This window comes from Pseudomonas sp. URMO17WK12:I6 (assembly GCF_003253625.1).
GTDB lineage: Bacteria > Pseudomonadota > Gammaproteobacteria > Pseudomonadales > Pseudomonadaceae > Aquipseudomonas.
Genome location: NZ_QKYZ01000002.1, coordinates 343,739 through 401,409, shown reverse-complemented (window position 1 = coordinate 401,409; position 57,671 = coordinate 343,739). Strand labels below are relative to the sequence as shown.

General features: G+C 57.1%; 48 protein-coding genes, 2 tRNA genes and 5 pseudogenes (2 of these 55 running past the window's edge). 33 read left to right on the top strand and 22 right to left on the bottom strand.

Annotated features, from left to right (window positions below; genetic code table 11):
* The 7 genes from fdnG to F475_RS05495 all read left to right on the top strand — a co-directional run.
* Positions 1-2,009, top strand: the 3' portion of a protein-coding gene (fdnG, locus tag F475_RS05525; RefSeq protein ID WP_146602931.1) for a formate dehydrogenase-N subunit alpha. Its footprint begins 1,057 nt before the window's first position; 2,009 of the gene's 3,066 nt are visible here — the last part of the coding sequence; the start codon falls outside the window, past its left edge; the stop codon is at positions 2,007-2,009.
* A complete protein-coding gene (gene fdxH, locus F475_RS05520) occupies positions 2,010-2,954 on the top strand; it encodes a formate dehydrogenase subunit beta (protein ID WP_105341656.1) in 945 nt (314 codons plus the stop codon). It begins immediately after the preceding gene.
* Positions 2,951-3,604 (top strand): formate dehydrogenase subunit gamma, encoded by a 654-nt coding sequence (locus F475_RS05515; RefSeq protein ID WP_111453360.1) that lies wholly within the window; start codon positions 2,951-2,953, stop codon positions 3,602-3,604. The genes fdxH and F475_RS05515 overlap by 4 nt, the downstream gene beginning before the upstream one ends.
* 4 nt (positions 3,605-3,608) lie before the next feature.
* Complete coding sequence (gene fdhE, locus F475_RS05510; RefSeq protein ID WP_111453359.1) at positions 3,609-4,547, top strand: formate dehydrogenase accessory protein FdhE; 939 nt, start codon at positions 3,609-3,611, stop codon at positions 4,545-4,547.
* 249 nt (positions 4,548-4,796) lie between these two features.
* Positions 4,797-6,245 (top strand): L-seryl-tRNA(Sec) selenium transferase, encoded by a 1,449-nt coding sequence (selA, locus tag F475_RS05505; RefSeq protein WP_111453358.1) that lies wholly within the window; start codon positions 4,797-4,799, stop codon positions 6,243-6,245.
* Positions 6,242-8,161 (top strand): selenocysteine-specific translation elongation factor, encoded by a 1,920-nt coding sequence (gene selB / locus F475_RS05500; RefSeq protein ID WP_111453357.1) that lies wholly within the window; start codon positions 6,242-6,244, stop codon positions 8,159-8,161. Before selA ends, selB begins: the two co-directional genes overlap by 4 nt.
* A 6-nt stretch (positions 8,162-8,167) precedes the next feature.
* Positions 8,168-8,263 (top strand) — tRNA-Sec (locus F475_RS05495).
* 18 nt (positions 8,264-8,281) lie between these two features.
* Here the strand turns inward: F475_RS05495 and F475_RS05490 are convergent.
* Complete coding sequence (locus tag F475_RS05490; RefSeq protein WP_111453356.1) at positions 8,282-9,634, bottom strand: OprD family porin; 1,353 nt, start codon at positions 9,632-9,634, stop codon at positions 8,282-8,284.
* Positions 9,635-9,683: 49 nt separating this feature from the next.
* Complete coding sequence (locus F475_RS05485) at positions 9,684-10,337, bottom strand: hydrolase (protein ID WP_018925962.1); 654 nt, start codon at positions 10,335-10,337, stop codon at positions 9,684-9,686.
* 223 nt (positions 10,338-10,560) lie between these two features.
* Here F475_RS05485 and F475_RS05480 point away from each other — a divergent pair, with 223 nt between their 5' ends.
* From F475_RS05480 to F475_RS05470, 3 genes are read left to right on the top strand one after another with little or no spacing between them, the layout of a single operon-like run.
* Entirely contained in the window at positions 10,561-11,526 is a 966-nt protein-coding gene (locus F475_RS05480) for a tripartite tricarboxylate transporter substrate binding protein (RefSeq protein ID WP_111453355.1), read from the top strand.
* Position 11,527: 1 nt separating this feature from the next.
* The gene (locus F475_RS05475; protein WP_111453354.1) at positions 11,528-12,019 is read left to right on the top strand and encodes a tripartite tricarboxylate transporter TctB family protein; all 492 of its coding nucleotides are present in this window, start codon (positions 11,528-11,530) and stop codon (positions 12,017-12,019) included.
* A gap of 24 nt (positions 12,020-12,043) precedes the next feature.
* Positions 12,044-13,552, top strand: coding sequence for a tripartite tricarboxylate transporter permease (locus F475_RS05470; protein WP_111453353.1), 1,509 nt, complete (start codon positions 12,044-12,046; stop codon positions 13,550-13,552).
* A 221-nt stretch (positions 13,553-13,773) separates the two neighbouring features.
* Here the strand turns inward: F475_RS05470 and F475_RS05465 are convergent, their stop codons facing one another.
* From F475_RS05465 to F475_RS05455, 3 genes are all read right to left on the bottom strand, one after another.
* Positions 13,774-14,205, bottom strand: a complete 432-nt coding sequence (locus tag F475_RS05465; RefSeq protein WP_111453352.1) for a nuclear transport factor 2 family protein — start codon at positions 14,203-14,205, stop codon at positions 13,774-13,776.
* Positions 14,206-14,321: 116 nt separating this feature from the next.
* Complete coding sequence (locus tag F475_RS05460; protein WP_111453351.1) at positions 14,322-15,161, bottom strand: pirin family protein; 840 nt, start codon at positions 15,159-15,161, stop codon at positions 14,322-14,324.
* A gap of 41 nt (positions 15,162-15,202) precedes the next feature.
* Positions 15,203-15,586 (bottom strand): DoxX family protein, encoded by a 384-nt coding sequence (locus tag F475_RS05455; protein ID WP_111453350.1) that lies wholly within the window; start codon positions 15,584-15,586, stop codon positions 15,203-15,205.
* A 141-nt stretch (positions 15,587-15,727) separates the two neighbouring features.
* On the opposite strand from F475_RS05455, the gene F475_RS05450 reads away from it, so the two are divergent.
* The 4 genes from F475_RS05450 to F475_RS05435 all read left to right on the top strand — a co-directional run bounded on the left by F475_RS05450 (position 15,728) and on the right by F475_RS05435 (position 19,445).
* The gene (locus F475_RS05450) at positions 15,728-16,639 is read left to right on the top strand and encodes a LysR family transcriptional regulator (protein ID WP_111453349.1); all 912 of its coding nucleotides are present in this window, start codon (positions 15,728-15,730) and stop codon (positions 16,637-16,639) included.
* A gap of 88 nt (positions 16,640-16,727) precedes the next feature.
* Entirely contained in the window at positions 16,728-18,230 is a 1,503-nt protein-coding gene (locus F475_RS05445; RefSeq protein ID WP_256597065.1) for a sensor domain-containing diguanylate cyclase, read from the top strand.
* Positions 18,231-18,383: 153 nt separating this feature from the next.
* Positions 18,384-19,028, top strand: a complete 645-nt coding sequence (locus tag F475_RS05440; RefSeq protein WP_064617943.1) for a hypothetical protein — start codon at positions 18,384-18,386, stop codon at positions 19,026-19,028.
* A gap of 75 nt (positions 19,029-19,103) precedes the next feature.
* Positions 19,104-19,445 carry a hypothetical protein gene (locus tag F475_RS05435; protein WP_111453347.1) on the top strand — a complete coding sequence of 114 codons (342 nt, stop codon included), beginning with the start codon at positions 19,104-19,106 and terminating at the stop codon, positions 19,443-19,445.
* A gap of 142 nt (positions 19,446-19,587) precedes the next feature.
* On the opposite strand, the gene F475_RS05430 is transcribed toward F475_RS05435, so the two are convergent.
* The 3 genes from F475_RS05430 to wrbA all read right to left on the bottom strand — a co-directional run bounded on the left by F475_RS05430 (position 19,588) and on the right by wrbA (position 26,575).
* Positions 19,588-20,238 carry an MliC family protein gene (locus F475_RS05430; RefSeq protein ID WP_111453346.1) on the bottom strand — a complete coding sequence of 217 codons (651 nt, stop codon included), beginning with the start codon at positions 20,236-20,238 and terminating at the stop codon, positions 19,588-19,590.
* 397 nt (positions 20,239-20,635) lie between these two features.
* Positions 20,636-25,450 (bottom strand): M10 family metallopeptidase C-terminal domain-containing protein, encoded by a 4,815-nt coding sequence (locus F475_RS05425; RefSeq protein ID WP_111453345.1) that lies wholly within the window; start codon positions 25,448-25,450, stop codon positions 20,636-20,638.
* A gap of 522 nt (positions 25,451-25,972) precedes the next feature.
* Entirely contained in the window at positions 25,973-26,575 is a 603-nt protein-coding gene (gene wrbA / locus F475_RS05420; protein WP_018925944.1) for an NAD(P)H:quinone oxidoreductase, read from the bottom strand.
* Positions 26,576-27,031: 456 nt separating this feature from the next.
* Between wrbA and F475_RS05415 the strand changes: the two genes are divergently transcribed.
* The 7 genes from F475_RS05415 (at position 27,032) to F475_RS05385 (ending at position 35,244) form a co-directional block, all read left to right on the top strand.
* Positions 27,032-28,300, top strand: coding sequence for a cystathionine gamma-synthase family protein (locus F475_RS05415; RefSeq protein ID WP_086944467.1), 1,269 nt, complete (start codon positions 27,032-27,034; stop codon positions 28,298-28,300).
* A 137-nt stretch (positions 28,301-28,437) separates the two neighbouring features.
* Entirely contained in the window at positions 28,438-29,874 is a 1,437-nt protein-coding gene (locus F475_RS05410; protein ID WP_111453344.1) for an amino acid permease, read from the top strand.
* Positions 29,875-29,925: 51 nt separating this feature from the next.
* Positions 29,926-30,816 carry a LysR substrate-binding domain-containing protein gene (locus F475_RS05405; protein ID WP_111453343.1) on the top strand — a complete coding sequence of 297 codons (891 nt, stop codon included), beginning with the start codon at positions 29,926-29,928 and terminating at the stop codon, positions 30,814-30,816.
* A gap of 18 nt (positions 30,817-30,834) precedes the next feature.
* Positions 30,835-32,223 (top strand): threonine synthase, encoded by a 1,389-nt coding sequence (gene thrC / locus F475_RS05400; protein WP_111453342.1) that lies wholly within the window; start codon positions 30,835-30,837, stop codon positions 32,221-32,223.
* Entirely contained in the window at positions 32,220-32,657 is a 438-nt protein-coding gene (locus tag F475_RS05395) for an Lrp/AsnC family transcriptional regulator (RefSeq protein WP_018925939.1), read from the top strand. The genes thrC and F475_RS05395 overlap by 4 nt, the downstream gene beginning before the upstream one ends.
* A 115-nt stretch (positions 32,658-32,772) precedes the next feature.
* Positions 32,773-33,813, top strand: a complete 1,041-nt coding sequence (locus tag F475_RS05390) for a homoserine dehydrogenase (protein WP_111453341.1) — start codon at positions 32,773-32,775, stop codon at positions 33,811-33,813.
* Between the two features lie 12 nt (positions 33,814-33,825).
* Positions 33,826-35,244: an aldehyde dehydrogenase family protein gene (locus F475_RS05385; RefSeq protein ID WP_111453340.1), complete on the top strand. Its 1,419-nt coding sequence runs from the start codon at positions 33,826-33,828 to the stop codon at positions 35,242-35,244.
* 263 nt (positions 35,245-35,507) lie between these two features.
* Here F475_RS05385 and F475_RS05380 read toward each other — a convergent pair whose 3' ends face one another.
* The gene (locus tag F475_RS05380) at positions 35,508-36,131 is read right to left on the bottom strand and encodes a glutathione S-transferase family protein (RefSeq protein ID WP_064617920.1); all 624 of its coding nucleotides are present in this window, start codon (positions 36,129-36,131) and stop codon (positions 35,508-35,510) included.
* Positions 36,132-36,400: 269 nt separating this feature from the next.
* On the opposite strand from F475_RS05380, the gene F475_RS05375 reads away from it, so the two are divergent.
* Positions 36,401-37,105, top strand: coding sequence for a YafY family protein (locus tag F475_RS05375; RefSeq protein WP_111453339.1), 705 nt, complete (start codon positions 36,401-36,403; stop codon positions 37,103-37,105).
* A 505-nt stretch (positions 37,106-37,610) separates the two neighbouring features.
* On the opposite strand, the gene F475_RS05365 is transcribed toward F475_RS05375, so the two are convergent.
* Complete coding sequence (locus tag F475_RS05365) at positions 37,611-38,501, bottom strand: LysR family transcriptional regulator (RefSeq protein WP_111453338.1); 891 nt, start codon at positions 38,499-38,501, stop codon at positions 37,611-37,613.
* Between the two features lie 178 nt (positions 38,502-38,679).
* Between F475_RS05365 and F475_RS05360 the strand changes: the two genes are divergently transcribed.
* Positions 38,680-39,429 (top strand): hydroxypyruvate isomerase family protein, encoded by a 750-nt coding sequence (locus F475_RS05360; RefSeq protein WP_064617913.1) that lies wholly within the window; start codon positions 38,680-38,682, stop codon positions 39,427-39,429.
* 368 nt (positions 39,430-39,797) lie between these two features.
* Positions 39,798-41,333 (top strand): diguanylate cyclase, encoded by a 1,536-nt coding sequence (locus tag F475_RS05355; RefSeq protein WP_111453337.1) that lies wholly within the window; start codon positions 39,798-39,800, stop codon positions 41,331-41,333.
* Positions 41,334-41,772: 439 nt separating this feature from the next.
* Here the strand turns inward: F475_RS05355 and F475_RS05345 are convergent, their stop codons facing one another.
* Positions 41,773-43,050 (bottom strand): sugar MFS transporter, encoded by a 1,278-nt coding sequence (locus F475_RS05345; protein WP_111453335.1) that lies wholly within the window; start codon positions 43,048-43,050, stop codon positions 41,773-41,775.
* 281 nt (positions 43,051-43,331) lie between these two features.
* On the opposite strand from F475_RS05345, the pseudogene F475_RS05340 reads away from it, so the two are divergent.
* The 3 genes and pseudogenes from F475_RS05340 to F475_RS30615 all read left to right on the top strand — a co-directional run.
* A pseudogene (locus F475_RS05340) lies at positions 43,332-43,489 on the top strand (transposase domain-containing protein); the annotation flags it as partial.
* A gap of 81 nt (positions 43,490-43,570) precedes the next feature.
* Positions 43,571-43,714, top strand: coding sequence for a DUF3224 domain-containing protein (locus F475_RS30620; RefSeq protein WP_250637209.1), 144 nt, complete (start codon positions 43,571-43,573; stop codon positions 43,712-43,714).
* Positions 43,692-43,949, top strand: coding sequence for a DUF3224 domain-containing protein (locus tag F475_RS30615; RefSeq protein ID WP_335720486.1), 258 nt, complete (start codon positions 43,692-43,694; stop codon positions 43,947-43,949). Before F475_RS30620 ends, F475_RS30615 begins: the two co-directional genes overlap by 23 nt.
* A gap of 296 nt (positions 43,950-44,245) precedes the next feature.
* Here F475_RS30615 and F475_RS05325 read toward each other — a convergent pair whose 3' ends face one another.
* A complete protein-coding gene (locus F475_RS05325) occupies positions 44,246-44,872 on the bottom strand; it encodes a hypothetical protein (RefSeq protein WP_146602930.1) in 627 nt (208 codons plus the stop codon).
* A gap of 359 nt (positions 44,873-45,231) precedes the next feature.
* Here F475_RS05325 and F475_RS05320 point away from each other — a divergent pair.
* The 3 genes from F475_RS05320 (at position 45,232) to F475_RS05310 (ending at position 48,967) form a co-directional block, all read left to right on the top strand.
* A tRNA-Lys gene (locus tag F475_RS05320) sits at positions 45,232-45,306 on the top strand.
* A gap of 55 nt (positions 45,307-45,361) precedes the next feature.
* Positions 45,362-47,647 carry a hypothetical protein gene (locus tag F475_RS05315; RefSeq protein WP_111453333.1) on the top strand — a complete coding sequence of 762 codons (2,286 nt, stop codon included), beginning with the start codon at positions 45,362-45,364 and terminating at the stop codon, positions 47,645-47,647.
* Between the two features lie 462 nt (positions 47,648-48,109).
* The gene (locus F475_RS05310) at positions 48,110-48,967 is read left to right on the top strand and encodes a TIGR02391 family protein (protein ID WP_064617902.1); all 858 of its coding nucleotides are present in this window, start codon (positions 48,110-48,112) and stop codon (positions 48,965-48,967) included.
* A 635-nt stretch (positions 48,968-49,602) separates the two neighbouring features.
* On the opposite strand, the gene F475_RS30950 is transcribed toward F475_RS05310, so the two are convergent.
* Positions 49,603-49,776 (bottom strand): ATP-binding protein, encoded by a 174-nt coding sequence (locus tag F475_RS30950; protein ID WP_158538453.1) that lies wholly within the window; start codon positions 49,774-49,776, stop codon positions 49,603-49,605.
* Positions 49,777-49,962: 186 nt separating this feature from the next.
* Here F475_RS30950 and F475_RS30610 point away from each other — a divergent pair.
* A pseudogene (locus F475_RS30610) lies at positions 49,963-50,089 on the top strand (hypothetical protein); the annotation flags it as partial.
* Between the two features lie 203 nt (positions 50,090-50,292).
* Positions 50,293-50,442: pseudogene (locus F475_RS05300) on the top strand (hydrolase); the annotation flags it as partial.
* Here the strand turns inward: F475_RS05300 and F475_RS30945 are convergent.
* The 6 genes and pseudogenes from F475_RS30945 to F475_RS05280 form a co-directional block, all read right to left on the bottom strand.
* Positions 50,428-50,568, bottom strand: a pseudogene (locus F475_RS30945) (hypothetical protein); the annotation flags it as partial. The pseudogenes F475_RS05300 and F475_RS30945 overlap by 15 nt on opposite strands.
* Before the next feature lie 108 nt (positions 50,569-50,676).
* Positions 50,677-52,062 carry a GntP family permease gene (locus tag F475_RS05295; RefSeq protein WP_032833722.1) on the bottom strand — a complete coding sequence of 462 codons (1,386 nt, stop codon included), beginning with the start codon at positions 52,060-52,062 and terminating at the stop codon, positions 50,677-50,679.
* Positions 52,059-52,202: a hypothetical protein gene (locus F475_RS30305; protein WP_155944795.1), complete on the bottom strand. Its 144-nt coding sequence runs from the start codon at positions 52,200-52,202 to the stop codon at positions 52,059-52,061. The genes F475_RS05295 and F475_RS30305 overlap by 4 nt, the downstream gene beginning before the upstream one ends.
* Before the next feature lie 156 nt (positions 52,203-52,358).
* Positions 52,359-53,204, bottom strand: a complete 846-nt coding sequence (locus F475_RS05290) for an amidohydrolase (protein WP_018925911.1) — start codon at positions 53,202-53,204, stop codon at positions 52,359-52,361.
* Between the two features lie 28 nt (positions 53,205-53,232).
* Complete coding sequence (locus tag F475_RS05285) at positions 53,233-54,522, bottom strand: MFS transporter (protein WP_018925910.1); 1,290 nt, start codon at positions 54,520-54,522, stop codon at positions 53,233-53,235.
* A gap of 136 nt (positions 54,523-54,658) precedes the next feature.
* Entirely contained in the window at positions 54,659-55,390 is a 732-nt protein-coding gene (locus tag F475_RS05280; protein ID WP_111453331.1) for a GntR family transcriptional regulator, read from the bottom strand.
* 213 nt (positions 55,391-55,603) lie between these two features.
* Between F475_RS05280 and F475_RS05275 the strand changes: the two are divergent.
* Positions 55,604-55,741, top strand: a pseudogene (locus F475_RS05275) (OprD family outer membrane porin); the annotation flags it as partial.
* Positions 55,742-55,821: 80 nt separating this feature from the next.
* On the opposite strand, the gene F475_RS05270 reads toward F475_RS05275, so the two are convergent.
* The 3 genes from F475_RS05270 to F475_RS05260 form a co-directional block, all read right to left on the bottom strand.
* Positions 55,822-56,565 (bottom strand): proteasome-type protease, encoded by a 744-nt coding sequence (locus F475_RS05270; RefSeq protein ID WP_064617837.1) that lies wholly within the window; start codon positions 56,563-56,565, stop codon positions 55,822-55,824.
* A gap of 80 nt (positions 56,566-56,645) precedes the next feature.
* Positions 56,646-57,443, bottom strand: a complete 798-nt coding sequence (locus tag F475_RS05265) for a transglutaminase family protein (RefSeq protein WP_111453330.1) — start codon at positions 57,441-57,443, stop codon at positions 56,646-56,648.
* Positions 57,440-57,671, bottom strand: partial view of an alpha-E domain-containing protein gene (locus tag F475_RS05260; RefSeq protein WP_019578892.1) — the 3' portion only. 719 nt of this gene lie beyond the right edge of the window; the window shows 232 of its 951 coding nt (coding positions 720-951); its start codon lies off the right edge, out of view; its stop codon occupies positions 57,440-57,442. The genes F475_RS05265 and F475_RS05260 overlap by 4 nt, the downstream gene beginning before the upstream one ends.

Sequence of the window (57,671 nt, the reverse complement as noted above, 5' to 3'; positions counted from 1 at the left end):
ACCCGACCTTGCAGGACCCACACTGCGTCTATCAATTGATGAAGCAGCATTACAGCCGCTACACCCTGGAGCTGGCCAGTCAGGTCTGTGGCATGCCCACCGACGCGATGAAGAAAATCTGGGAAGAGATTGCCACGTGTGCGCAACCGGGCAAGACCATGACGATTCTCTATGCCCTGGGCTGGACCCAGCACTCGATCGGCTCGCAGATGATCCGCAGCGCGGCGATGGTGCAACTGCTGCTGGGCAACATCGGCATGCCCGGCGGTGGCGTCAACGCTTTGCGGGGGCACTCCAACATCCAGGGCCTGACCGACCTCGGCTTGCTGTCCAACCTGCTGCCCGGCTACCTGACCCTGCCATCCGAAAGCGAACAGGACTACAACGCCTACATCGCCAAGCGCGCACTCAAACCGCTGCGTCCCGGGCAGATGTCCTATTGGCAGAACTACGGCAAGTTCCATGTCAGCCTGATGAAAGCCTGGTATGGCGCCAATGCCACCGCCGAGAATAACTGGGGCTACGACTGGCTGCCGAAACTGGACATTCCCGGCTACGACATCCTGAAAATGTTCGACATGATGGGCAAGGGCCAGGTCAACGGCTACATGTGCCAGGGCTTCAACCCGATTGCCGCCTTGCCGGACAAGAACCGGGTGATGAAGGCTCTGGCCAAACTCAAGTGGCTGGTGGTGATGGACCCGCTGGCCACCGAAACCTCGGAGTTCTGGCGCAACGTCGGGCCTTACAACGATGTACAGACGGCCGACATCCAGACCGAAGTAATCCGTCTGCCCACCACCTGTTTCGCCGAAGAAAACGGCTCGCTGGTCAACAGCGGCCGCTGGCTGCAATGGCATTGGAAAGGTGCCGACGGCCCGGGCCAGGCGCGCACCGACGTAAAAATCATGGCCGAGCTGTTCATGCGCCTGCGCCAGCGTTACCAGGCCAATGGTGGCGCCTGGGCCGAGCCGATCCTCAAGCTCGACTGGCCCTACAAAGTGCCGGAGGACCCGACGCCGGAAGAACTGGCCCGGGAATTCAACGGCTACGCCATCGCCGATGTCACCGACGCCTCGGGTGCGGTGGTCAAGGCCGGTCAGCAACTGTCCGGCTTCGGCCAGCTCAAGGACGATGGCAGCACGGCGTCCGGGTGCTGGATCTTCTGCGGCAGCTGGACCGAGCAGGGCAACAACATGGCCCGGCGTGACAACAGCGATCCTTTCGGCATGAAGCAGAACCTGGGCTGGGCCTGGGCCTGGCCGGCGAACCGACGGATTCTCTACAACCGCGCCTCTTGCGACCCCCAAGGCAAACCGTGGGATGCGAAAAAGCGGCTGGTGTGGTGGAACGGCAAGGTCTGGACCGGCACCGACGTGCCCGACTACAAGGTCGATGTGCCGCCGGAAGCCGGGATGAACCCGTTCATCATGAACCCCGAAGGCGTGGCGCGGTTCTTCGCCCTCGACAAGATGAACGAAGGGCCATTCCCCGAACACTATGAACCGTTCGAGACGCCCATCGGCATCAACCCGATGCATCCCAACAACAAACAGGCGACCAGCAACCCGGCCGGGCGGATCTTCGATTCGGTCTGGGACACCCTGGGCCAGGCCAAGGACTTTCCTTATGCAGCGACCAGCTACCGGCTGACCGAACACTTCCACTTCTGGACCAAGCATTGCCCGATCAACGCCGTGACCCAGCCCGAGCAGTTCGTCGAAATCGGCGAGGCGCTGGCCAAGGAGAAGGGGATTGCCGCTGGCGACCGGGTTCGGGTCAGTTCCAAGCGCGGACATATCGAAGCAGTGGCGGTGGTGACCAAGCGGATTCGTCCGCTGCAGGTCAACAATCAGGTGGTGCACCAGATCGGTATCCCGTTGCACTGGGGTTTCACCGGCGCCACCCGCCACGGTTACCTGACCAACACCCTGGTGCCGTTCCTCGGCGATGGCAACACACAGACCCCGGAATCCAAGTCATTCCTGGTCAACGTGGAGAAAGTCTAAATGGCCAGCCAAGACATCATCGCCCGTTCGGCCACCACCACCGTGCCGCCCTCGGTGCGCACCCAGGAGGAAGTGGCCAAGCTGATCGACACCACCAAGTGCATCGGCTGCAAGGCTTGCCAAGTCGCCTGCTCGGAATGGAACGAGCTACGCGACGACGTCGGTCACAACCTCGGCACCTACGACAACCCCCACGACCTCAGCGCAGACACCTGGACCCTGATGCGCTTCACCGAGCATGAAACCGACGCCGGCAACCTCGAATGGTTGATCCGCAAGGACGGCTGCATGCACTGCGCCGAGCCCGGCTGCCTGGCGGCGTGCCCGAGCCCCGGCGCGATCATCAAGCACGCCAACGGTATCGTCGACTTCGATCAGGACCACTGCATCGGCTGCGGTTATTGCATCACCGGTTGCCCGTTCAACATTCCGCGCATCTCGCAAAAGGACCACAAGGCCTACAAATGCACGCTGTGTTCGGACCGGGTGGCGGTGGGGCTGGAGCCGGCCTGTGTGAAAACCTGCCCGACCGGGGCCATCGTGTTCGGCACCAAGGAAGACATGAAGGAACACGCCGCCGAACGCATCGTCGACCTCAAGAGCCGTGGCTTCGACAACGCCGGTTTGTACGACCCCGAGGGCGTCGGCGGTACCCACGTCATGTATGTGCTGCACCATGCCGACACGCCCAGGTTGTATGCCGGTTTGCCGGATCACCCGGCGATCAGTCCGCTGGTGGACCTGTGGAAAGGCCTGAGCAAACCCCTGGCGCTGCTGGCCATGGGCGCGGCGGTGCTGGCCGGGTTCTTCCACTACGTGCGCGTCGGGCCACAACTGGTCGAGGAGGACGAACATCCGACCACCGTTGACCCTGCCGTGCATGAGTTCGATCCGTCGGTGCACACCTTCGATCCGAGCAAACCGGGCGGGGAGGACAGGCCATGAACGACAAACCGATCCTGCGCTATACCGTCAACCAGCGCACCAATCACTGGCTGGTGGCAATTCTGTTTCTCATGGCGGCGCTGTCGGGGCTGGCCTTGTTCCATCCGGGGCTGTTCTGGCTCAGCAACCTGTTTGGCGGCGGTTCGTGGACGCGCATTCTGCATCCGTACCTGGGCGTGACGATGTTTGTGCTGTTCCTCGGCCTGGTGTGCAGTTTCTGGCGCGCGAACTACTTCATCACCAACGACCGGCTGTGGCTCAGGCGTGTCGGGCATGTGATCCGTAACGAGGAGGAGGGCGTGCCGCCGATTGGCAAATACAACCCGGGACAGAAGCTGCTGTTCTGGGTGTTACTGATCTGCATGCTGGTGTTGCTGTTCAGCGGGCTGGTGATCTGGCGCGCCTGGTTCAGCGCGTACTTCGGCATCACCAGCATTCGCTGGGCGATGCTGTTGCATGCGTTGGCGGGGTTCATCCTGGTGCTGAGCATCATTGTCCACGTCTACGCGGGTATCTGGATTCGCGGTTCGGTCCACGCCATGGTGCGTGGCCGGGTCAGCCGCGCCTGGGCGAGAAAACACCATGAGCTCTGGTACCGGGAAGTGACCGGTGACGAAACGCCTGAGCGACCGATCAGCAAAAAAGGATGACCCCTTGGCCACGATCCTCGAACCTGGGCAAATAGAAGCGGCGGCGAGTTCACCGCCGTTTTTGTACCTGCCGCCGAACAACCTGTTCACCCTGCGCGCGTTGCGCCTGGAACGTTTGGCTGACGGCCATCCCATGGCGGACTATCTGCGTTTGATCGCGGGGTTGTGTCATGTCCAGCAGCAGCTGATGGACGATCCGCTCGTGGCGACCATGCCCGACCCCGAACGCCTGCGGTTGTGCGTAGAACATGGCTTACCGCCGTTCGCCGCCGACAGTCTGGTGCGCGAAAACGTTTGGCTGCCCTATCTCGAAGCCTTGCTGCAACGCTATCAGCCTTCGCCACACGCTGCAGTAGAAAACGCCGTGGCGACGTTGCGCAGCGCGAACCCTGGGCTGCTCAAGGCGTGGGCGATTGCCCTGGTCAGCGGCCAGTACTCGATGCTGCCGGCAGCGCTGGTGCCGTTTCTCGGTGCCGCGCTGCAAGCGGCCTGGAGTTATTGGCTGCTGAACACGCCTAACCTTGAACTCCATCTGCAGCGCCAGCATGGCGACAGCCTCAGTCAATGCCCGGCCTGCGGTTCACCGGCGATGGCCGGGGTGATTCGTCATCGCGGCAAATACAACGGTTTGCGTTATCTGGTGTGCTCGTTGTGTGCCTGCGAGTGGCATGTGGTGCGGGTCAAATGCGTGTATTGCGAACAGAGCAAGGGGCTTGAATACGTCAGCTTCGAGGATGATCGCCACGCCGCCAATCAGGCGCCGTTGCGGGCGGAGGTCTGTCCCGGCTGCAACAGCTACCTGAAACTGATCTACCTGGAAAACGACGCCGAAGCCGAAGCCCTGTCGGCGGACCTGTCCAGCCTGATGCTGGACATGCGCCTGGAGCAGGAAGGTTACCAGCGACCAGCGCCCAATCTGCTGCTGGTAACAGGCGAACAGTAGCTCCAACGCTACGATGTGTAGCAGCTGGCGAAGCCTGCGTTCGGCTGCGAAGCAGTCGTGAGTCCGGCAACCATGGTGCACCTGACACACCGCAATGGTGATTTTACGACTGCTGTGCAGCCGAACGCAGCCTCGCAAGCTCGACAGCTGCTACAAGGAGTGCGTCGCGGCTGAAAGTGAACAGCACTCGAGCGGGGAGCCCAGCGGCTACACTCAGACGCGACGGTCACTCGCTTCCGGGAGCCTCTGATGCCCGCAACACTCGCCGGCCAAACCTTGCGGCTGCCTTCCATCGACAGTTTGCTACGCCATCCCGCCTGCCAACCGTTGGCCGAGCGGTACGGACACGACGCACTGCTGGCCGGCCTGCGGCAATTGCTCGATGACTTGCGCGAACCGGTGCACAACGGTGAACTGGCTGCCATTGAAATTGCCCCCGATGTATTGGCGGGCAGGGCGGGCGAGCGTCTGGCGATTCAGCATCGCAGCCAGATCCGCCGCGTGTTCAACCTCACCGGCACGGTGCTGCACACCAACCTCGGTCGTGCGTTGTTGCCGGAACAAGCCATTGAAGCGGTGCAACGGGCTGCGCGCTATCCGCTCAATCTGGAATTCGACCTGCACAGCGGCAAGCGCGGCGACCGGGACGACTTGATCGAGGGCTTGATCCGCGAACTGACCGGCGCCGAAGCAGTCACCGTGGTCAACAACAATGCCGCCGCCGTGTTGCTGACGCTCAACAGCCTGGGCGCACGCAAGGAAGGGATCATCTCCCGAGGTGAGCTGATCGAAATCGGCGGAGCGTTTCGCATTCCCGACATCATGGCCCGCGCCGGGGTGCGGTTGCATGAGGTGGGCACCACCAACCGCACCCATGCGCGCGATTACGAGGCCGCCATCGGCCCGCGCAGTGGTCTGCTGATGCGCGTACACGCGAGCAATTACAGCATCGAAGGCTTCACCGCGAGAGTGCCGACGGCGGAATTGGCGCAGCTGGCTCACCGCCACGGACTGCCCTTGCTCGAAGACCTCGGCAGCGGCAGCCTGCTGGACCTGACACGCTGGGGGTTGCCCGCCGAACCGACGGTGCGCCAGGCACTGCTCGATGGCGCGGACATCGTCACCTTCAGCGGCGACAAACTGCTCGGCGGGCCTCAAGCCGGATTGATCGTCGGCCGCAAAGACCTGATCGCCAGGATCAAGAAAAATCCGCTCAAGCGTGCCTTGCGGGTCGACAAACTGACCCTGGCGGCCCTCGAAGCCGTATTGGCGCTGTACCGCGATCCCGATCGTCTGGCCGAACGACTGCCGAGTCTGCGTCTATTGACCCGACCCCAAGCCGACATCCTCGCCCAGGCCGAACGCCTGCAACCGTCATTGGCGCAGGTGCTGGGCGATGGCTGGAGCGTCAGCGCGGTGCCAGCACTGGGCATGATCGGTAGCGGCAGCCAACCCGTGGCCCGGTTGCCCAGCGCGGCGTTATGCCTGCGGCCAAACGTTTCGAAACGCCTGCGTGGGCGACGATTACTAGGGCTGGAGGTAGCGTTGCGGCAACTGCCCATTCCGGTGCTCGGGCGTATCGACGATGACGCCTTGTGGCTCGACGTGCGCCAACTCGATGACGAAGCGGCATGGCTGGCGCAGCTCAATCAGCTGGTGCGATTCGATCAACTGCAGGAGGAGGGCCGGGACGGGTGATTGTCGGCACGGCGGGGCATATCGATCACGGCAAGACTTCCTTGCTCCAGGCACTGACCGGGCAGGCCGGTGATCGTCGCCGCGAAGAACGCGAACGTGGCATGACCATCGACCTGGGCTATATCTATGCGGCGCTGGAACCGGGCGCCGCCCTGACCGGTTTTATCGACGTGCCCGGCCATGAGCGCTTCACCCACAACATGCTGGCTGGTGCTCAGGGGATTGATCTGGTGTTGCTGGTGGTAGCGGCCGATGACGGCGTCATGCCGCAAACCCGTGAACACTTGGCGATTGTCGAGTTGCTGGGCATCCCTCGGGCACTGATTGCAATCAGCAAGTGCGACCGGGTTGACCCGGCTCGGGTGCAGGCTGTTCGTGAGCAGATCGAAACATTACTGGCGCCCGGACCGTATGCCGGCGCGCCGCAAATCCCGCTGTCGAGTGTCACTGGCGAGGGTATCGAGACTCTGCGTCAGGCTTTGCTGGATGCGCAGCATGAGGTTGTTCAACGCAGCGCCAGCGGCGGTTTTCGTCTGGCGATTGATCGGGCCTTCAGCGTGGCTGGTGCCGGTATCGTGGTGACCGGTACGGCGTTGTCCGGCCAGGTGGCGGTGGGCGATACGCTGGTGTTGAGCCCGCTGGGTAAACAGGTGCGTGTGCGTAGCCTGCATGCACAGAACCAGGCCGCTGACCGCGCAACGGCCGGGCAGCGGGTCGCGCTGAACCTGAGTGCCGAGCGCTTGGCCCTGGAGCAGATTCATCGTGGCCATTGGCTGTTGGCCGAATGGCTGCATGCGCCCACTCAGCGCCTGGATATCGAGATGACGGTGTTAGCCAGCGAAGCGCGAAGCTTCGAACACTTTCAACCGGTGCATGTGCATCTCGGCACTCAGGACATCACGGGGCGAGTGGCCTTGCTGGAGGGCGCGAGCCTGGCCCCGGGGGAGCACATGTTCGCGCAACTGCTGGTCAATGCGCCGGTGCTGGCGGTGAAGGGCGACCGCTTGATCCTGCGCGACCAAAGCGCCCAACGCACCCTCGGTGGTGGCCGGGTGCTCGACCCGTTCGCCCCGGCCCGACATCGTCGCAGCCCTGAGCGATTGGCGCAGCTACAAGCGCTGGCCACCACCAATAGTCTGGAAGCGGCACTGCCGGCGCTGCTGGACAACAGCGACACCGGGCTCGATCCGCAGCGCCTGGAGCGTCAGTTCAACCGTCCGCGCGAGACTTGGGAATTGCCCGATGACGTGCGTCTCATCGATACGCGGCAGGGGCCATTGTTGTTCAGCGCGGTGCGTTGGGAAGCCCAGAAAACGCCGCTGCTGGAACACCTCGCACGCTTTCATCAACTCGAACCGGACCAGATGGGACCGGACCGCGATCGCCTGCGTCGCTTCGCCGGCAGCGTGTTGGAACGGTCGACCTTTATCAGCCTGCTCGACGAATTACTGGCCAGTGGTGCAATGGCGGCCAGCGGCCCATGGCTGCATTTACCCGATCACCAGGTGCGCTTGAGCGAGGACGACGAAAGCCTCTGGCAACAATTGCAGCCATTGTTCGAACAGGCGGGTTTCGATCCGCCGTGGGTGCGTGATCTGGCTAAAGCCACCGGCCATGACGAGGCTGCCGTGCGCCTGCTGCTGCGCAAGATGGCCCGGTTGGGACTGCTGCATCAAATCGTCCGTGACCTGTTTTACACCGAAACACTGGTGCGCCGATTGGCGGCTATGCTGGTGCAACTGGCCAGCGATAACCCGATGATTCAGGTCGCCGCATTTCGCGATGCCGTGGGCCTGGGGCGCAAGCGCAGTATTCAGATTCTTGAATACTTCGACCGGCTCGGCCTGACCCGTCGCTTTGGCGATCGACGCCATATCCGGCTCGACAATGCACTGGCCCAACAAGCCGCAGTCTGACTTCAAGGAAGGCAATCGCGCCCGGTGGCGCGGCCGGGCTTCAAACCCGGTTGGGGACGGCATCCGTTCCCGGGCAGGTTCGACTCCGGCTGCCTTCCGCCATTTCCATGGTGATCTCGATCACAGGTGCCCGAAGGTCAGCGGGTACTGGATGACGACGTAAACTCTGTCGATGTCATCGCCCGCCTGAGCGGTGTTGGCCCGATGAGACACATGGGACAGTTGCAGTGACAACCCCTTGGCGGAGCCTGACTGCACGATGTAGCGCAGGTCGATGTCGCGCTCCCAATGCCGCCCGCCATCGCCCTGTTGAGGTACGTACTCGCCGATGGTCGGGTCGAACGGGTTGTAGGCCCCACCCTTGGGCGCACGGGTGCCGTCGATGTCGCTGCCCCGGACATAACGCGTCATGAAACTCAGGCCGGGGATGCCATAAGCGCCGAGGTCGAGGTCGTAGCGTGCCTGCCAGGAACGTTCGTGGGCGCCGTTGAAGTCGGCGTACTTGATCGAGTTGGCCAGGTAAATCGAGTCGCCACCGACGAAGTCGAACGGTGTGTCGCCATTGATGCGTTGCCAGGCCAGGGTAAAGGCATGGGCATCCAGGGTGTATTTGCCCGAGAGGCTGTAGGCGGTGTTGTCGATGGCACCGGCCAGTGCCTTGCCGGTGTCCTGCGTGCGGTACAGGTTGGCGTCGAGGAACACGGCGGACTGTTTCAGGTGCAGGTTGGCGTAATACTGGCGCCAGGTGTCGCTCAGCTCGGAGGCGTACAACGCGCCGCCGACAGGACTGTGTGTGAACAGGTCGGTGCCCAGAAACGTGATGCCCCCGGCCTCGGTATTGGCACCATAGCCGTAAAAGTTGCCCTTGCTTGTCGTGTTGTCCTGATTCTTGAACGCCGTGAAATGACCAGCCACCAGTTTCATGTTGTCGATTTCGTTGCTGTTCAACAGAAAGCCCGTGGCGTATTCCGGTTGCAGGCGTTTGTCGGAGGTGTCGAACACCGGGGTTTCCACGGTCATTTCACCGAAGGCCAGGGTGGTTCGGGAGGCCCTGATTTTCAGCGCGCCACCTGCACTGGAATAGTTGTCTTCGCTGCGACCGTCACTGTCCAGCGGCAGTAACCCGGTTCCCGAATGCCCTTTGCCGCCGTCGAGCTTCAGCCCCATAAACGCGTGGCTGTCGACGCCGAAACCTAGCGTGCCGGGGGTGAATCCGGATTCAAATGAGCCGATAAAGCCTTGAGCCCACTCTTGTTTGTAGTTCTTGCCCGAAGGCTGGGGTGAGCGGTAGTCGCTGTTGAGGAAGAAATTTCGACTGAGCACCTCAAGCTTCCCGCCCTCGAGAAATCCTTGCGCGGAATCCGGTGCCTCATCCGCCAGGGCTGTTCCGGCAAAAAACACGCAGAGCCAGAAGGACGCCCTGGGTACGTCCTTCCTGCCGGAAATGCGCGGGAGGGTTTGTAAAGAAAACATGATTGATCTCCCGCTTGAAACAGCGACTCCGAAGAGTCGCTATTTATTCTCAATGGCCTTCAGAGGCATGGAACATGGTCTTGGCGTAGATCAGGCCCAGACCATAGGCACCACCGTTGGCGATGGAGGTTTTCACCGTCTCGTCGTAAGTTTCGGTCCGTGCCCAGTCGCGCTGCAGTTCAAGCAGGTATTGCAGCGAAGTCATTGGGCGGGCACCGAGCTGGATCATGCGTTGCACGGCCATTTCATGGGCTTCGATGGAGACATCGCCACAGGCATCGGAGATGAAGTACACCTCGAAGCCTTGGTCGAGGGCCGACAGTGCCGGGCCAACGATGCACACGGAGGTCCACAGGCCGGCCAGGACGATTTTTTGTTTGCCGATGGCGTTGACTTCAACGGCAATGCGCTCGTCTTCCCAGGTGTTCATGCTGGTACGGTCGATCACTTTGTGTTCCGGGAACACCGATTTGATTTCGTCGAAAATCGGGCCGGAGAAGCTTTTCTCGGCAACGGTGGTGAGGATGGTCGACACCTTGAAGCCCCGGGCTGCCTTGGCCACCAGTGCGGCGTTATTGCGCAGGGTGACGGCATCGATCGACTTGGTCGCAAAGGACATTTGCGACTGGTGATCGATCATGATCAGGGTGTGGTCGGTCGGGTTCAGCAGGGTTTTGCCAGGTGCTGCTTTTGCGATGGCCATGATGATGTCCTTGCAAGTGGATTGTGGGTGGTTCACAGGGCCTATGGTTGCGTAGATTTCGATGCGGATATTGAGTCGATGTGCTGTCTTTGATTAACGGCGCATCAGCACAAAGGCCGTCAACAAACACATCTATGACCTACGCTTGTTTCCAGACGCATGCTCACCGAACAGGGGTTCTCCCTGATCGAAAACAACAAGAACGGCTATCCGGAGACGTCTCATGTTTGCACTGGCCCGTCGATTCAGCAGCAACCTCGCCGCTTTCATTACCGCAGCCGCACTCGCATCACCCGTTTTTGCCCTGGACACCGTCAAGTTCATGGCCCCAGGTTCCGTGGGCGGCGGTTATGACCAGACCGCGCGAGTCCTGGGCAAAGCCATGGTCGAGGCCCAAACGGCCAAAGCCGCCACCTTCGAGAACAAGGGGGGCGCCGGCGGGACCCTGGGGTTGGCGCAATTTGCCAACGCCACCAAGGGCGACCCCGATGCGCTGATCGTGGTCGGCGCGATCATGGTCGCGTCCATCGAGCAGAACAAACCGCAAATCACCTTGAAGGACGTAACCCCGATCGCCCGGCTGTTTACCGAATACAACGTGATCGCCGTACGCGACGACTCGCCATACAAAAACCTGGAGGACTTGCTCAAGGACTTCAAAGCCAACCCGTCCAGCATCAAGTGGGGCGGTGGCTCCAAGGGTTCGATCGACCACATCGGCATCGCCGAACTGGCGAGCAAAATGGACATCCCCGTCAACAAGGTCAATTACGTTGCCTTCGCCGGTGGCGGCGAAGTCGTTGCCGCGGTGCTGGGGGGGCACATCACGGTGATCACCGGCGGCTACGCTGAGCTGGCCAAATACGTGCAGTCCAAACAGTTCCGCTTACTGGCCGTCGGCGCGCCCAACCGCGTTGAAGGCATCGACGCACCGACCCTCAAAGAGTCTGGCTACGACGTGACGATCGGCAACTGGCGGGGTGTTTACGGCGCCGCGGGCCTGACGCCTGAACAGCGCAAGGCACTGACGGAAGCCGTCCTGACCGCCACCAAAAGCGCCGTATGGCAGGAAAACGTAAAAACCAATGCGTGGTCGCCGAGCATTCTGACCGGGGATGATTTCGGCAAATTCGTCGACGAGGAGCACGGACGCCTGCGCGCGATGCTGGCCAAGGTCGGGCTGCTTTGAGATGGCCGGGCGCTGGAGCGTAAGGCCGGCCCAACTGGCGATTGGCGTCGGTATTGTCGTGATCAGTGCGGTATTGGCGGTCGGCGCCTCGCGGTTTCCCGCCGAGATGGGGTTCGTCATCATGCCGGCCTACGTCTATCCCTATGCCGTGGCGGCATTTCTGGGCGCCGTCGGTCTGTTGATGGGCTATCAGGCGCTCACCGGTGGTTTTCGCAACCTCGCCGATGATCATGAGACTTCCGGGGCCGAGCCCGGCGGCAAGTCCGGGGCGACCTGGGTTACGGCAGGGCTGCTGGGCGTGGCGTTGCTCATTTCCTACATCGGCTTCGTATTGGCTGCTGCATTGCTGTTTGCCTGTTCGGCGCGGGGCTTTGGCAGCCGCAGCCCGGTGCGGGACCTGGCCATAGGCATCGCTCTGGCACTGCCGATCTACTGGCTTTTCACCGCCGGGCTAGGGGTTTCCCTTCCGCCCTTGATCAACGCCTGGATCTGATCCAGGCCGAAGGAGGTCGACAAGGTGGATATTCTCTCGAATCTGGCCGTCGGCTTCGCTGGCGCGCTGACACCGATCAATCTGATGTGGGGTTTTATCGGTTGTCTGCTGGGCACTGCAATCGGAGTATTGCCGGGGATCGGCCCGGCGCTGACCGTCGCCTTGCTGCTGCCGATTACCGCCAAGGTCGATCCGACCGGGGCACTGATCATGTTCGCCGGCATCTATTACGGCGCTCAGTTTGGCGGCTCCACCACCTCGATCCTGCTCAACACGCCAGGGGAGTCATCCTCGATGGTCACGGCCCTGGAAGGCAACCTCATGGCCCGCAACGGACGGGCAGGCCCGGCGCTGGCAACGGCCGCCATCGGTTCATTCGTGGCTGGCACCATCGCAACGATCTTGCTGACGTTGTTCGCGCCCCTCGTAGCCACGCTGGCGCTGAAATTCGGGCCGGCGGAGTATTTCGCGATTCTGGTGCTGGCCTTCACCACCGTGTCGGCAGTGCTCGGCGCGTCGATGCTGCGCGGCTTTGCTTCATTGGGCATCGGGCTGACCATCGGTTTGATCGGCCTCGACTCGACGTCAGGCATTGCCCGCTACACCTTGGGAGTTCCCGAACTGGTCGATGGCATCGAAGTGGTACTGGTCGCGGTGGGGTTGTTTGCCGTCGGTGAGGCCTTGTACGGCGTACTTTACCAAAAGGAAGAAACGGCCAGCCGACACCGCCTGACCTCGTTGTGGATGACCCGCGCAGACTGGAAGCGCTCGGTCCCGGCGTGGCTGCGGGGCACCTTGATCGGTTTTCCCTTCGGATCGATTCCGGCCGGTGGCGCGGAAATCCCGACGTTCCTGTCCTATTCCACTGAACGCAAACTCAGCAAGTACCCGAAAGAATTCGCCGCCAGCAAGGGCGTAGGCGCCATCGAAGGCGTCGCAGGTCCCGAGGCGGCGAACAACGCGAGCGCCACCGGCTCACTGGTGCCGCTGCTGACCCTGGGCATACCGACCTCCGCCACGGCGGCGATTCTGTTGGCGGCGTTCCAGAACTACAACCTGCAACCGGGGCCGCTGCTGTTCCAGACCTCGGGCGAGTTGGTCTGGACCCTGGTGGCCTCTTTGTACATCGGCAACGTCATCCTGCTGGTGCTGAACCTGCCGCTGGTGGGGCTGTGGGTCAAACTCTTGCAAATCCCTCGGCCGTACCTGAACGCCGGGATCCTGGTGTTCGCCACCATCGGCGTGTACGGCATGCGCCACTCATCCTTCGACTTGTTTCTGATGCTGGGTATCGGCTGGGCCGGGGTGTTGATGCGCCGCTTCGACTTCCCCGTCGCCCCGGTGATCGTCGGCATGCTGCTGGGGCCGATGGCGGAAAAACAACTGCGTAACGCCTTATCCATCAGCCAGGGCGACTGGATGATATTTGTGACGCAACCGATTGCAGCGTCGGTGCTGGCGGTGACGTTGTTGGTGCTGTTGGTGCCGTATTTGCTGCATAAACGCGGGATCAAATTGCATGAGGATGATTGACGGCTGATTGTCTGGCTCCCAGCGCGATCCATAACGGACGAGCAAGCCCGCTCCCATATGTGATCGCTGACGTGCACAAATAATGTGTTCACAGGCAATCCAGTGTGAGAGCGGGCTTGCTCGCGATCCAGCATTGCAACTGCCTGACACCCCCACTTAATTCTCGCCGCAAGGGACTGAGGAGTGGCCGCGCGATGGCCGAAAACCGGCTTACGCGACAGTCAGAGCCGAAACGCTTGTCGTCCTACCAGTAACCATTTTCCTTGCTGCTTTTGCCAGATCTGAAAGTTCTCGATTTCTGTGGGAACAATCTCGGTGCCCTTGATGGCTTGCGCCGAAAAATGATGGCGGACCAACGCCACATCACCCGAGACGGTGATTTTCTGGTTCTGCATCTCCAGCGTTTTGAAAGCGCTTTTTCCGGTCTCGATGTCGGCGATGAATTCTTTCTTGTCCTGGATTTTCCCGCTGGAATGCCCGTAGGACAGGTTTTCAGCGGTGAGCGCATTCAGTTGAGGGACGTTGTTGGTCAGCATCGCTTGAGTCAGATGGTCTACCGCAGCGGCAACATCCTTCTCGCTCGATGCGGGGGAGGCCGCCACGTAGCCACTGAACAGGCATAAAAAACCGATAATTAGCTTCACTTTTTTCATGGGTAATTCCTTGTTGTTATAGGTGCGAGGATGACAGATGAATTACGCAAACTCATCTGTCATCGTACAACATATCAGGTTTTTACCAAGTGATGCAGATATGGCATTAGCGAGTGCTAGGCCAGCCGTCCCTCATGAAACAGACGCGCGCCAATACGCTGAATTTCAGCTTCGCCCTGCGCCAGTGCCGCTCGGCTGGTGTGTACTGAATAACGCCCCATCACCAAATCATGTGGGTGCTTCACCGCCGAGCCCAGCACGAAAGACGTGTCGCCGTGCGCCACGAAATCGATGGGTTGGTCTGACTCCTCGAACACCGCCAACTCGCCAGTATTGACCGGGCCACCAACGCCCAGCCGACCGGCATTGACCGCCAGCCACGCCACGTTGTGGCCGGCGGGAGGTGTGTAGCGCCAGCGCTCTCCATCTTTCAAGCGCACGACGAGGTAGTTCATGTCCGAAGGTGCTGCAATCGCGCTTTGCGCTGCGCCATAGCGTCCGAGCAGCACACGCGCCGGGCCTGCTTGCGGGATCTGCGAGGGCGCCAGGTAGAGGCTTTCCGCCGGTGTGTTTTCGTGCGAAGCGGGCAGGGCGACCCAGAGTTGGAAGCCCGATATTGAGCTGTCGCCGACTGGTTTAGCGTCGTGCCACACGCCATTACCGGCGCGCATCCACTCCACACCTTCGGTGGGCAGCACGCCCGTCTTGCCCGTGGTGTCTTCGTACTCCACGCCGCCCTCAATCATGTAGGTCAGTGTTGCGATCCCTGAATGCGGGTGCATGCCGAAACCTTTCTGCCCGCCTTGGGGCTTGAAGCCGAAGAGATCAAGAAACACAAAAGGCTTCAACAACTGGCCCAGGTCGCCAGGGCTCATGAGTCGCGTGATCGGCCCGTGAGTGCTGCCGGATGTGCGGTGAACGATGGCGCGCGTTGGTGTTGCGATGATGCTGTTCATAGGTTTTCCTCAAGTCTTGAGCCGATCGCCTTGGGCATGGATCAGCGCGCTGCACCGAGCAAGGCCGCGGGCTTCTGCCGCCAGGCCACGAAGGCAGACATCGACAACAGCACCAAGGCAGGGGCGGGATTGCCGCCAATCACGAAGAGATGCGTAACCACTGCGCCGGTCATGGTCGCCGTCAGCAGCAGCCCGGCGAAAAAGCTCGTGACCGGGATGAGCAGCAACACAGCGCCAGCCACTTCAATGGCACCGGTGAGGTAGCGGAACCATTGCCCAAGGCCGACGGCATCGAACACCTGAACCATCTGTGGAGCGCCGGCCAGCTTGGCGATGCCGGCCGCAGCGAACGCCAAGGCCAGAAAGATGCGAACACCCCAAAGGATGCGATTTTGAATAGGGGGGAGGGATGAAGTTTGAGTCATGGAAAACGATGTCCTTGCCTGTGGTTTACGCAGTTAGAGGGCTAACTGCCGCGATGCAAGAAGGATAAGCGTGCCCGGATTGGTTGATTAGATGGCACAATTGGATTGAGCCCGTCCATTTTTTGCTGGAATTATCGCCTTATGCTCGACTTGAATGACATTGCCTTGTTTGTCCAAGTGGTCCGCAGCGGAAGCTTTGCCGAAGCGGCGCGGCGGCTGGGCATGCCGCCCAACACCGTCAGCCGGCGTGTCCAGCAGCTCGAGGCACAACTCGACACACGACTGCTGCATCGCTCCACGCGAAAGTTGACGCTGACTCATGCCGGGCAGGCTTTTCACGAGCGCTGCGTGGGCGCGGTGGACGGGCTGATCGAGGCGGGGCACGAGTTGATGACGGGCAGCCAGGAACCCAGCGGCTTGGTGCGCGTCGCGGCGACGGCGGATTTCTTCGACTTCTTCCCCATGGAATGGGTGGCTGACTTTCTTGCCGCGCATCCGCGGGTGCGGCTTGACTTCGTGCTCAGTGATGCCCGCGCCGACTTGATCGCCGAGCGTATCGACATCGCGTTTCGCGGCGGTCCGCTGCAAGACTCAGGTTACGTCGGGCGCCAGCTCTTCAGTGCAGGCAGCGAGGGCTTGGTGGCGAGTCCGGCTTACATCGCTGCTCGCGGTATGCCCGGTACGCTGCAGGACCTGGTGAACCATGACTGCGTGAGTTTCGCCCATCCCAGCGGCTTCACCACCTGGCGTCTTACCGGGCCTGAAGGCGTGGAGGAAGAGGTGCAAATCGCCAGCCGTTTTTCCGGTAACACGGCCCAGGCACTGCGCAAGGCTACGGTGGCCGGCCTGGGCATCGCGCTGCTGCCGCCGACGCTCGCCAGGCTCGATCTTCAGGCGGGCCGGCTTGTACGAGTATTGCCACACTACCAGCGTGCAGGCTTTGGCCTGCACGTGCTTTACCCGAGCCGGCAGCATTTGCCGTTGGCGGTATCGGCCTTCATTGAACTGGTGATGGAGAAACTGAGGGTGGAGGCATTCCCGGCGCAAGGCTGACCTATGCATATGCATCAGCAGTGATGGCTAAAAGCCTTCTATAATGCGCCGCCTTTGACGCCAGTGTACTCAACAGCCCGGTACTTCCTTGAAACGCGATCTTCGACTTGCCACTTTTCTGATCTTTCTGGTGTGTGTCTCCGTGGTGCTGCTGACGGCCTGGCAGACATGGACAGCCCGACAGAACACCTTGAGCGACATCAATACCGATACATTGAACCTGACTCAGGCGCTCAACACTTACACCGAGGGCACCTTCAAGCAAAGTGAAGTGCTGTTGCTGGGCCTGACAGAAAGGATCGAGAAAGACGGCACCGGCCCGGAGCAACTCAAACGGCTGAGCAAGTTGGTTGCCCAGCAGATGGATGCGCTCCCGCAATTAAATAATGTGGTGCTATATGACGCCCAAGGGGACTGGCTATTCTCGACCAACATGCTGATCTCATCCAATAGCAACAACGCAGATCGGGCGTTCTTCAAGCATCACCGAGACGTCGCGGATCGCGGTATCTATATCGGCCCGGCGATTCTCAGCCGTGTCACTTGCGCCTGGGTGATTTCCGTCAGCCGACGCATCGATCACCCTGATGGAAGTTTTGCCGGGGTAATCGCCGCGACTATCAGCCTCGAACACTTCCTCAAACTTTATCGAAGCATCCACGTGGGGCAATTCGGCGCGATCAGCCTGACCTCATCCGAAGGGCGCCTGCTGGTGCGGTATCCCTTTCAAGTGGAAGACATCGGCCGTGACCTGTCTCACGCACCCATATTCTCCGAATACTTGCGCAACACCTCATCGGGCACCGTGGATTTTGCGTCGAAAGTAGATGGCATCCATCGCCTCTACGCATTCAAGAGAAACGATCAATATCCTGTCGTCACGACGGTTGCGGTGGGGCAGGCCGAGGCAATGCAAGCGTGGCTCAGTCAGACAAAGCAATCTGTCGCTGTGGTGCTGCTGTTGTTGGGGCTCCTGGTCGCACTGGGACGCCGGCTGATTTCCCACATCAGCCGGCGTATTCGGGCGGAGGAAAAGTTGCTCGCCACCCAAACCGCACTGATCGAGCTTAACCAGACGCTGGAAGTTCTCGCCAGCGAGGACAAACTCACCGGCCTCGCCAACCGCCGGCATTTCGATCAGTTCCTGGATGTCGAACTCAAACGCGCCAAGCGACTCGCAAGCCCGTTGTCACTGATTCTGATCGATGTGGACTTTTTCAAACGCTACAACGATCACTACGGCCATCTCGCTGGAGACGAATGTCTGCGGATCATTGGTCAGGCGATCAAACACTGTGTACGTCGCCCGGGAGACATGGCGGCTCGCTATGGCGGGGAAGAAATCGCCGTGGTGATGCCCAATACGGACGAAGCAGGAGCGTGCAAGGTGGCCGAGGCGATCCTGTCGGGTATTGCCGCCGAACAACTTGCGCATTTGTCGAGCCCGCTAGGTATCGTGACCGTCAGCCTTGGGGTGGCGACTTATGTCGCCGACGGCAGCGACCCTGATGAAAAGGCACTGATCGGTCGTGCAGACCGCGCACTTTATGCGGCAAAGTCGCAGGGGAGAAATCAGCTGAGCGTCGCGTGATCGAGCAGGCACTTGGAGGAAAGAGCGAACTATCGGCACGCGGCGCAACTATCGGTTCAAGTGATAGTGACAATCAAGAAACGCAAGTTCTGCTGGATCGGGTAAAGGCGGAAAATCGCCTCCATCGAAGACGCAGCTCAAGGAATTTGCGCGATGAAGACATTGACCCGACTGGCAATTGTCGCCCTGTTGATGGGCGGGGTTGTTACTGCTGCAACCGCCTACGCAGACGACGCCCAGTCGTGCCATTTTCTGCCCATCGCCGGCGCCAGTACCGGGTTGCAGCATTCGCAAACCGTCGGTGTGCTGTACAGCGAAAACACCCTGGACAACCTGCAATACCTCGAGCGTTACCACGATGTGGCGGTGAACGGCGCGCGCGATGCGCTGGATGCGCGGATTCGCGACGCGTTCATCAACAGCTCCGACCCAGAGTTGGCAATCGACTGGCTGATGAGTTCGTTACAGCAGCAGTTCCTGTCGGTGACCGTCTACAACAACCTCGATGCGTTGTTGCAGGCCCATCCGGATGTGGTGGTGATGCTCGATACGCATAACCGTCTGCTGACCCAACGCAACAGTCAGGTCGAAGCGCGTTTCGCCGCACGGTTCTACGACGCCAACCTGCAATACATCGGCAAGGCCGAAGGCGCCGTCGAGAAACAAATGCCTTCGGTCTGGGTACACCGTAAAGCGGCAGCCGAGATTGCCGCCCAGATCGATCAACAACGCGACCTGCAACTCAGCGCCTTGAAGCAGTTCGATGACTCGCTCAAAACCCTGGTGACTGCTGGCTGAACACCCGGACCATAACCGCAACGACAGTGACCCGTTGCGCAACGAAACAGATTTTTTACTTCAGGACTTGCACCGATGCGCCCTTTATTTGTTCCTGCCATGGCTTTCGCCACCTTGCTGCTGGCCGGTTGTGCCACTGCGCCGAACGACCCGACGCTGATCCTGCAGACGAAAAAAACGCCTGCCGAGTACGCCGATTGCGTGGTACCGAAGTTGCAGGGCAGCGCACTGAACCCGACGGTCTCGCAAACCCAGCGCAGCTACCGGATCGTGGTGCCGAGCAAAGTCGCCGCGGACAACGTCCTGGAAGCCTACAAAGCGCCGAACGGCGGCAAGGTGTTTTTGTATGAGCGCCACTTGCTGGCGTCGAACTTCATGCCTTCGAGTTTCGAACGTGCCGCGCAGGATTGCCTGTAACCCGTAACCGCTTTGAAAAATGCTCCTTTGGTTGGCCGCAACCAACCAATTTTTTGCCCCGTACCTTATGTGGTTTCGGGGCTTTTTTTTGCATGCAGGTTCGGGGGCTGGGAGCAGGGCGCCGGTACTTGCGCCAGAGACATCAACTGACCGGCTCGGCCTTGCAACTCATTGGCCCTGAGCCTGGCTTCTGGAATAGCACCACGTCGCCGTCTTGCCAGAAACTGTAATTCCCTTGGGAGTCCTTGCCTGTGTATCGGGTTCCCGAATCACTCGGCTCCTGGTTCAGGACGATCGAGGTGTTCGCCCATTTCAGGTACACGACACCAGGCTGCGTGGTGAAGAAGGTGGCGGCAACCAGCGGGTCAAGCCCTGTACAACGAAAAGCCAGGGGGCCCTCGGTGAGTCTGTATGGGTCCTTGGTTCTCACGATGGCCGAGCCTTGGCGCAGCTGGTACGCGCGTTCGGCATAACTGCGGACTGTGCACGTCTTGGGTACAGGTGTGGAGGCGCACTGATTGCGGGCATCGATCCAGAACTGCTGGTCGATCATGATTTTGTCCGGACGCGGCACTGAATGTTCATCCGTGAGCGCCAGGCGATAAAGACGCGTCAGTTCGATATCCATCTGCGCCAGTTGCGGATCACGACAGATAAGTTTTTCGACAGGCGCCTTTGCCTCGCCACAGTCGAAGCTGGTCTTGTAGGTTGGCGCAGCCATTACACAGGCGCTCGCCGCCGTGCATACGCTGGCAGCGAGTAGACAGCGGAAAAGGCTCGTGACCGTTTTCATATTGGCTTCACCCAGATCATTACGTGATGCCCGGATTGCCGTGGGATGTATCGATGCATTGAACAGTGATTCGTTCGCATTGGTGTATCGCAGTGTAAGTCAGTGCTCAGAACTTGCCATACCGCTCGGCGGCGGTGGGGTTGCAGGAAGGGGCTCGCCGAGAAGCGCGATCTGGTTTCAAGTAGCGCCCGTGGCGAGGGAGCTTGCTCCCGTTGGGCAGTGAAGCAGCCCCAAAACCCGTTGGATGTGCCGCATCAGGCCGACCGAGTCCATCGGCTCACGACTGCTTCGCAGCCGAACGGGAGCAAGCTCCCTCGCCACAAAATTCGTCTATACCCCGACATTGTCTGTGTTGTTTTTAATCTTTCGAGCACTGCAAATCCCCCCTCGGCTTGACTCAGGCTGTGAAATCGCTGGCGTGCAACTCCGTGACGCCCACCAGTGTGATTTCGAACTCGGGGGCGGCGTCGGCATCGACACTGCCGTAGAGAATGCCATCGGCAAAGCGTAGTTGGCCGGTGGCGTCGGCAGGGTCGAAGGCGTTGCTGCCGATGAAGGTGAACGCATCGATAGCAGTGGTCAGCGGGTTGGCGTCCAGGCCGGAGAAGTCCAGATGATCACCCTCGGTGCTCTTGAAACCGTTGATCACATCGCGTAAAGCGCCGGCGCCCATGTCCGACAGCGCATCAAACACGTAGGTATCCGCGCCAGTGCCTCCGGTGAGGTTGTCGGTGCCGGCACCGCCGATCAGCCGGTCATCGCCCGAACCGCCCACCAACGTATCGTTGCCCGCACCACCGTTCAGAACGTTCGCGCCGCTGTTACCCGACAGAGTGTCGGCGTAGGCGCTTCCCGTGAGGTTTTCGAAGAGCTTCACGGTGTCGAGCCCGGAACCCACGGTGTTTTGCTGCGCTGACGTCGAGAGGTTGACGGTAACGCCAGACGCGGCGCGTTCAAAAGACACCGTGTCATTGCCCTCGCGTCCGTCCAGCACGTTGTTGCCGGCTCCGGCGAACAGCGTGTTGTCCAACGCGTTGCCCGTGCCATTGGCGGCGCCAGTGCTATCGATATACAGATGCTCGACGTTGTTGCCGAGGGTATAGGCCGCCAGGCTGCTGTGCACGCTGTCGATCCCTCCGGACGCCGCACTGCTGTTGGTCTCGATCACGGCGTCGTCAGCGTTGTCGACATAGTAGGTGTCGTTGCCATCGCCGCCGCTCATGCTGTCGGCCCCTGCGGCACCATCGAGCACATTATTGCCGGCATTGCCGGTGATGAAGTTGTGCTGCTCATTGCCGGTGCCGTTGATGCCCGACACGCCGGTGAGCACCAGGTTCTCGAGATTGGCGCCCAGGGTCCAGCTGACCGAGGCCTGTACCGTATCGATCTGCGAGGTCGAGGTGTTGGTTTCCACCACGCGGTCGAGCACGTTGTTGACCACATAAATGTCGTTACCATCGCCACCGGTCATGGTGTCGGCGCCCAGGCCGCCATCCAGTGTGTCGTTGCCCGAGCTGCCCACCAGGGTATCCGCCTGGTCGGTACCGGAAATCATCGTCCGGTTGTTGTCGAAAATGTCCTGCACGCTGTTGTTGTCGTTGGGGTTGCCCTGGAAGCCAAGGTCATTGGCGATGTAGTCGGCCAGGCGCTGGCCGACGATTTCCGCCGATTCCTCGTGCAGGTGCCAGACGTCGTCGGGATACGTCAGCGGATCGACTTCGTGTCGCAAGGGGAGGTCGTTGTAGTCCACCGCCAGCTTGACGTCGGCGCGCTCGGCGGCAATGGCTTCCTGGGCGGCGTGAACATAGCCGACCCCCTCGACGATGGAGGCAATCTTCTCTTCCGAATAGCCACGGGCGCGCGCGGCGTCCTGCTCGTAGTGACCGGTTTCCATCATGTACACGTCGAAGTTGCCGAACTGGGCATGCAGGTAGTCAAACACCTTTAGGGTCGCAGCCTTGTAGGCCGCGGCTGCCGCTGCTTTGTCCGTGGCTTGGGCGATCTCCTGAGCGGCTTCCTCACCCTGGCCCCAAATGATGCCCATGGTGACGTTATTGATCGATTGCAGTTCGGAGCGCTGTTCGCTCAGCAGCGTCACGGCGCGCAACAGCGCAGCCCCGGGTTGGTCGGTGTCGGTCAGCCACCAGCACAACTTGAGTTCCTCGGCGCTGAGCGTCGACAGGCCGGTGACCGTGCTGCCGCCCACCGCGATGTCGATGCCGTTGCCATCGGCATCGGTGAACTGGCTGCGCACGTCATAGGGGGTGTAGCGATCCAGGTCGTTGACCAGCATCGAGGTGCCGGACTGATTGTCGTCCTCCGTCATGCGCAGCAGGCGCGCATTGGATTGGCCGAGGGTGGGCAGGTAGAGGATGTCCTGCTGGGCGTGCTGGCCAAACACGAAGTCACTGGCGGTCAGGGTGTTAAGGTAGTTGCCGCTGAGGGCGATTTCAAAGCGATTGCCATTGGCATCCGCTTCGGCGGACTTGATGTAGGTCTTGTCGCCGGCCGCGTTGAGGGTGATGTACAACGTGCCATTGTGGCCATCGCCAAGGCCGACAAAGCCCAGGCCTGACACATCGATTTTGTCGACGCCCGCGGTGAAGTCATAAATCGTGTCAGTGGCCGTGACACCACCCGTGTCGTAGTCGCGGTAGCTGTCGAGCAGGTTGGTATAGCGGAAGGTGTCGGCACCGTCGCCACCATACAGCGAGTCGCGTCCGGCACCGCCGTCGACGGTGTCGGCGCCAGTGCCGGCCTTGATCGTGTCGTTGCCACCGAGGCCGAGGATCAGGTCTGCACCCGCCGTGCCGTTGAGGGTTTCGGCATTGTTGGTGCCGGTGACAGTGTTGGCCACTCCCAAGGCGAAGCTATCGCTGGCCGATGCACCGGCTGGGTCTGTGGCCTTGACCAGCACGTCGTAATTGCCGGACGCGGTGCTGGTCGGCGTGCCGGTGAAGGTCAGATTGGTGGCATTGAAGCTCAGCCACGCGGGCAGGGCGCTGCCATCGGCCAGGGTGGCGGTGTAGCTGAGGTTGTCATTATCCGCATCGGTGAAGCTGGTGGCTGGCACCACGTAGGTGAACGGGGCGTTTTCGGTGGCGTTCTGATCCAGCAGCGGCGTGGCCAGAACCGGCGCGTGGTTGGTCGGTGACGACGTGGCGAAGACAAAGTTGGCGCTGGTCAGCTTGTCGAGGTAGTTACCGTTCAGTGCCACTTCGAAGCGGTTGCCATCGGCATCGGCGGTCAGGGACTTGATGTAAGTCTTGGTGCCGGCACTGTTGAGCGCCACGTACACGGTGTTGTTCTTGCCATCCCCCAGGCCGGTGAAGCCCATGGCCGAGAGGTCGATCTTGTCGGCGGTGATATCAAAATCGGTGATCAGGTCGCCAAGGTTGGCACCACCGGTGTTGTAATTGCGGTAACTGTCCAGGCGATTGGAAAACACAAAGGTGTCCGCTCCGGCGCCACCGGTGAGGGTGTCCATACCGGCACCGCCATCGAGTTTGTCGTCACCCGCGCCGCCACTGAGGCTGTCGTTACCCGCCAGGCCGAGCAGGGTGTCGGCCGAATCACTGCCCAGCAGCGAGTCGTTGCCGCTGGTGCCGGCGAGCACACGATTGAAGATGAAATTGCTGGCGGTCAGAGTGCTGGCGAGGTTGCCCGAGAGTATCAATTCGAAGCGATTGCCACTGGCGTCGGCATCGTAGTCCTTGATGTAGGTGCGGTTAGTGCTGGCGCTGTAGCTGACTTGCAGGGTACTGCCATGGCCATTGCCCAGGCCGGTGAAACCGAGGCCGGCGAGGTCGATCTTGTCCTGGGTGACATCGAAGTCGGTGATGGTGTCATCGAAGCTTGCGGTTGCGTTGCGGTAGCTGTCGGACTGAGTGGTGAAACGGAACGTATCGGCGCCGGTACCACCGGTGAGTTTGTCGATACCTGCACCGCCTACCAGAATGTCGTCACCGGCCCCGCCATTGATGGTGTCGTTGCCGGCTGCGCCATAGAAAATCTCGCTGCCGGCGCTGCCCAGCAGGGTGTCGTTGCCAGCTGTGCCTTGCACGGTGGTCATCGGTACCGTGTCGCTGACGTAACTGCCGTCGCCATAGACCAGCGTCGCACCGTTGCTGGTGTGGCTGATGGTGTTGCCGATGATGGCGTTGCGATCAGTGCCGTCTTCATTGCGTTCCGCAACGCCGTAGGTCGACAGGTTGCTGCCGGTGATGATGTTGCTCTGGATGATGTTATCGCTGCCGTTGTAGTACTTGCCGGACACACCCAGGGTGTCGTTGTAGGACTGGATGATGATCTCCGGTACGGGGTTGCCCAGGGAATTGCTGTGGAGCGTGTTGTCGATAAGCTCGACGTGGTTGCTGCCGTAGATACGGACCCCGGCGCTGGTGTTGTCGTGAATGTCGACGCCGCTGACCGTCACCTCGCTGGACATTTTGATCAGCACCCCTTCGGCGCCGTTGCCATACACCTCGCCACCGGTGATCGTGATGTTGCTGGGGGAGGGGATGTTCTCGCTGCCGCGCTGCACCACGATGCCATTGCCGCCGTTGTTGTAGGCAACGTTATTGGTGAGCGTGAAGTCGTGGGTGCTGGTCACGACGTTGAAACCGTGCCGATCGTTGTCGTAGGCGACGTTGTTTTCGAAAGTGCTGTTGCTCAGGAAGTCAGCTACGAAACCGTCCAGGCCGTTGCCGTGGGACACGCTGTTCTTGATGACCATGTTGATGGTCTGCTCGTGGGGGTCGAAACCGTACCCGGAGCAGTCCTTGATCTCGACGCTGTCGAGGGTGACGTTGGAGTCGTAGCCTGCTTGCCCGGGAATGTAGCCGTTGAACCAACCGTCGATCTTGCCCGTGGTGTTGTCACGGTTGCCGTCGATGGTGAGGTTGCTGACGCCAAAATCGTGGGTTTCCTCGCCATAGGCGGAGCGGATGACGCCGGTGATCTTGGTGTCGGAGCCGTCAGCCACCTTGACGGTGGTAGCGCCCATGCCGTCGCCGTACAGGTAGACGTTGCTCTTGAGCATCAGGCAACCGTCGGAAGGTTCCACTCCTCCCGAAACGATATAGGTTCCGGTCGGCACGTAAACCTGCCCCCCGCCTGCGGCGGCCGCCGCATCAATTGCACTTTGTATCGCCGCTGTGTCGTCAGTGATGCCATCTCCTTTGGCGCCAAAATTTTGTACATTGAAAATCATGAGCTTATCTCCGTATCAGGCAAGAACCTCGGAAGATGCCAATATTCCATCGACAGCCACCGTGGTTTGACCCAGCGGAGTGCAAAAGTTATGACCACATATCGGGGATGTGTCAAAAAACCGGACTAACTGATCGGCGGTTCGAGGGGTGTATCAAAAAAGTAACAGTTTGTTGACGCTCACTCCGGTAGCGAGCGATGGCTCTGTGGGAGCGGGCTTCCATCATTGAGGTGTATTACGAGGTGCTATCGATAGCCCGCAGGTGCGCTGCAGCAATGTTGTATGCGCGATGCTTGAGCTGGAGGTGTATGAGCGGCATGGGTAATGAGGAGCGACCTCGCCAGAACGTCGCTCCTCTGAATCCAACAACGCTTACGTCGTCTTCAATGACTCCCGACGCGCAAGGCTTTCTCTAGAATCGCCAAGCCACCAGCGAGTATCAGCGGCGCGGTGGTGAAGTCCGCCCCGGCCTTACACAGGCTAGCTCGTGTCCTGCAATACGCGCCCATTCAGGTGCTTGCGTTAACCCGCGATCTTTATTGCAAGCTCAGCGACGTGTTTACCCTGGAAACGCGCAATATCCAGTTCATTCTGTGACGGTTGCCGTTTACCGTCAGCGCCTGCCAGGGTGGTCGCGCCATAGGGCGTACCGCCGGTGATCTCGCTCATGTTGGTCAGCCCTGCGCAGGTGTAAGGCACACCCACGATGACCATCCCTTGATGCAGGAGTGTGCTGTGAAACGACGTAATCGTGGTTTCCTGGCCACCGTGCTGGGTGCCGGTCGATGCAAAGACACTGCCGATTTTCCCGACCAGCGCGCCGCTCATCCACAGTCCGCCGGTCTGGTCGAGAAACGTGCGCATCTGTCCCGCCATATTGCCGAAGCGCGTCGGTGTACCAAAGATGATTGCATCGTAATTGCCCAGCTCGTCAGGTGTCGCCACCGGTGCCATCTGGTCAAGTTTGACGCCGATGGCTGCTGCCTGTTCGGCCGGGATGGTTTCAGCAACACGCTTGAGCGTCACGTCGGTGCCAGGTACGGATCGTGCGCCTTCGGCCACTGCTCCAGCCATCGTTTCGAGGTGACCGTACATTGAGTAATAGAGAACCAGTACCTTCGCCATGATTTTTCTCCTGGATTAAGCGCCATTCGATGGATTAGGAAGATCTTGGGTTACACCACTGCCAACGAACAGCAGCGGCAGGTGCAGCACTCGGTCATGAACAAAACGGCGGCTCACACCCACCCGACTGCAGGGACTTTGACGGCATGCGGATTAACACTAGCAGTTCCGTATGCTGCCTGCCGGGCAGTCAGGGAAGCTATTCGATTGGTGGCAGATGGCAGCACGTGTAGTGGGGAAGGGCGCGCAGCAAAGAGGGCATCTGTCATAGGTAATTCACTTCACTCAATGCGCATGGGCATGTGAATGGATGGTCAGGGCACCCGGTACCCAGCCATTAAAAAAAGTACCCCTTACTCCCGGATATCATGATTTTTCACATGCATGAGCTTTCCATATAGTCCTCCCAAGCCCACTTGGAACACGGCTGTGTTTCCCTTGATGCGAGAGAACTTTATGGAAAATAAGAAACGCGCCGTCCAGGCTTCAGACATTGGGATGGGGACTCGAGTCGTATGGGGAGGAGAGCAGGTTCAACATCCCTACAATGCGACGCAGACACCCATCGTGGTCAGTGCTGCCTATGGCTATGACGATATCGATAAGTGGTATGACGTGGCATTGGGAAAGGAGCCCGGCTTCATTTACAGCCGGATGAGCAATCCCACTGTCTCCGTCTTGGAAGATAAACTCTGTGAGCTCGAAAACGCAGAGTCGGCCGTAGCTTTCAGTACCGGAATGGCCGCGATCAGCGGTGTACTGCACACCTTCCTGTCCTTTGGGCAGCGTGTGATATCTACGCGTGACAGCTACGGTGGTACGAACAAGATTTTCGAGGAGTTTCTTCCACGCATGGGGGTGGAGGTAACCCTTTGCGATACGCTCGACACCGTGGCACTTGAGCAGGAGATCGCTAAAGGCTGCAACGTCCTGTACCTGGAAACACCCACGAACCCAACGCTGAAAATCGTTGATATTCGGCGCCTTGTGGCAGCGGCCAAGCGAGTGGGCGCTTTGGTTGTTGCGGACAATACATTCGCGACGCCTCTGAATCAGAACCCGCTCGCCTTAGGCGTTGATGTGGTTGTGCACAGCGCGACCAAATTCCTGTCCGGTCATGGTGATGTCCTCGGTGGTGTGGTCTGCGGCGCCGAGCATTTGATGTCACAAGTTCGCCATTACCGCGAAATCAATGGTGCCTCGCTGGATCCTTTTTCGGCGTATCTAATCATCCGAGGCATCAAGACTCTGGCTCTGCGTGTTCGCCAGCAACAGGCGAGCGCGAAGCTTTTGGCCGAGTACCTCTGTACCGAACCGCTGGTTGAGTCGGTGAACTATCCGGGGCTGCCTCAACATCCAGGTCATGACATCGCTCGTTCGCAAATGAACGGATTCGGAGCCATCGTCAGCTTCGTGCTGAAAGGAGGCATGGATACAGTGACTCGTTTGCTACCGCTGCTCAGGTATGCGCATCGGGCGGGTAATTTGGGCGCTGTCGAGACCATCTATGGGCCGGCTCGGACGACCAGTCACGTGGAAAATACCTTGGAAGAGCGTCAGGCACTGGGAATCTCCGAAGGCTTGGTTCGAGTGTCCGTAGGTATTGAAGATTCAGCAGATTTATTGGCTGACCTAAAACAAGCCTTCGCTTTAGTGCGAATTAAACACGGTGATGCAAACATTAACGCTGATAATGCCCAACGTTTCATTGAGGTAGAAACCTGAATACGGGCAGGACGCTCGAGATTCATCTTAAGCCCTTCATGAAGAATGAAAATAATAAAATCCAGCGACAACTAAATTGTACTGCCCAACCGCCAGTTACAAGGACGCTTGTCCGCACATTTCATGAGAATAAAACTATGTCCACGCATATTAAAGATAATCAGTCCGACCCAAACTCGCGTTTCAAAAAGGAAATGCAAACACGCCACATCGTTATGTTGGCACTGGGCGGTGTGATCGGTACGGGGTTATTCCTTACCTCCGGTTACACGGTTAATCAGGCAGGGCCACTCGGTGCAGTGATTGCTTACATCATCGGTGCAGTGATGGTGTATTTAGTCATGGTCTGTCTCGGTGAGTTGGCTGTACAGATGCCAGAAACCGGATCTTTCAGTAGTTACGCAACGCGATACCTGGGCCCAGGCACAGGCTATACAGTGGCCTGGCTATACTGGCTCACTTGGGCAGTAGCTATCGGTTCAGAGTTCACAGCTGCGGGCATTCTGATGGTTCGGTGGTTTCCTGATACACCCGTCTGGATTTGGAGCGCGCTATTTGCCATCGCAGTGTTCTCAAGCAATGTTGTCTCCGTTCGGTGGTTTGCGGAGACTGAGTTTTGGCTTTCGCTGATTAAGGTGCTGACCGTTATCACATTCATTGTGATCGGCGGAGCGGCAATTTTCGGTCTTATTCAAGTACAGAGTTTGCAGGGTGCGGGACTTTCCAACTTCACACGTGAGGGGCTTTTTCCCACCGGATTTCTACCCATTGCAATGACCCTCCTGGCTGTTTCCTTCGCATTTTCCGGAACTGAGCTGATCGGGATTGCGGCAGGTGAAGCGCAAGACCCACAAACTAGCGTGCCCAAGGCGATCCGCACGACAGTGGTACGTTTGGCGCTGTTCTTCGTGGGGACCATTTTCGTCCTGGCGACGTTACTGCCACGAGAGCAAGCGGGGCTCGTAGAAAGTCCGTTCGTCATGGTGTTTGAGCTGATTGGCATCCCATACTCTGCCGACATTATGAACTTCGTCATTCTTACGGCACTGATTTCCGCCGCTAATTCGGGGCTGTATGCAGCATCGCGCATGCTGTGGACATTGAGCGATCAAGGACATATGCCTAAGCGCTACGCCAGGCTCTCCAGTCGTGGCACACCGGTGAACGCCATCGTGCTTAGTATGGCGGGCGCAGTGGCTTCTCTGCTCAGCAGTGTGTTTGCCCCTGATACGGTTTACTTGGCCTTGGTGTCCATTTCCGGTCTGGCGGTCGTAGTCGTGTGGATGAGCATTGCTGCCAGCCAGATCGCGTTCCGTCGTCAATACGTTGCTAATGGCGGACGAGTTGAAGACCTGCATTTCCGTGTACGCGGCTATCCATGGGTGCCTGTCGGTGCACTGTTGTGTTGCTTGCTGGCCTGTGTGGGTATCGCTTTTGATCCTGAGCAGCGAGTGGCGCTTTACTTCGGACTGCCCTTTATCGCGTGGTGTTATTTCGTTTACTGGGTCACTCGAAACAAGAGAGCAGAGCGATTGGCTTTAGCCGCCGCTGTTCATTCCTCTGGCACCGCGTGAATTTCTCAGGCAATGATTGAGCATAGTTAAAGCCCTGATGAGGTTGCGCCGATGAGTCAAAAGTCACTACCACCCTTGAACTGGTTGAGGGCATTCGAAGTATCGGCGCGTTGTTTAAATTTTACCCACGCGGCGGAAGAACTCCATTTGACTCAAGGGGCTGTGAGTCAGCAGATCCGTCAGTTAGAAAGTCACCTCGGTGTGGCGCTGTTCAAGCGCTTACCCCGAGGGCTTGGCTTGACCGAGGAGGGGCAGTCGTACCTGCCTGTCGTACAAGACGCGATCAGTCGCCTTGCAGTCGGCACAAACGAGATTTTCGGCCAGCGCAATCGAAGACATTTGAAGGTGCGTGGCAGCCTTTCCTTTCTTCACTATTGGTTGGCCCCCCGACTCGCAGATTTTTGTCGGGAGTATCCCCAGATTGATATTCGATATATCAGCAATATTTGGGTGAAAGAACCGGACGGCGAGGATGACCTGGAGATTCGCTGGGGATGCGGTGAGTGGTCGGGCTTGCACGCTCAGCGGTTGACTTGGGACATCCTTCAGCCTGTTTGCTCCCCAAAGCTCATGGCCAGCTCACCCATACATGAGCCACGCGACTTGATGAACCATTCACTGCTTCACGTGTTGGGGTACGAAGAAGGTTGGGGTTACTGGTTGAAGCGAGTTGGAGCAGACGACGTCGACTACTCCCGTGGCCTTCAGTTTGACACGCTGATTTCCACCATCCGCATGGCCGAATTGGGGCAGGGCGTTGCGCTGGCACGGTCTTCCGTGGTCGAGGATTTGCTTAAGAGTGGGCAATTGGTTGCGCCATTCAATCACCGAATCGAGGCAAGCGAATCCTTTTATCTGGTGCACGAACAGAACGAAGTGCTATCGCCTGATGCCGCACATTTTTCTACCTGGCTGGTGGCGCAAGCCCATCGCCTTTTGTAAAACTGATTTGGAGTTGCCATGGATTATGTAAGCACTCGCGGCGGCGACATGCGTGCTGATTTTCGCAGTGTGGTTCTGTCGGGGCTCGCCGAAAATGGTGGTCTCTATGTCCCAGCCAGTTTGCCTGTCTTTACCGAGAAACAGATTGCCAGCTGGTCGTGGCTGCCGTTTGATGAGTTGGTTTGGCGAGTGATTTCGCCTTTTGTTGGTTCTTCCATAGACGAAAGCACCCTGCGTGCCTTGCTCAGTGACAGCTATCAACAATTCAAGCACCGCGCTATTACGCCGCTTGAGCAAATCGGGCACAACGAGTGGATACTCCAGCTGTTTCATGGCCCGACCGGTTCTTCCAAGGATTTCGCCGCGCAATTGCAGTCGCGCCTGGTCGCGCACTTTCTGGAGGAGGTCGGTAAAGAAGCGTTGGTGGTCGGTGCAACTAACGGTGATACCGGTGTCGCTGCGCTTGAAGCCTTTGCTAACTGCCCGGCCGTCCGCATGGCGATACTGTATCCGCGCGACGGGCTTGCACCTGAGCAACTCAGTGCCTTGCAGGCAGCCGACCCGCAGCGGGTTCAGCTGTTTCCGGTTGACGGGAATTTCGATGATTGCCAGACGCTGATCTCCCGACTCTTGCGTGAGTGGCCGTTGGATGGAGTATTGCCGGTCTGTTTCAACTCGACCAATTGGATCGGCGTCCTGGCCCAGATCGTTTTTTACTTCCACGCAGCCTTGCAACTGGGCGGTGGCTCGCGTCCCGTTGGCTTTAGCGTTCCAGCTGCCAGCTCGGCCGAAATCTACGCTGGTTACATTGCGCAGAAAATGGGATTACCGATCAATCAGGTGATCATTTCCACCAACAGCAATGATGCCCTGCACCAGTTTTTTCATTGCAATCGCTACTCCACCCGGATGACTAATCGAACCGTGTCGCCGGCGATGGACTTCTCGTTGTTTTCCAACCTGGAGCGGTTTATCTGGGAGATTTACGAGCACGATGGCTGCTCAACAAAAGCACTGATGGAGCATTTTGAAAGTTGCGGAGAAATGAGCATCGGCAACCAGCAATGGCTACGTGCTCGAGTACTCTTCGATTCCTATGCCGTACACGAATCCCAGGTGCGCGATGAAGTAGTCGAACTGTTCCGAGAGACAGGCTCGGCCATCGATCCTCACACCGCTGTCGGTGTACTGGCCGGCAGGCTTCATCGACGCAGCCTGGGCGCGCCGATGGTCACCTTCGGGCAAATTGCGCCGGCCAAGTCAGCGGCGCTGTTGGCCGAACTGGGCGTCTGGCAAGCAAGCGTTCCGAGCACTGTCGAGGTGCGCGCGCAACCACCGTACCTGGCCAAGGGCGATCTTGACGGTCTGTGCCAGGCTCTTCGTCTGGCGCTGCAGAGGTCTGCATGAAGCGCATTCTAGATCCGTTGGACGAACGCATACTGGCCGAACTTACCGCCAATGCGCGAATAGCCCATATCGAACTGGGTGCCAAGATCAACTTGTCGCGCAATGCGGTGCGCCAGCGCATCGAGCGTCTTGAGCGCGACGGTGCGATCCAGGGCTATACGGTTCTTCTCGGTGAGTCGCGGCGGCCTACGTCGCTTATCAGCGCGGTGATCTTTGTCTACCGCTACGACCGCATGCGTGGCGAAGAAGTACTGACTGCGCTGCGCTCCATTCCCGAAGTCGTGCAATGTGAAGTACTCAGTGGTGAGTTCGATTTAATGCTGCGTGTGAATGCCGCCACACCTGAACGCGTCCATCTCGTGTGGAAGGAAATCGCGGCCATGCCGGGGGTGGAAAACACCGTGACATCGTTCGTCCTTTCTGCGGTGTTTTGACAACATCGTGCTTGGGCAAAACGCTCAATTAATACAGCACTCTGCCATATTCAACTGCCAAAGCCCGGCTCTTAGGATGTTCCTAACGAACAACATCAATAAAGGAACAGCGTTTATGACTGAGTACAAAATTGCCTTGGTAGGGTTTGGTGGCGTGAACCGTGGCTTCGCCCAATTGGTCGCCGATTGTAATGCCGAGTGGAAAGAGGCCCTCGGCTTCACCATTAAAATTGTCGGTGTCACCGATCTGTTCCTCGGCTCAATCGTTGCCAAAGACGGTCTGGATGCAAAGCAGTTGGTGGCGCTGCCGGTTGAGAAGGGCGCATTCGCTCAACTGCGCGGCGGCAATGCTGAGGCCTTCAACGAAACCGTGATCAAGCATTCCGGTGCAGACATCATCGCTGAAGCCACTTTCACCAATCCGGTGGATGGCGAGCCTGCCACTACCTTTTGCCGCTGGGCCTTGGAAAGCGGCATTCATGTAGTGACCACCAATAAGGGGCCTATTGCGCTGCACGGTGCCGAGCTCAAGGCGTTGGCCCGGCGCAACCAGGTCGCCTTCGAATACGAGGGGGCGGTGATGAGTGGCACCCCCGTGATTCGTCTGGCCAGGCAGGCTCTGGCGGGTGCCAATGTGCAAGGCTTCGAAGGCATCCTGAACGGCACTTCCAACTACGTGCTCACCCGGATGAAAGACGGCCTGGCGTTCAACGATGCCGTCGTACAAGCGCAACAACTCGGCTACGCCGAGGCAGATCCAACCGCCGATGTGGAAGGGTTTGACGTACGCCTCAAGGTGGTGATCCTGGCCAACGAACTGCTCAACGCACGACTGAATGTCAGCGATGTAGCGTGCTCGGGTATCAGCAATATCAGCGCACAAGATATTGCCCAGGCAAGTGCCAATGGCGCGAGCTGGAAACTGATTGGCTCAGCCGATCGTGAAGCGGATGGCTCGGTTCGAGCGAGTGTCGAGGCTCGCTTACTGTCGAACTCACATCCTCTTGCCGGAATCAACGGCGCTACGAATGCAGTGTCATTCAAGACCGAACTCCTGGGAGCTGTCACGGTGTCCGGGCCTGGGGCAGGGCGCATCGAAACAGCCTTCGCATTGCTGTCGGACATCGTCGCCATCCACACCGCCCACGGCAAATAACAGGAGATAGTCATGAGCGTATCCAGCATGGCCAGTATCCAGCTTGTTGAAGCCAAACAGATTGATGTGTTCAGTCCATTCGATGGTCGCCTGGTGGGCAGTGTCCCTTGCCTCGATGCCGCCGCAGTTCCTGGCTTGCTGGAACGTGCGCGAATTGGCGTGCGTGAGAGTGCGGCAATGCCTCGTCACCTGCGTGCGCGCATTCTTGAGGAGGCGGCCCGGCGTGTAGAGCTTGAGGCTGAAGCGTTTGCCAAACTCATTGTTGCAGAGGCGGGGAAGACGCTGCGACAAGCAGAGAAGGAAGTGAAGCGTTGTGTGAATACGCTGAAGCTTTCGGCGGAAGAGGCTCGTCGTAACGCCGGGGAAGTGATTCCATTTGAGGCATATGAAGGCTCCGAATCGCGCCAGGGCTGGTTCACTCGGGAACCGTTGGGGCTTATCGTCGCGATCACCCCCTACAACGATCCGCTGAACCTGGTCGCCCATAAACTTGGCCCGGCCATCGCCGGTGGTAATGCTTTGATCCTGAAGCCCTCAGAGCTCGCACCGTTGTCTGCTCTCAAGCTGGTTGAGTGCCTGGTGGAAGCGGGTCTGCCTCCGTCTGTGGTAACCCCGGCGACCGGTGGCGTCGATCTGGGTAAAGCATTGGTGGAGGTTCGTGAAGTTCGGATGATTTCCTTTACGGGCGGTTTTGCCACAGGTGAGGCCATCGCTCGTAGTGCAGGGTTGAAGAAGCTAGCGATGGATCTGGGAGGAAATGCCCCGGTTCTCGTGCTTGAAGATTGCGATATCGAACCGACTGTTGAGTCCTGTGTGTCTGGCGCCTTTTGGGCAGCAGGGCAGAATTGTATCGGCACTCAACGCATCCTTGTACATCGTTCAATTTATGAGGACTTCCGTGAGCGGTTTGTCAGCCAAACGCGTGCCTTGGTAGTGGGTGATCCTGACCAGCGAGCAACGGATGTAGGCCCGATGATTACAGAACAGGCGGCCCGTCGTACCGAACAATTGGTGAATGAAGCACTGGCCGAGGGGGCCGTTCTTCTGTGTGGGCACCATCGCGAAGTGGGAAGCTATGCGCCGACCGTACTGGAGCGTGTAAGCCATAACAGTCGTATCTGGCAGCAGGAAGTCTTCGCGCCGGTTGTCATCCTGGAGCCTTTTGACCAGTTGGATGATGCTGTTGCTCTGGCCAACGCTCCGGAGTACAGCTTACATGCGGGACTCTTCACACGTGATCTTTCCAAGGCCTTGAAATTGGCGCGGCTAATTCAAGCCGGTGGAGTGATGATCAATGACTCTTCCGATTATCGTTTTGATGCCATGCCTTTCGGTGGATTCAAGTACGGAAGTCTGGGGCGAGAGGGTGTCCGGTTTGCCTATGAGGACATGACGCAGCCTAAAGTGGTCTGCATCAGTGAGTTGGATTAAACCTACGAAGTAAATTCGTCTTTGCAGACAGTCATTCACGAGGTTAACGATGTCCAGAGTCGCAGAGTTCAGGCAACCTTGAGAAACACCTGGCCGAACAGTGAGGTCGTCGAAACATGTGCGTCTCCCTCACCAATGTTTCAAGAAAGAATCATTGAGCCTTTATTGAGTGCGTCAATTGTCAATAAAGGCTCAATGGGACTACATCCTGACGGCAATGCCTGATGCCTAGTTAGGCATTGCTCCAACCGGACGCCTTTAGCTTACAGAGCACCTGCTTCCGTCTTCTTCCAAGACTCAAGCGCCTGGATTTGCATGAACCACCGCTGGAGATTGGGCAGATCAGTTACGGGGAATTTGGCGCTGTGCTGGTCAGCTAGTGGCGCGGCTATAGCAAAATCGGCGAGTGAAAGACCGGTGTCGCAAATCCATTCTCGATTACTAAGGTGCGCATCAAGAATTTTCGCAGCTTCAGTCACAAGCCGCTCTCCGCGAGCGACCTCACTGGGGTCGGGCGAACCAATTCCAGCCAAAGACTTGATCGAGTTCTCCCAGTTAAGAATGCCGACGCCCGGCATGAAATACTGCCCACACCAAAAAAGCCAGCGGTTAACGTCAGCACGGCCGCGGGGTTCGATGGGATAAATAGTTTGGCTAGGGGTCATATTCGCCAAGTACTGCATGATGGCGTAAGATTCCCAAAGAACAAATCCATCATGTTCGAGAACCGGAACCCGATGATTCGGGTTAAGTTTCAGAAATTCAGGAGAGTTCTGCTCCCCATTGAACAGATTCACCAGCACGAGATCGACTTTGATTTCGAGGTAATGTGCGGCCATCAGCACTCGGCGGCTGCAAGTTGATGCGGGATGGTAGTGAAGACGCATGGTTTTAGCTCCTTGTTTAGTGATCAACACTGCCATTGTCTTCCTGCATACTGACAGAAAGTGTCAGTAGTGATGCGTGCGTTGCGTCTGCTCTCATCAGCCTGCCAGGAAAGCTCTTCCTATCAGGTCGTTTCCGTTGAACATCGCTATTAGCATGATCCAAATGGCCTTCAGTAGTCTTCCCCAGAGGTTGATGGCAATCAGTTCTTTGACTTGCTGCCAAATGATGGCAGCATCTCGTTGAGATCACACCACCAACAAAGCCACTTATGTCTCGCACCGAAAGATTATTTGATCTGATTCAGACCCTGCGAAGCCATCGTTTTCCAGTGACTGGCAATCATTTGGCCAAAGAACTGGGGATAAGCGTTCGTACGCTTTACAGAGATATCGCAACGCTTCAGGGGCAAGGTGCCAACATTGAAGGCGAGCCAGGACTTGGTTACGTTTTACGCCCCGGCTTTATGCTCCCGCCATTGATGTTTACCGAGGAGGAAATAGAGGCCCTTGTCTTGGGTTCTCGCTGGGTGTCCGAGCGTGCTGACCTTCAACTGAGTAGTGCCGCAAAAGGAGCATTGTCAAAAATAGCTTCTGTTTTACCCCAAGACCTGCGGACCGCACTTGATACCAATTCATTGGTGGTTGGCAAAGGGGATCAAACAGAATTAGAGGCCATCGATCTGTCGCAGATTCGAAGGGCCATTCGAGTCGAGCATAAGGTAATAATCAAGTATCTAGATCTGAAGGGAGCTAGTTCAGAGAGAACGATTTGGCCCGTTGCGCTGGGCTATTTTGATCATGCTCGAATGCTTGCCGGGTGGTGCGAACTACGGCAAGAGTTCCGTCACTTTAGGACTGATCGCATATCTGCTTTGAGAGTAAAGCCCGAGCGCTACCCTCGTCGGAGGCAAGTCTTACTTAAAGAATGGCGCGAGGTGGACATTCATCAGCGGCCGCCGCAGCATTTGTCTTAGCGTGCTTTATATTGCGTTTTCTGAGCCCCCTGGTCGAGGAGTGTATCCTGATCGGTGTGCCCCCTAGCCAGTTGGAAGCGTTCCAGGCCAAGGGCTTCCGTCCTGCATCTCTCTATGCGCGGAAGTAAGAGTCCGGTGAAGACACCTCGGAGTTGCTGCCACATAGATGGAAATAGGCTTAGCTCCGAAAAGCGTTTTTGGCTCTGTGCTGTGCTGGGGGAGTAGAAACAGAACCTCACTCATTTGGATAGAGACGGATGTGAATGGAAGCGTTAGCCACTTTTACTGCTAAGAATTTTAAACCAATAGGCCTGAGCCCAACCCCCGAGATTACTACCTCCTTACCAGTGTCTATCAGCACCATGGAGAAATGCTACTCGGGTGCTATCGACGGTGTTTCCTCAACAGTTTTTACTGCGGCGTTCGACCAGACGACCAGGACGGGCAGTTACATCGGACTCGCAGCCGAGATCGGTGGCTTGGCGCGTTTCAACTCCATTGACTGTTAGTCGGGGTCTTTACCGAAGAAACCGGTTGTTTGAGCAAACTCAACAAACCGCTTGTTTGCGATAGACAAATATTCGTTAGCTCGCCAGCATAGACTGAAACTCATGATCTGTGCCGGTTTGAAGGGAATGCCCAGCAAGCCGGGTACACATTGCTGAATGGAACGCAGCAATGTAGAGGCGCCCATTCCATCCAGTGTTGCCTTGATGACCAGTGAGACGAAATTGGTCTGCAATGCTATTCGATAGCGGGCTCCGGAGGCTTCGCAGAAGGTGTCGAACATATGGCGTTGCAGGAATGTCTGGTCAAAAAGCACCATTTTCTCATCTTGCAGACGCCAGGCCTCGATAAAAGCCTCGCGCGAAAGTGGGTGGCTGTCGTTCATGCACATCACCATCTCGTCGGTGCCTAACAAAACGGAGTCCCATCCGCTCTCTACTCGACGAGACTCCAGCAGGGCGACATCAATGTCACGGCTTTCCAGGCGCTGGCTGATGTCATCCGCACTGCCTTCAATCACCGTCATCACGATACCTGGATATCTCTTGCCAAAGGCGTTGAGTACCTGCGGAACGTAGTTGATCCCGAACATGGGAGGCACGCCGAGACGAATCTCACCACTGTGTAAATGCGACAGATCCCGCAGCTCTTGACGTGCCATGTCTAGTTCGAGCAAAGCGACTTCGACACGGGCAATAAAGCTTTTTCCTTCAGCCGTCACGTTGATTTGTCGTGCCGCGCGGTTGAAAAGCGTAACGCCCAACTCCTCTTCCAATCGAGTAATGGCCATGCTCAATGCTGGTTGGGCGATGTGCAGGCTCTGCGCGGCTTTGGTGAAGCTACCTTGCCGCGCAACTTCTACGCAGCACATCAACGCTTTGAGATTCATACCAGTCATTCTCGGATCGAAACCCAAAGCATAACAATTAGTGATGGAAAAAATCACAACATAATATTTTTCGTGATGGAGGAGTCTCTTTAATATGCCTGCGATAACTGTGTTGTCGCCTTCTCGAGGCTCGCGTCCAGGCAGATGACTTGCCTCTTTCAAAACGGATTTTTACTGAATGCTCAAGTTCAATGCTCATCTCGGCTTCCAATTCAACGATTTGCCTTTTCTCCAGCGTATCGAAGCTGCAGCGGCTGCTGGATTCAAGGCGGTGGAGTTTCCTTCGCCTTATGAATTTGAAGCCAGTCAATTGGCCGCACATTTGACTCAATATTCTCTACCTCTGATCCAGTTCGCTGCACCGGCCGGAGTCACCAAGGGCATTGCTGCGTTGCAAGGCAAGGAAGAAGAGTTTCGTGCAGGTTTAGCCTTGGCCGCCAGGTATGCAAAGGTGTTGGGCTGCTCAAATGTGCACGTCATGTCTGGGATTACTGCACAAGTTTCAGCTGCGCCCAGTTTCATGAGCAACTTGGAATATGCAGTCAAATATTTTGAAGATCGGGGGTTGCGGCCCCTGATTGAAGTGATAAGCCCAAAGGAAATCCCGGGGTACTACATGTCGGATTTCAGCAAAGCGCTACGGGTGCTGGAAGCCTTCCCGAGTATTGGACTGATTCTCGATCTTTACCATGCACAGCTTTTGACCGGCGACGCCGCAAATGTTCTGGATCAGTTTTATGACCGAACCGTCCACGTACAGATTGCGGACTGCCCAGGTCGCCACGAGCCGGGGACAGGCATCTTAAATTTTGCTGAATTGTTCGCGACTCTGGAACATCGTGGATACACAGGATGGATCGGATGTGAATACCGTCCTTCCAGCACTACTGTTGCAAGCTTAGGCTGGCTCAAGTCGCAAAATACTTAGCGCTTGATGGCTGGTTGCTTCCCGTCACGAAGGGTAGCAACCGGCCAAAATCAGCCGATCGAGTAAGCTCCAGAAAAGCGGGTTGCGCGAATTTGCCATTCACAAGCTTGGGTTCGCCTGAGCGCTGCCAGACTGGCTGACGCATGCACATCGGCCGAAGCCTGCGGAGGGTCGGCGACGTGTCTATAACTGTTCGCAGACCCATTTGCCACGACAGCTCTAGATTTGAACCGTTAACTGGTTGGAGTCCTTAATATAAGCCCCTTGCTCTAACGTCTGATTTATAAAGATAACGACAAGTGTGCCGATACTCCAAAAGTACTTCAGGTCACTGCACGCTATTTTTGGCGATGAGCAAGGAACACAAAATGATGTCTATTCGTCAGAACGCGCTCAAAGCATCAGACGTGACCCTTTGCGGTCTGGTGTGCCTAGCTGGGGTGGCCGTCACGTTCTTGGTGCTGATTCTGTTCGCAGGGGCAGAGCAGCGTACCGTTAGCGTTGCTTTTCAACTGGAGGTCGACGAAAGATTCAGTCGCCTGCAACGACGCTTTAATACTCAGGTATTGAAACTAGACGTTGTGAGGCGTTTCTTTATCAACGCCGACGATGTCACTGAAAAGGAGTTTCTGGGATTTGTTACACCTCTAGTTGGAGAGGACGAAGCCTATAGCTGGGTGCCAAGGATTCTCGAGAAGGATCTACAAACGTTTCGCGCTAAGGCGCTCCTCAACGGTACCAGTGATTTTTCTTATCATGAAATTAATCCCGTCACCGGTGAAAGAGTCCCCCTCACCAGCCGGCCGGAACACTGGATATTGCTCTACTTATTGAAGCGCGATGACGTAAAGATCATACCCGGCATGGATATTCTAGCTCGCCCGGGTCGCCAAGCCTTGATGAGCAAGGCACGACAAACACGTCAAATAGTTGTGTCGGAACCGTTGAAAATGACCAATGGGCAGTCGGGGGTTTTCTTTGTCGCACCTGTATTCCAGAAGCCCCCTGAGGTTCCATTGAACGATGATAATTTGCAGGGGTTCGTTGTCTCCAGCGTACGCTTGGCTTCTTTGATGGAACAAGGCATTCCATTACCAAGTCTGCAACGACTGAACGTGACGCTTTCATTGATCGACACGCAGCATCAAGGGGAAAGCATTTATCAGAGCTTGGCCCCCGCGGCCCCTTCAGCGCTGTACACGCAGCGGCTGCTGAAAGTAGCCGACCAAAATTACTTGATCCAGTTTCGACCCAGCTCAACATTTCTGGTCGCCAACAGCTACGCACTGTCCATCAGCCTAATTGTCGTGTTCGGAGCAGGGTTGTCGCTGCTGCTGACCTTGATGGTGTACTTGCTGATTACGCAGCGCGCCCGCGCCCTCTTGCTGGTTGATGAGCGCACGCAAGACTTGCGTTTGTTGAACATTACCGATCACCTGACCGGAGTCTATAACCGCCGATACTTCGAAGAGTTGATGGAGCACTTGCTCATCGAGGCTAACGTGCAATACCGACCTCTGTCGCTGATCATGTTTGACGTCGATCACTTCAAACACATCAACGACCGCTGGGGCCATCAGTGTGGTGATAACGTTCTGAAGTCGTTGTGCACACGAATACGTTCGGCAACACGCAAAACCGATCTGCTGTGCAGAACAGGCGGAGAAGAGTTTGCATTGATCTGCCCGGATAGCGAACTGAACGATACAAGGCTGCTGGCAGAAAAGCTTCGAGCTCTAATAAACACCCTACCATTTGATGATATTGGACAGGCGACTTGTAGCTTCGGCGTTGCAACATGGATTCCATCAGAATCGTTTGACGCCTTCATTCGGCGTGCCGATACCGCGATGTACAGTGCAAAATCAAATGGTAGAGATCAAGTCCAACTTGCCGATATGTAGCAGATCGGCTACCCGGGTGTCACTGCGCAAAAAGCCAAAACTCGACAGCTTCGGAGCCGCGCTCTGCCTTCAGGTCATCATCCCATTGTCCAGCACACGCCCCCTGGTAATCGTAAGCGTTCGGTTAAGTCACCGTGATTCGGACTCTGCGCTCAGAAACTTCAACAGGTAGTCGTTTTGGAACGCCTCAGACCTCGGCAGATCGTGCGAATTACATAAAGATTCGGTCGTCATCGAATTACCAAACCCGTGCTCCACTTTTAGCTTCGGTCATCAGCGCCCATTATCAGACTGAGTGTAGTGGTCAATTAATCCCTGACACGACGTTAAGTTTCATTAGACCACTACAAGGCGAGCTGGGGCTCGATCCTGGCACGGCGAACAAGCGGTTGAATCTGATCGTTAGCTTCTACCAATGGGCTAGCCGCGCCAGGGAATGCTAGTGCTTCGGAGCGCGGGCATACCAACCGTAGATTGCGATGCCGGCATAACAGGTCGCTGGCACGCTCAATGCCATCGCGAGCGTCGAGAGGTCGGCCGCATACCCTGTCAATGGCGGAATAAATGCCCCGCCAACAATGGCGCAACAGAACAGGCCCGAACCTTCCGCCGCGCGATGACCGAGCCCTGCGGTCGCAAGGGTAAAGATCGTCGGAAACATGATGGAGTTGAACAGCCCGACGGCCAGCAGCGACCATCCGGCAACAACGCCTTGTGTGGTGGCAGAGATCGTCAACAGCACAATGACTGCCGTGGCGGCAAAGGCCAGCAGTTTCCCGGGCGCGAAAGTGCGCATCAGCGCCGAGCCGATAAAGCGGCCAACCAGGGCGCCACCCCAATAGAAGGCAACATGCTTGCCTGCGGCTTCGGCGGGAAGGGCCAGGGTTGTCGGCAGCATGAGGTAGTCGGTGATGAGGCTGCCAATCGTGACTTCGGCGCCGACATAGAGAAATATGCAAACGGTGCCGAGTGCAAAGCGCGGCTGCTTTAGAAGGTCGAGCGCAGCGAGTGGATTGAGACGTTCAGGTCTTGTTGAGGGTTGCAGCTCATTTCTTTTCAGCCAGACGATCAAGGCGACCATGCAGATGAAGAGCGTAATGCTTGCATAGGTGTTGCTGATCACGCTGGCTTCCTGCGACAGGAAGGACGTCAGTTCTGCTGGCGACAATGCGGAGGTATCTACCGCATTGAGGGAGCCCAGGATCAGTATGGCACCCAGGTAGGGAGCGACCGTGGTTCCCAGCGAATTGAACGCATGGCCGAGGGTGAGGCGGCTGGGGGCCATTGCGGCGGTTCCGAGTAGTGAAAGCAGCGGGTTCGCAACGACCTGAACGGTTGTCACGCCAATCGCAAGCACAAAGAGGGCGCCGAGGAAGGCTGGAAACAATGCGGACTGGGTGGCAGGAATGAAGAGCAGGCATCCACCAGCCATCAGCAGCAACCCGAGGACGGCCGCTCTCATGTAGCCGATTCGCGAAATGAGCAGGCCTGCGGGTATGGCGAAAATGAAATAGGCAAAAAAGAATGACGACTGCACAAGCATGGCCTCGGTATAGCTGAGGCTGAAGAGGTGCTTGAGTTTTGGCACCAGGACATCGTTAAGGCTGGTGATGCTGCCGAGGATGAAAAACAGCGCGAACACGTAGGTGCTCATCCGTTGGGCGTGGGGTGTTGCCAAACTGTTGGTGACAGTCGCGCTAGCACTAGCATTCGTCATCACGGGCTTCCTTTCTTGTGATTGTTACTTTCAAGGAAAGCTCTATAGAGCCTCGGGCACCTTGACAGTGGGACAGCGCTATCTTTGTGCGGTGAAGTACTCGCCAAAGGAGGGTGCGCTGCCATCTGATTTTTTGTCTGTAGCCGCTACCGCTCACCCAAAGTCCAGGGCCAGTCGTTAGAGGGCGCTACCTTAGTGCCTGACTTTTCATTTGGCAAGCCGCAGGATCTCTTGGGGGGATGCCGAGATAAGGGGTAAATTCGCTCATTTGGGCTGCAGTAGGGCCGTGGGCACTTGGACGCTCGAACTGGTGTTCGCCGGGTCGCTACGCAGCGGTAAGCGGGCAGCTGCGATCATGAGCTTGATTCAGTCAACCCGCATGAATGGGCATGATCCTTATGCGTATCTCAAAGATGTGCTGACGCGCCTGCCGACGTAGCGAGCGAGTGAGATCGATCAACTGCTGCCACAGCATCCCACGCCCGAAATTACAACAGGCTTACCAGTGTCGATCAGCTCCATGGAAAAGTCCTATACAGGAGCTATCGATGGTATTTCTTCAACAGCCTTTACTGCGGCGTTCGACCAAGCATCAAGAAGGGGCTGCTACATCGCGATGGAGAGCTTCAAGGGGACGGTGAATTGGGGTAGAGGGTTCCTTTAACTTCATTCACTCCGCCTCCACTACCGGAATTGATCGTGCAGATGAGTTTTTCTGCATAGTTGGAGGCAGTGGTACGGATGGTTTGAAAGGGATATCAGGGTCAGGAGGGATCACAATTGACATCGATGGAACGCACCCTGCCATTCAAATTCCTGGGAGAGCGGGTAGGGGGCTTCAACTTCGAAGGTCGCCCCAGCATGTACGCGAACGGCAAACAGAGATTTATGGATGGTAGCAACAAGATCTACGCATGCGAGCTTGGCCGTCTCGCGCGAGAGCTGATGGCAGCCACACCTATGTTGTTACGAAGACTGGAGTCTCTCATTCTTTTATGTTGCAGCTACGCGAGCCAAGCAAAGCCTGGCGATCATCATTGATAAACCTGGTAGGTCCAAACTGCCAGTGTGGGTGCCGTAATTGAGAGGAGCAGGGCGCTCGCGAGGGGCAAACTGTAGTTCTAGGCAAACCCTAGCAGTGCTAGTAGGCAGCCTGGGCAAGTCCTATGAAGCGACAAGCAGAATTTGAGATCATCTAGGAATCTTGGTTTTTACACGCGAGTTGCCGATTTGCGCGCGCCGAACGCCGTACCTGGCTGAACGTCAACTGCGCTAATTTTTTTGCAATTTCTGTTGCACCTAGCAGCGCCTCATCATTCCTTGCTGCATCGGCAATAGCAGCCCGATGCCGTCGGATTAAGGCCTGGATACCGCTGATAGTCATGCCTTTCCACCTTCGACTTTCTGTGAGCGTGCAGACATCAGGGAGCGCCTTTTTGGTCGGCAACCCTTGAGATTCAACGTAGCCCTTCAAAATCAGAATGAACTCATGATCCAGACTCTTATTTGGTGGGGGTTCCGGAGGCCTAGCCATGACCGGCGCCGGTTGCCCCCGAACCCCGGCACGCCACAAATAATTGAGAAAATGGAAGGTAATACCGTGCACCTTGCGCATCACTGTGCTGACGATTGGGGTCTCCGGGGCGCGTCGATAGCACGGGCGCCAAGCCGGATTAATTGGCTGTGTTGTGAAAACTGGCTGGCCACGGAACACGAAAGTACGATTAATTGAATGGAGGTTGAGGTTTGTAGCTTCTGAGTAAAGAGCGTCCATTATAAAAAAAATGATCCAAGGGGCACGGAGTCGATCAAGCAGGGACAAGGCAGTGAATATCCTGCGGTTCAGCCGTCCAACATGGGGAGAAGTTCCGTCCCGACATATTATTTAACTTATGGGCGATGTCAGATGTTCATGGCTCCAATAAGTCCTTTTAAAATAAAGGTTTAGATTAGAAAAACAAAGCGCATGCTCTCCAAAACTTGTTCATGACCGACTGTTTAGACCGCAGCGGTGCAAACAGTGGTTATCTGCGCAAATCCAGTTGCCTCTGGCATTGCAGCGGGGGGGGGGAGGAAGTTACACCAATATTTTCGAACGGGAGTAATCTCTATATGTGTCACGAGCGGCAACGTTTTCAATCTTCACATTCGTTCGTTGCGAGTAGACAATGCGCGCTCTGTTCCGGGGTAGTTCAGCGGTAGAACACTCGGCTCTTAACCGGGTGGGCGCTGGTTCGAATCCAGCCCCCGGACCCACTACATCGCAGGGTCAGAAGGACAAATGTCCAGGCACGATAGGGAAACGGATGCAATGGCCGGCATAAACGCCGGTTATGCGGTCTTTCAATTATCTCGAGCATTGACCGCATCGGGTCTAGACACTGAGAAAACGCGCGAACGGATTGAGCGCTGGCAGCAGGTGGTCGAACACATGGTGCAAGGCACCGCGCTGTATGGCTCACGTATACCACTCGTGGATGTGCCTGAATGGGTCACGCTGGAGGTAGCCACGGGTGGTTTTGCCACTGGACAGTATCTGGCCGGTGGTGCACTGACCGTGTACGAGCGGCGGCTGGCCGCCTCAATCCCAGGCATCCGCCCTGGTTTTGAACGACTTGATCTCAACACCTGGCACCTTACGGATGAGGGGATCGAAGCACTGCAAAAGCAACTGGTGAACAGCGACTATCGGATCGATGTACCAGAAGAGGCAGCACTACTGTACGTGGCTTGGCTGTTGGGACAGCAGCGCACGGAGGAAGCACGCAGACTGATTGAGTCGATCGCACCTTTTTTTGAGCAACTGCGTTTCTTTCCAATGGCTTCTGACGGGCTACCGCTCGCGGCGGTGGAAGTGCAGATCTTCGATGTCGGCGATATCAAAAAGCTGCTTTCAAAACTCCCTGCGCAGCAGCGTCTGGCGGTGCAAAAACATATGGTCATGACTCGGTTGCCTCTCTTCGATGCAGCTATCTCGCTCTTCCTCTTAACGTACCAGGATGATTGGCCTTGTCGGCAATATCCTGAAGGCTGGCTTGAGCAGGCGAATGCGCTAAGTAGTCAGTTCGATGCCACCGGTAGCAATGACATCCTCAACGTTGAACCTTTCAGGGGGCGGGTAGGGGAGTTGTACGCGTTGCTAAGGCTCTGCTCCCGTGACCCAACCTCGCTGACAGGGCGTCAAGTCGGACGTATTCGGCGGATCGTCAATGATTTCGTGTGCAAACATGGTCATCCCGAATCCGAAGATCATCTACAGAGCCGAGCCATACAGCGCCGTCAGGTGGCCGCGCCCGAGCATTATCTGATCGCCAAGGCGGTTTCTCAGCGTCTGACCAGCTATACGAGCTCGGAAGGCATCTCTGATTTTTCGTCCCTGTTGGAACCAATTACCAGTGAGGAGGCGAAGGCATATTCGCTGAAAACAGGTGTCGCCATTCCTCCCGCAGTTCGCCGACGCCTCGAGCGCTGTCGAAAGGGAACCATCAGTCAGTTGATTGACAAGGGATTGATCACATCTGGGGATACCGTGGCGCGAGTACTGCCAGCGATGACGGCCGAAATCTGCAGTGCTGGATTTCGCGATGCGACACTGCGCACATTGTCTATCGCAACGTATCGTGCTTTTCAGCGACGCCGTTCATTGCTGCTGCTCAACCTACAGAGCCAAATCAAAATCAGTGAGTTGCCTTGGGTGGCGGCCGTTGAAGGTGAACGAGAGGCACACACTGTCGCCGTTGAGGGAGCCAGACAAGCCTTGATCGAATCCTCGGCAACAACCCTCGCTGCTTTCCCTCAGGCAATCCTTCCGAACAAGCTACTTCAGGAGTTTGGTTCGCTTGCTGTCACGGCGAAGCTGGATCTTCCTTTTGTGGAGGAGGTCGCGGCGGACATTTTCATGGGAACCTTTTCGAATAAATTCGTGGAAGCAGCCAGGCGAGCGGCCTCGTTGATAGATGGCACCCTTTACGCTCATTATTACGACATCGACACGAACCAACTGGCGATCCTTCCCGATAAGCCGAAATCAAAGAGCAGAAACTATTTCCAGCGTGACTTGGATACCAGTGATGCATTGGCGAACCTGTGCGCGGAGCGGGCTAATGCACCCTTGGGGGCATGGCATTCAGCAACCAACGGAAGGATCATCGAGCAACAACAGATTTTGACGACGCAAAACCTTTCGCTTCTATTTGGTGATCTCGGTTTGAAAGCGCTGCTACATCATCGCTTGGGTTCACTTGCTCAGGAGTGCTTCCAATGGATATGCATGCGGCAGCAGATGAAAATCAAGCTCTATCACTCAAGCTTGGTGATGCTCAAAAATACCGCTTATGCCTGGCGCCAGATGGTGTTTTATTTATCCTTGCAGGATGACGCCGAGAGGCGTTGCGCAATCGATAGCATCGAAGCTCATTTCGCGGCTCAACCCATTGCATTCCGGGAGAGATTTCTACCGGCAATTATGGGGTTGCGTGTGGCAGCTTCCGGGCTCACGTTGACCCTGAACCGCCAGAAAAGTGAGGGGGCTCAGGTTTTTCTCGGATGGACCACCGAACGACATTGGTTGTTACCGCCACAAACGAACATCAATTAAACGTTCCGCTGTATCGGTGAAGCGTGCTTGAGCGCCTCAAAAAGTGATGTTTGCATATCCAGCTGGAGTTCTTGTACAGACGGGGCAAAACTTTCAACGAGAAGAGCCTGGACGTCTGCAAAATCGGAAAGTGGTGGAGTTTGACCTCAAGCATATAAAGTTCCTCACAGACACATCATTGAACTTATGGGCGATGTCATATGTTCATAAGTCATTCGGAACCGCACGCTGCTGTAGTCTTATGGTTAATGCCGTTGGAGAATGTTCATAGGTCTATGTTCATGGAAAAAGGCCGGCGACTTCAAGTGCGGCATATTTGGGCAAGTTTCTCCAGGCTTTCCGACCTTCTTGGCTCTAGCGGCTTGCGCGAGCTGTCCTTTGAGCAGTTGAGTTTGGCGGATTGAATTACTCCATCGACATTTTAAAAAAGAAGCGGCACAAAAAATCGGACGGAGGGCGGTGATGGGCAAAAAGATCGACATGAACAAACTCGCGGGTATCGAATATCATGGTACGCCCGGAGTTACCCAGCGATGCGTTGACGCACTAAAAAGCGTTCTGGGGGCGGGCGAACATGTACAAGCGGCTTGGATTTTGTCGTGGTTCGACGGAAAAATAGGCGAGCACAGTATCCTGCTGACCGTCTCTCCCTATCTGCAAATATTGATCAAGCCTGGATTCAGATCGGGATATTCAGGAACTGGCCCGACAGGACTTTCTACTGCCATTGAGTTGCTTCAGCTGTTTAAGGTGGATATTGAGGAATACGATGTTGATGAGGAATTTCATCGTCGTTGCGAAGCTGGTTGCCTCCTCTCATCTGATCTGAAAAACCTGACTCAATCCAGGCCCGTCCGACCTTCCCGATATTATGAATACATTGAGCGCCCGTCCTATCGCGCCAGAGCTGATGTCCTCCACCTGCTTGAAGAGTTTCCAGCTGTATTGAATCTGGGTCTGCTCGACGAACGACTAATCGATCTATCGATTGGATTTCTCGACAATCCGGACTTCGCCATCACGACTGCTTTCCGAAGATTGGAAGATATCGTTCGAACCCGGATCGGGGTCTACGATAAGAGCAGCAACCAGCTTTTCACGCACGCATTCGAAGGGAATCGATCGTTGCTGCATTGGGATGACCAGGACGCAGGGGAGCAGGCGGGTAAATCCAATTTGTTCAAGTCCGTGACGATGGCTTATCGCAATCCACGCGCTCACCGAGAGGTTGTAATGAGCAGTCGTGAGGCGGTTCGCGAGTTCATGCTCGTCAACCAGTTGTACCTCCTCGAAGCCACTGCGGTACCGCGTTTGATCTAATTCATCGTTTTTTTGCGAGCAAAACTGTCAGAATTTTTTGCAGACACAGGATGCTGATGTACGTGGGGATGACCCGGCCGACTCACATGTTGTGTCTGGCCATACCGAGCTCCTCCTTTATCGGGCGTGCAGGGGTTTGGACGTTTCCTGGAAACCTAGTTTCGCGATCAGGTCGCCCGTGACTGTACGGAGGGAAAATCGGGAATGGGTGGGATGAACGGCCGGCGTCATTGGCAAACCCTCGCGTTAAAATCATTGAATGGTGATCTACGTTTAGCAGATGTACTAAGCGCTAACGCTAAGCAGTATTCGAAGCGTGAGGTACCGAAACGGGGTTTCGTGAAAGCGCAACGTATGGGAGGGGGTGATAATGGGCAGTCAAGCTTCTGATTTTTGGGGATGTGGCGACCGGGGATTAGTGACACTGGACAACAGCATAGGAAGTTCCGCCAAGACACATCATTTAACATAATATACATTACACGTAACATTATATTTCAAGATTAGTCCAGCGGACGCAGGTTTTCGAGGATCCCTTTCATTCGATGCTCTTGCTTGTGGTGGAAAATGCAGGACGATCTCTGATGAATCAACCTATGTGCGTGCGGTGTGTCGATTTTACTGTCGATGGAAAACTACACGCTATCGGGAAGCTGCAAGGTGAAGCGGCTACCGCCATTCGGATTGGGCTCATGTCGAATGCCCCATCCAAGGTGATCTACAACACGCTCGACGGTGGATAGGCCCAAGCCCGAACCACCCGTGAAATCATCTGCGCCCCTAAAGCCGATTTGGGATTTGACAGGCATTCCTCGCATTTCTGATTGAGCTGTTCCCTTCAACGCCACCTTGGGATGAACTAATCAACAAAGTCGTGGGCGCGAGGCAGGAAAAAGGCATTCTGACGGTTTCTGAATGATCTGGCCCAGAGTGTGTAAAAACGTCGTCGCGAACACTTGCTATGGTTTTTGAGGGTTTCGTCGCAGGGATCGCCTATGAAGCGCTTTATCCAATGTGAACATCGAGGCCAAGACACCTTTACTTCCCGAGAGCCTTGATGACTATGCCCACGATGCCAATCCGGTTCGCGTAGTCGACATCTTGGTCTACGATCTCGACCTCCGCCGTTATCGTTCCTGCCCCCTCTTCACTCTACTAATACCGGGACAGACCACATGCGTAGGCTCTGAGGTGTTGTCCCTCCTGAGTTGACAGTAAAACCGTTTCCACCCTCTTTTCCTTTTTTCATAGATCATTAATCTGAGCCCATGTTGAACGACACCTCTAACTCGCATCGATAAAGGATTTCACCATGAGCCACGCCAGGTGCGCAAATGATGAACTGGTTCTCGGTAGCTTGCGAATTGCAGGGCGACTGGCGCAACGACATCGAAGGCCTGGGTAACCTGCTGTCCCAGCGCATTCCGAATTATCGCAACCTGATGAACAGCTACTCGGCATTAGCAGCGCGCTAAGCTTAATTCGGCCTTACAATTTCGAAAGCGCATACAACAAAGGGCCCTTGAAGGGCCCTTCGTTTCTACAACTTCGCCTGTGTGAGGTTTTTTGTAGACCTTCACCTGGCGGGGCTTACGCGTGCCGACACTTTAGGGTTAGAGCCGAGTAAAACACCCTGTGGAGCGTAACTCTATCTCCCCCCCTCGGCTAACTCGTTCGGGCAGGGTTACTAACTGCGAACAGATCCTGACTCAAACCACCGTGACAGCCGCATTCAACATCAACACCACAATCAAACCGACCACGGCCACGATGGATTGAACCACTGAAATGGTCTTGGTGGCTTCGCCCATAGTCATGCCGAAGGATTCCTTCACCATCCAGAAGCCCGCATGGTTCGCATAGTTGAAGAACAGCGAGCCGCAGCCTATGGACAAGGCAAGCAGAGGCAGGTTGAGGCTGGGATCAGCACCTGCAAGCGGCGCCAGCAAGCCAGCAGCACCAACGATACCGACAGTGGCAGAACCGGTAGATACCGAGAGCAACATCGCGATCAACCAACCCAAGATCAGCGGAGGGAACGCAGACTGCTGAGTCAGGTGCACAATGGCATCGCCCACCTTGGCGCTGGTCAACAGCTCCTGAAAGGCACCACCGCCGGCGATGATCATGATGATTGAGGCGATTGGCTTGAGGCTCTTGCCCAGGGATTCGCGCAATTGCCCCGCATCGCCGCCCCGCGCGAGTACCAGACTTGCCCCTGCGAACAGCACGCCCAGGAGCATGGCGATCAGGGGATTGCCCAAGAAACTAGCCATTTTCAGGATCGCATTGTCCTTGGGTAATACCATCTCAGCGACGGCATGAATCAGCATCAGGATCGCCGGTAGCAAGGCTGCCAGCACGCCAAGGCATACGCTGGTGCTTGGTTGATCGTCGGCTTTTTCAGCCAGGGTGAACTGATCTAGCAAAACCTGATCGGGCCGAGTGCTCATGCGCGGCGAAATGAATGCGCCATAAAGCGGGCCGCCTAAAATCATTGCAGGAATAGCCGCAAGGAAGCCATAGAGCATTGTGGGCCCAACCGAGGTTTTGAGCGCGGCGATGGCCGTCAAGGGGCCAGGGTGCGGCGGTACCATCCCGTGCATGGCTGCAAGTGCCGCAATCACCGGAACACCCACATACACATAGGCTGAACCTTTGAAGCGAGCCTGGCTTTCCAGCTTTCGCGCCACGCTGAATATCAGCGGCAGCATGATCACCAAGCCCACCTCGAAAAACATGGGAATGCCAATTACAAATGCAACCATCATCATGGCCCAAGGTATCATCCGATCCGATGTTCGCTTGAGGATGACCTCGGCGACCTGCTCTGTGACGCCTGCGTCAGCAAGAATTTTGCCTAGCATCGCTCCAAGCGCGATTACGACCCCTACTGCCCCCAGTGTCTTTCCGACGCCGGTGATCAAGTGGGAGACTATGGTTTCTGGTTCCATACTGGTTGCAAAGCCAACGCCAACGGAAACTACTAGCAAGGCCAGGAGCGGGTGCATTTTGAGACGCGACACGATGAGCGCCACCAGCACCAGGACGCTCACCAATGCGGTCAGTAAGAGGTCTACATCTAAGGGAGTCATGAAAGGATCTCGGCTGGGCTGGCGCTCAAACTGCACTCAGATTTGAAAGAGAAGTTTGAAACCGTAACGCCTGTCGGCGCACGCAATAAACCAAACATCGTTTGGGTGCTTTCAACTTCGGCATTGGATGACGTGTTCATGGAATCTACTCTCTTGTAATTGGAATATGCTGCTATTACACAGAACTCTCGATGAGCCACGATAGGTTTTACTGCAACGGTCGCACTTCGAATGTTCTGTATGTATTCGTTTAAATGGGTGAGATGAATGGTCATCTGCAAATGCAGGCGTAAATTTCAGCTTTCGCCTTTCGCAAAACCGAATAACCTTCGAGGGACTTGCACCAGCAACGAATAGCTAACCTGCGTCGAACACTCCAGGGCTTGCAACTGATCGACTACGGTGCTGAAACCGATGCTTTGCTCATGCTGCGTATGCGGCCAGTCGCTGCCCCACACCAACTGGCGAAGGCCGAAACTTTGTTCCAGCAGCGGTAATGCCATTCGAGCGAAATTGATGTTCTGTTGCGGCGTACCTCCCAAACGATAGATTCCCGATACCTTCATCCAGATCGAACCTTTCGATCCCAACTCCAGTAACTCGCAAAAGCCGGGCTGATCGACGCCCGAATTGGCATCCGGCCGACCAAAGTGATCAATCACCAACTTCAAACCGAACGGCGTCAATTGATGGATCAGTCCCGGCAGATCCTTTACCTCCCTATGCAACTCGACATGCCAGTCAAGATCAGCAATGTGGCTAAAAAACTCTCTCCAGGCACTGTTACGAAAATCAGGTAACGCCTTACCCATAAGGTTCAAGCGAACGCCGACCACGCCCAGGTGATCCATGTCATTCAACATGGCGCGACTGACGCCTGGCTCCAGCACAACCACTCCTCGCAACTGCTCCGGCGCTTGCTTCAACGCCGCCAGCAGGTAGCTATTGTCGGTGCCGAGAAAGCTCGGTTGCACCAATACGCCATGACTCAGACCATGAGCGTGCAAGTGCGTCAGATACTGCTCAAGCGTGGCGTCGTAATCAGGGGTATAGCGCCGTGCACCGACCAGGCATAGATCACGGCTAAACACATGAGCATGGGAGTCGATGCCGGTGATCGGCGTAGAACAGGTGTCAGTCATAGCGTTCATCTATAGAAGGTAAAGGGCATCAGGCCCGCGCACTCTCGTTGCCATTGACCGTTGCTGGCACCGATGCACTCGAGGCTTCGAGGCTGCGTCCACGGGTTTCCGGCAGACAAAGTGCCGCGATCACCGCCACGCCGTAGGCAATCCCTGCGTCGATGCCAATCGCAGACCCAAGCGACATGGAGTCGCTCATGTGACCGACCAGGAACGGGAACACCGCGGAAAGCACTCGGCCAAAGTTGTAGCAGAAGCCGACGCCGGCGCCGCGCACGTCTGCCGGGTACAGCTCGTTGAACAACGCGCCGAGGCTCGCTGGAATACCGGCCGCGAAGAAGCCGAGCGGGAACCCCAGAAACAGCATCTGGGTATTGGTCAGCGGCAGGAACACATAACACTGCACGGTGACGACACAGCACAACGCGAACAGCACGATGTTTTTGCGGCGGCCAATACGGTCGATCAAGAATCCGCTAACAACGCAGCCACACCAGAAGGCAAAGATGATCACGGCCAGGTAGCCACCGGAGTTCAGCACCGACAGGTTGCGTTCGGTCTTGAGGAATGTCGGCAGCCAAGTCATCACCGCGTGGTATCCGCCGTGTGCGCCCAAGCCCAACAACCCGCCGAACAGCGTTACGCGGAGCAGTTCAGGTCGGAAAATACCGGCCAGGGATTTGAAGAAGCTCTGTGGAATGGCGTGTTCTTTCTGCAAACGTTGGAAGCTGTCAGGCTCCTCGACATTACGCCGTACCCAGAGGATCAGGAACGAGGGCAGCAGGCCTACGATAAACATCACACGCCAGGCCATGTCTTGCGGTACGAACGTATAAATCAGCGCAAATACCCCGACCGCCAGCCCCCAACCGACCGCCCAGGCACTTTGCACAGTGCCCATCACTTTGCCGCGGTATTTCGGGTTGATGGTTTCTGCCATCAATACCGCGCCGGCGGCCCACTCACCGCCAATGCCGAAGCCTTGCAGTGCCTTGACCATCAGCAACTGATGGAACCCTGTGACGAAGGCGGACAGAAAGGTGAAGAAGGAGAACCACAGAATCATCCACTGCAACGTACGCACCCGGCCGTAGCGGTCGGACAACGTCCCCCCTACCCATCCGCCGATGGCCGAAGTGACCAGCGTGACGCCGCTGATCAGCCCGGCATCGCCCTTGGTCAGTGCGAACGCAGCGATCAATGCCGGAATGGCCAGGCCGAACATTTGTACTTCCAGAGCATCCAGCGACCATCCGCCGAAGCAGGCCCAGAACGTTTTGCGCTCCCGAGGAGTGACTTGGCGATACCAGCTGAACATGATTTCTTATCCTTATAAGTGAAACGTGAGGCAGCCGAAAGCGAACCGCGCCGCTACGAGGCCAGGCATGGCAAGCAAGACGATGAAGACGGCGCAGATCAGGCGCCGATGAGCGATCCGCTATTGAGGCAAGGCGCTAGCGAATATCCACGCTGTAACGGAAATGCTCGGCATGACCACGGGAGCGACGCCATTCCAGAGGCGTCCCGGCGTAGTCACGCGCCAGACGCTCGATCACCACCACGGGACTGTTGACCGGTACTTGCAGCAATCGCGCATGCACGTCGTTTACAGACTCGGCGGTGAGTGTTTCTTCGGCAGAAGCGACGACCTGACCGCAGACTTCTTCGTAAATCGGATACAACAGCGGCCCTTTTCGACTCAGGTCGATCTCCAGCAGCGGCTGAAACCGGCTGCGAGGTAGCCAGATTTCTTCGGCAAGTACCGGCTGAACATCGAGAAGACGTACGCGAACAATGCGAATAACCGGTGCGTCGATTGGCAGGCCTAACGTTTGGGCCACCGCCGAGGGTGCGGCCACCGGCTCAATCGACAAGATGCGACTCTCCGGCACCTGGCGCTCGCCCGCAGCGGTCTGGAAGCGGAAAAATCGGAACAGTGACGATTGAAACTGCGGCCGGCGAACGAAGGTGCCTCGACCTTGCTGACGCTCAAGAACGCCCTCACTGACCAGCGCGTCAACCGCTTTGCGTACGGTGCCAGTGGACAGTTGGTACTCCGCTGAAAGTGCAGCCTCGGTGGGAATGGCCTCCCCGGGACGCCAACGATTGTTGGCAATCTGTTCAGCCAACTGATCTCGCAGGCGCTGATAAAGCGGTAGCCGGACATCGCTGGATAAGGAGTTCATCGACTTTATTCACCTTGTTATCTAGTCATATATATGAATCTTGAGGCGAGTATTCTCCTGATGCATTTTTCTGTCAACAAGGGTTGCTGATCTCGCTGACGAAAGGTGGGTGAGCCTAGGTCAACTGGAATGACCCACTGCCTCAATCCGAGTGAGCCCTACCCGCTCAGCCTGTTCTAAAATCTCCTCTGGCGTCGCGTCCGTAGTGGGCTTGATCTGGACTATGTGATTCAGTCCGGCACGCTTAAAGGTGTCGGATTTGGATGGCGCAACGGCAAGTCCAACAGCGAGGCGGCGCGTGACCAGGACCAGAATCGCTTGATCGTGAGCTACAGTATTCCGCTGCTTTAGCCAATCGACATCACGATATCGCGCACTTGGTAATCGCTGGCCCGGCCGCTTTACTTCAGCGCTGATGCAGAGTCAGCGCTTTATTGGCAGCCCCCCGACATGTAAGCGTCAGGCGGCTCCGGCAATGCGGCAAGCATGTCTTGCAGTCCGGCGGCCCATTGCATACGGATACGCATGAAATACGGGTCGTCGGCCGTGATGCGATAACTTTTTGCACCACCAAAACTGTCTTTTCTGAACACCAGCAGATCCAGCGGCATACCCACCGACAGGTTGCTGCGCATGGTCGAGTCGAACGAGATCAGCCCGCAGCGCAGGCCCTCTTCGAGTGATGTGCGGTACGTGAGGTTGCGATCGAGTATCGGCCTGCCGTACTTGCTTTCACCCAATTGCAGGAATGGCGTGTCCTCCGTCGCCTGAATGAAGTTGCCTTGCGGATAAATGCTGTACACATCCATCGCCCCCTCCGCGATCTGCCCGCCCACCAGAAAAGAGCAACTCAAGTCGGTCTTGCCGGCCAACTTGGTACGGTCCCGGGCGACGACTTCGCGAACGGTTTCGGCCACCAGCACAGTGGCGTCATAGAGTGTGCGGACATTCAACAGGTGCGGGCCAGGCCCACTGCAACGCTGCTTGAGCAAGTTCACCACCGATTGCGAGGTGGCCAGATTGCCCGCGGTCTGCAACACAATCAGCCGCTCGCCCGGCGTGCTGAAAATAAACAACTTACGAAACGTTGAAATCTGGTCGATACCGGCATTGGTCCGTGAGTCGGAGATGAACACCATCCCGTCGGCTAGGTGCATAGCGACGCAATAAGTCATTTGCGCTTACTCGTGAATTCTGGATGAAAGGCCATACCGTCTCCCTGACGGCATGGCCAATTACGATGAACGTTTCAGGCTTATTGGTGCTGAACCTGAAACAGCGACGTTACCTGTACCCGCGCCAGCATCGACTCGGCGCCGCCACCACGACGCATGCCACGTACCGGGCAGGCGTCGAGGTAGTCCAGGCCCACCGCCAGTTTCAGATGGCGTTCGGGCCGGGCCAGCCGGTTGGTGACATCGAAGCTGTACCAACCATCGTCGAGCCAGGCTTCGGCCCAGGCATGGCTGGCCAAGTGGTTTTCATCTTCGGTGCACAAGTAACCGGAGACATAACGCGCAGGAATCCCCAGGCTACGGGCGCAGGCCAGGAAGGCGTGAGTGTGGTCCTGACAGACCCCGCCTCCGCCCGCAAACGCCTCGGCGGCCGTGGTGTCCACGGTGGTTGCGCCCGGGTTGTAGACCATATGGTCGGCCAGGCCGTGCATCAGGTCGATCAACGCCGTTCGATCACGCCGTATGCCGCAGTGCTGCACGGAGAAGGCATTCAGGGCATCGTCCGCAATCGTCAGCTTACTGGTGCGCAAAAACGGCAAAGGCGATTGGCTGTCGCGCTCGAGCTCACGGTCCGAGTCGATATCCACCTGACCATAAGCTGTCAGTACCAAGGCCCCATGGGGTTCGTCCATCGTCAACACATGCAGGATGTTCCCGTACGGATCGAACTGGCTGCGCACCAGGCGCGGCAGTTCCAGGTGCCATTCCAGGATGCGCTGGCGTTCACTGTTCTGCGGCGTCAGACGCAGGAACTGAATGCTGGTGCAGACTTCATCGGCGTAGCTGTAGGTGGTGTCGTGACGTATGGACAGTTTCATACGGCCTCCAGATAGGACTCGTGAACGGTCTGGCCGAGATGGCGAACCTGGGAGATGAAGTCAGTCAGCCAGAGGTGCAGACCGAAGCCGAGAATCTCGTCGATACCGGTGTAGCGCAGCCGAGCATTCAACTCGGCGGCCAATCGCTGGGCGGCCCGCCCGTTGCTGCCCGGCAGGCTGGCGAGTATATGGTCCAGTTCCTCGATACAGGCATGCAACGAACGTGGG

Coding starts and splice junctions, on each gene's coding strand:
- F475_RS05315 (WP_111453333.1), top strand. CDS start 45,362: ATGGCCGGCATAAACGCCGGTTATGCGGTCTTTCAATTATCTCGAGCA.
- F475_RS05355 (WP_111453337.1), top strand. CDS start 39,798: ATGATGTCTATTCGTCAGAACGCGCTCAAAGCATCAGACGTGACCCTT.
- F475_RS30620 (WP_250637209.1), top strand. CDS start 43,571: ATGGAAAAGTCCTATACAGGAGCTATCGATGGTATTTCTTCAACAGCC.
- F475_RS05290 (WP_018925911.1), bottom strand. CDS start 53,204: ATGACTGACACCTGTTCTACGCCGATCACCGGCATCGACTCCCATGCT.
- F475_RS05270 (WP_064617837.1), bottom strand. CDS start 56,565: ATGACTTATTGCGTCGCTATGCACCTAGCCGACGGGATGGTGTTCATC.
- F475_RS05285 (WP_018925910.1), bottom strand. CDS start 54,522: ATGTTCAGCTGGTATCGCCAAGTCACTCCTCGGGAGCGCAAAACGTTC.
- F475_RS05295 (WP_032833722.1), bottom strand. CDS start 52,062: ATGACTCCCTTAGATGTAGACCTCTTACTGACCGCATTGGTGAGCGTC.
- F475_RS05265 (WP_111453330.1), bottom strand. CDS start 57,443: ATGAAACTGTCCATACGTCACGACACCACCTACAGCTACGCCGATGAA.
- F475_RS05465 (WP_111453352.1), bottom strand. CDS start 14,205: ATGAAAAAAGTGAAGCTAATTATCGGTTTTTTATGCCTGTTCAGTGGC.
- F475_RS05440 (WP_064617943.1), top strand. CDS start 18,384: ATGAAGACATTGACCCGACTGGCAATTGTCGCCCTGTTGATGGGCGGG.
- F475_RS05415 (WP_086944467.1), top strand. CDS start 27,032: ATGGAAAATAAGAAACGCGCCGTCCAGGCTTCAGACATTGGGATGGGG.
- F475_RS05485 (WP_018925962.1), bottom strand. CDS start 10,337: ATGGCCATCGCAAAAGCAGCACCTGGCAAAACCCTGCTGAACCCGACC.
- F475_RS05365 (WP_111453338.1), bottom strand. CDS start 38,501: ATGAATCTCAAAGCGTTGATGTGCTGCGTAGAAGTTGCGCGGCAAGGT.
- F475_RS05515 (WP_111453360.1), top strand. CDS start 2,951: ATGAACGACAAACCGATCCTGCGCTATACCGTCAACCAGCGCACCAAT.
- F475_RS05390 (WP_111453341.1), top strand. CDS start 32,773: ATGACTGAGTACAAAATTGCCTTGGTAGGGTTTGGTGGCGTGAACCGT.
- F475_RS05310 (WP_064617902.1), top strand. CDS start 48,110: ATGGGCAAAAAGATCGACATGAACAAACTCGCGGGTATCGAATATCAT.
- wrbA (WP_018925944.1), bottom strand. CDS start 26,575: ATGGCGAAGGTACTGGTTCTCTATTACTCAATGTACGGTCACCTCGAA.
- F475_RS05455 (WP_111453350.1), bottom strand. CDS start 15,586: ATGACTCAAACTTCATCCCTCCCCCCTATTCAAAATCGCATCCTTTGG.
- F475_RS05345 (WP_111453335.1), bottom strand. CDS start 43,050: ATGACGAATGCTAGTGCTAGCGCGACTGTCACCAACAGTTTGGCAACA.
- thrC (WP_111453342.1), top strand. CDS start 30,835: ATGGATTATGTAAGCACTCGCGGCGGCGACATGCGTGCTGATTTTCGC.
- F475_RS05480 (WP_111453355.1), top strand. CDS start 10,561: ATGTTTGCACTGGCCCGTCGATTCAGCAGCAACCTCGCCGCTTTCATT.
- F475_RS05375 (WP_111453339.1), top strand. CDS start 36,401: ATGTCTCGCACCGAAAGATTATTTGATCTGATTCAGACCCTGCGAAGC.
- F475_RS05460 (WP_111453351.1), bottom strand. CDS start 15,161: ATGAACAGCATCATCGCAACACCAACGCGCGCCATCGTTCACCGCACA.
- F475_RS05430 (WP_111453346.1), bottom strand. CDS start 20,238: ATGAAAACGGTCACGAGCCTTTTCCGCTGTCTACTCGCTGCCAGCGTA.
- F475_RS30950 (WP_158538453.1), bottom strand. CDS start 49,776: ATGCCTGTCAAATCCCAAATCGGCTTTAGGGGCGCAGATGATTTCACG.
- F475_RS05490 (WP_111453356.1), bottom strand. CDS start 9,634: ATGTTTTCTTTACAAACCCTCCCGCGCATTTCCGGCAGGAAGGACGTA.
- F475_RS05450 (WP_111453349.1), top strand. CDS start 15,728: ATGCTCGACTTGAATGACATTGCCTTGTTTGTCCAAGTGGTCCGCAGC.
- F475_RS05395 (WP_018925939.1), top strand. CDS start 32,220: ATGAAGCGCATTCTAGATCCGTTGGACGAACGCATACTGGCCGAACTT.
- F475_RS05425 (WP_111453345.1), bottom strand. CDS start 25,450: ATGATTTTCAATGTACAAAATTTTGGCGCCAAAGGAGATGGCATCACT.
- selA (WP_111453358.1), top strand. CDS start 4,797: ATGCCCGCAACACTCGCCGGCCAAACCTTGCGGCTGCCTTCCATCGAC.
- F475_RS05435 (WP_111453347.1), top strand. CDS start 19,104: ATGCGCCCTTTATTTGTTCCTGCCATGGCTTTCGCCACCTTGCTGCTG.
- F475_RS05385 (WP_111453340.1), top strand. CDS start 33,826: ATGAGCGTATCCAGCATGGCCAGTATCCAGCTTGTTGAAGCCAAACAG.
- fdxH (WP_105341656.1), top strand. CDS start 2,010: ATGGCCAGCCAAGACATCATCGCCCGTTCGGCCACCACCACCGTGCCG.
- F475_RS05405 (WP_111453343.1), top strand. CDS start 29,926: ATGAGTCAAAAGTCACTACCACCCTTGAACTGGTTGAGGGCATTCGAA.
- F475_RS05475 (WP_111453354.1), top strand. CDS start 11,528: ATGGCCGGGCGCTGGAGCGTAAGGCCGGCCCAACTGGCGATTGGCGTC.
- F475_RS05410 (WP_111453344.1), top strand. CDS start 28,438: ATGTCCACGCATATTAAAGATAATCAGTCCGACCCAAACTCGCGTTTC.
- F475_RS05380 (WP_064617920.1), bottom strand. CDS start 36,131: ATGCGTCTTCACTACCATCCCGCATCAACTTGCAGCCGCCGAGTGCTG.
- F475_RS05360 (WP_064617913.1), top strand. CDS start 38,680: ATGCTCAAGTTCAATGCTCATCTCGGCTTCCAATTCAACGATTTGCCT.
- F475_RS05280 (WP_111453331.1), bottom strand. CDS start 55,390: ATGAACTCCTTATCCAGCGATGTCCGGCTACCGCTTTATCAGCGCCTG.
- F475_RS30305 (WP_155944795.1), bottom strand. CDS start 52,202: ATGAACACGTCATCCAATGCCGAAGTTGAAAGCACCCAAACGATGTTT.